The sequence below is a fragment of the Thalassolituus sp. UBA6592 genome (assembly GCF_002433655.1).
Classification (GTDB): Bacteria; Pseudomonadota; Gammaproteobacteria; order Pseudomonadales; family Oceanobacteraceae; genus Venatoribacter.
In genome coordinates this window covers 1-44581 of record NZ_DJIO01000022.1, presented here as the reverse complement: position 1 = coordinate 44581, position 44581 = coordinate 1, and the positions used below count along the sequence as shown (strand labels likewise).

Annotated in this window: 34 protein-coding genes; 21 read left to right on the top strand and 13 right to left on the bottom strand. The window is 52.6% G+C overall.

Annotated features, from left to right (window positions below; all coding sequences use genetic code 11):
• Window positions 1-234 precede the first annotated feature (234 nt).
• From B2Z72_RS01890 to B2Z72_RS01870, 5 genes are all read right to left on the bottom strand, one after another.
• A complete protein-coding gene (locus tag B2Z72_RS01890; RefSeq protein WP_296980782.1) occupies window positions 235-6078 on the bottom strand; it encodes an OmpA family protein in 5844 nt (1947 codons plus the stop codon).
• Window positions 6079-6080: 2 nt separating this feature from the next.
• A complete protein-coding gene (locus tag B2Z72_RS01885; RefSeq protein ID WP_296980784.1) occupies window positions 6081-7280 on the bottom strand; it encodes a hypothetical protein in 1200 nt (399 codons plus the stop codon).
• A gap of 14 nt (window positions 7281-7294) precedes the next feature.
• Window positions 7295-7756 (bottom strand): hypothetical protein, encoded by a 462-nt coding sequence (locus tag B2Z72_RS01880; RefSeq protein ID WP_296980785.1) that lies wholly within the window; start codon window positions 7754-7756, stop codon window positions 7295-7297.
• A 9-nt stretch (window positions 7757-7765) separates the two neighbouring features.
• Complete coding sequence (locus B2Z72_RS01875; RefSeq protein WP_296980786.1) at window positions 7766-8800, bottom strand: hypothetical protein; 1035 nt, start codon at window positions 8798-8800, stop codon at window positions 7766-7768.
• A gap of 819 nt (window positions 8801-9619) precedes the next feature.
• Window positions 9620-10735, bottom strand: coding sequence for a DcaP family trimeric outer membrane transporter (locus B2Z72_RS01870; RefSeq protein WP_296980788.1), 1116 nt, complete (start codon window positions 10733-10735; stop codon window positions 9620-9622).
• A gap of 532 nt (window positions 10736-11267) precedes the next feature.
• On the opposite strand from B2Z72_RS01870, the gene acs reads away from it, so the two are divergent.
• Together acs and B2Z72_RS01860 are read left to right on the top strand one after the other, a co-directional pair.
• A complete protein-coding gene (acs, locus tag B2Z72_RS01865; RefSeq protein ID WP_297004068.1) occupies window positions 11268-13217 on the top strand; it encodes an acetate--CoA ligase in 1950 nt (649 codons plus the stop codon).
• 128 nt (window positions 13218-13345) lie between these two features.
• Complete coding sequence (locus B2Z72_RS01860; protein ID WP_296985883.1) at window positions 13346-14026, top strand: response regulator; 681 nt, start codon at window positions 13346-13348, stop codon at window positions 14024-14026.
• A gap of 68 nt (window positions 14027-14094) precedes the next feature.
• Here B2Z72_RS01860 and B2Z72_RS01855 read toward each other — a convergent pair whose 3' ends face one another.
• Entirely contained in the window at window positions 14095-17532 is a 3438-nt protein-coding gene (locus tag B2Z72_RS01855; protein WP_297004066.1) for a PAS domain-containing hybrid sensor histidine kinase/response regulator, read from the bottom strand.
• A gap of 344 nt (window positions 17533-17876) precedes the next feature.
• Here B2Z72_RS01855 and B2Z72_RS01850 point away from each other — a divergent pair, with 344 nt between their 5' ends.
• The 4 genes from B2Z72_RS01850 to B2Z72_RS01835 are packed head-to-tail and all read left to right on the top strand — an operon-like array spanning window position 17877 to window position 22347.
• Window positions 17877-18206: a DUF485 domain-containing protein gene (locus B2Z72_RS01850; protein WP_296980607.1), complete on the top strand. Its 330-nt coding sequence runs from the start codon at window positions 17877-17879 to the stop codon at window positions 18204-18206.
• A complete protein-coding gene (locus B2Z72_RS01845; RefSeq protein WP_349676672.1) occupies window positions 18176-19897 on the top strand; it encodes a cation acetate symporter in 1722 nt (573 codons plus the stop codon). Before B2Z72_RS01850 ends, B2Z72_RS01845 begins: the two co-directional genes overlap by 31 nt.
• Window positions 19898-19951: 54 nt before the next feature.
• Window positions 19952-21748 (top strand): DUF294 nucleotidyltransferase-like domain-containing protein, encoded by a 1797-nt coding sequence (locus tag B2Z72_RS01840; RefSeq protein ID WP_296980605.1) that lies wholly within the window; start codon window positions 19952-19954, stop codon window positions 21746-21748.
• Entirely contained in the window at window positions 21748-22347 is a 600-nt protein-coding gene (locus B2Z72_RS01835) for a 3'-5' exonuclease (RefSeq protein ID WP_296980603.1), read from the top strand. Before B2Z72_RS01840 ends, B2Z72_RS01835 begins: the two co-directional genes overlap by 1 nt.
• Before the next feature lie 321 nt (window positions 22348-22668).
• Here the strand turns inward: B2Z72_RS01835 and B2Z72_RS01830 are convergent, their stop codons facing one another.
• Together B2Z72_RS01830 and B2Z72_RS01825 are read right to left on the bottom strand one after the other, a co-directional pair.
• Window positions 22669-24444, bottom strand: coding sequence for a sodium:solute symporter family protein (locus tag B2Z72_RS01830; protein ID WP_296980601.1), 1776 nt, complete (start codon window positions 24442-24444; stop codon window positions 22669-22671).
• Between the two features lie 25 nt (window positions 24445-24469).
• Window positions 24470-24736: a DUF4212 domain-containing protein gene (locus B2Z72_RS01825; protein ID WP_296980599.1), complete on the bottom strand. Its 267-nt coding sequence runs from the start codon at window positions 24734-24736 to the stop codon at window positions 24470-24472.
• Window positions 24737-25191: 455 nt separating this feature from the next.
• Between B2Z72_RS01825 and B2Z72_RS01820 the strand changes: the two genes are divergently transcribed.
• Window positions 25192-25713: a DUF2147 domain-containing protein gene (locus B2Z72_RS01820; protein WP_296980598.1), complete on the top strand. Its 522-nt coding sequence runs from the start codon at window positions 25192-25194 to the stop codon at window positions 25711-25713.
• Window positions 25714-25973: 260 nt separating this feature from the next.
• Window positions 25974-27314: a deoxyguanosinetriphosphate triphosphohydrolase gene (locus B2Z72_RS01815; RefSeq protein WP_296980595.1), complete on the top strand. Its 1341-nt coding sequence runs from the start codon at window positions 25974-25976 to the stop codon at window positions 27312-27314.
• A gap of 33 nt (window positions 27315-27347) precedes the next feature.
• Here the strand turns inward: B2Z72_RS01815 and B2Z72_RS01810 are convergent, their stop codons facing one another.
• Complete coding sequence (locus B2Z72_RS01810; protein WP_296980592.1) at window positions 27348-28406, bottom strand: alpha/beta fold hydrolase; 1059 nt, start codon at window positions 28404-28406, stop codon at window positions 27348-27350.
• Between the two features lie 143 nt (window positions 28407-28549).
• Here B2Z72_RS01810 and lepB point away from each other — a divergent pair, with 143 nt between their 5' ends.
• The 7 genes from lepB (at window position 28550) to B2Z72_RS01775 (ending at window position 34752) form a co-directional block, all read left to right on the top strand.
• A complete protein-coding gene (gene lepB, locus B2Z72_RS01805) occupies window positions 28550-29380 on the top strand; it encodes a signal peptidase I (RefSeq protein WP_297004064.1) in 831 nt (276 codons plus the stop codon).
• Window positions 29381-29446: 66 nt separating this feature from the next.
• Window positions 29447-29614, top strand: coding sequence for a hypothetical protein (locus B2Z72_RS01800; protein ID WP_296980370.1), 168 nt, complete (start codon window positions 29447-29449; stop codon window positions 29612-29614).
• Window positions 29615-29764: 150 nt separating this feature from the next.
• Window positions 29765-30118: a glutaredoxin family protein gene (locus B2Z72_RS01795; RefSeq protein WP_296980368.1), complete on the top strand. Its 354-nt coding sequence runs from the start codon at window positions 29765-29767 to the stop codon at window positions 30116-30118.
• A gap of 63 nt (window positions 30119-30181) precedes the next feature.
• On the top strand, window positions 30182-31192 hold the full coding sequence (locus tag B2Z72_RS01790; RefSeq protein ID WP_296980365.1) for a YheT family hydrolase: 1011 nt from the start codon (window positions 30182-30184) through the stop codon (window positions 31190-31192).
• Between the two features lie 276 nt (window positions 31193-31468).
• Window positions 31469-33514: a M6 family metalloprotease domain-containing protein gene (locus B2Z72_RS01785; RefSeq protein ID WP_296980362.1), complete on the top strand. Its 2046-nt coding sequence runs from the start codon at window positions 31469-31471 to the stop codon at window positions 33512-33514.
• Between the two features lie 103 nt (window positions 33515-33617).
• The gene (gene rrtA, locus B2Z72_RS01780; protein ID WP_296980360.1) at window positions 33618-34214 is read left to right on the top strand and encodes a rhombosortase; all 597 of its coding nucleotides are present in this window, start codon (window positions 33618-33620) and stop codon (window positions 34212-34214) included.
• Complete coding sequence (locus B2Z72_RS01775; RefSeq protein WP_296980358.1) at window positions 34207-34752, top strand: NUDIX domain-containing protein; 546 nt, start codon at window positions 34207-34209, stop codon at window positions 34750-34752. The genes rrtA and B2Z72_RS01775 overlap by 8 nt, the downstream gene beginning before the upstream one ends.
• A 30-nt stretch (window positions 34753-34782) precedes the next feature.
• Here the strand turns inward: B2Z72_RS01775 and B2Z72_RS01770 are convergent, their stop codons facing one another.
• Window positions 34783-35829: an AraC family transcriptional regulator gene (locus B2Z72_RS01770; protein ID WP_296980355.1), complete on the bottom strand. Its 1047-nt coding sequence runs from the start codon at window positions 35827-35829 to the stop codon at window positions 34783-34785.
• A 921-nt stretch (window positions 35830-36750) separates the two neighbouring features.
• Here B2Z72_RS01770 and B2Z72_RS01765 point away from each other — a divergent pair.
• Window positions 36751-37161 (top strand): STAS/SEC14 domain-containing protein, encoded by a 411-nt coding sequence (locus B2Z72_RS01765; RefSeq protein ID WP_296980352.1) that lies wholly within the window; start codon window positions 36751-36753, stop codon window positions 37159-37161.
• A 38-nt stretch (window positions 37162-37199) separates the two neighbouring features.
• On the opposite strand, the gene B2Z72_RS01760 is transcribed toward B2Z72_RS01765, so the two are convergent.
• Window positions 37200-38165, bottom strand: coding sequence for a MaoC family dehydratase (locus tag B2Z72_RS01760; RefSeq protein ID WP_296980348.1), 966 nt, complete (start codon window positions 38163-38165; stop codon window positions 37200-37202).
• Window positions 38166-38345: 180 nt separating this feature from the next.
• On the opposite strand from B2Z72_RS01760, the gene B2Z72_RS01755 reads away from it, so the two are divergent.
• From B2Z72_RS01755 to B2Z72_RS01735, 5 genes are all read left to right on the top strand, one after another.
• Complete coding sequence (locus B2Z72_RS01755; RefSeq protein WP_296980346.1) at window positions 38346-39383, top strand: AraC family transcriptional regulator; 1038 nt, start codon at window positions 38346-38348, stop codon at window positions 39381-39383.
• A 153-nt stretch (window positions 39384-39536) separates the two neighbouring features.
• Entirely contained in the window at window positions 39537-39824 is a 288-nt protein-coding gene (locus B2Z72_RS01750; protein WP_296980343.1) for a hypothetical protein, read from the top strand.
• Between the two features lie 314 nt (window positions 39825-40138).
• Window positions 40139-41203, top strand: a complete 1065-nt coding sequence (locus tag B2Z72_RS01745; RefSeq protein WP_296980342.1) for a DUF5610 domain-containing protein — start codon at window positions 40139-40141, stop codon at window positions 41201-41203.
• 119 nt (window positions 41204-41322) lie between these two features.
• A complete protein-coding gene (locus tag B2Z72_RS01740; protein WP_296980340.1) occupies window positions 41323-41580 on the top strand; it encodes a glutaredoxin family protein in 258 nt (85 codons plus the stop codon).
• Window positions 41581-41620: 40 nt separating this feature from the next.
• Complete coding sequence (locus tag B2Z72_RS01735) at window positions 41621-42334, top strand: hypothetical protein (protein WP_296980338.1); 714 nt, start codon at window positions 41621-41623, stop codon at window positions 42332-42334.
• Between the two features lie 99 nt (window positions 42335-42433).
• Here the strand turns inward: B2Z72_RS01735 and B2Z72_RS01730 are convergent, their stop codons facing one another.
• Both B2Z72_RS01730 and B2Z72_RS01725 read right to left on the bottom strand, forming a co-directional pair.
• Window positions 42434-42700: a ComEA family DNA-binding protein gene (locus B2Z72_RS01730; RefSeq protein WP_296980335.1), complete on the bottom strand. Its 267-nt coding sequence runs from the start codon at window positions 42698-42700 to the stop codon at window positions 42434-42436.
• 297 nt (window positions 42701-42997) lie between these two features.
• Window positions 42998-44581: DNA topoisomerase (locus B2Z72_RS01725; protein ID WP_297004062.1), on the bottom strand; the 1584-nt coding region annotated here is incomplete at its 5' end.

The following is a 44581-nucleotide window of genomic DNA, read 5'->3' as shown; positions in this document are numbered from 1 at the left end:
TCCGGATTTATTAAACCACTACAGAGTGCATGGGATACGCCGAGTGCTGTCCCTTAGACCTGCTAAGCAAAGGGACGGGAAGCGAAGGGAAGAAAAGCGCAGAAACTGCAGGGCCGGAGTTTTCAGGCAGAGAGGCGATTGGGATTTTCAGCCCGGCTGGTCAGCGGGCTGAACGTTTCTTTCTGACAGGAAGGCAGAGTACTTACTGAAGGCAGAGCGCTTACTGAAGAGTGCTTACTGGAAGGCAGAGCGCAAGGTGGCCAGTGTTTCCTGGTCAGCTTTGAAGCGCATTTTCAGGTATACGCCTTTGGCGGTGAAGTTGGCGGCAGAGAAGTCTGTGTCAACGAAACCGGTGAAGTTGTAACCCAGACCCAGCCACACGTTAGTCTTCGGAATCCAGCCAACAGAAACACCGGCACCGTGCAGACTCTGACCGGATTCGTAGCTGTGCAGACGGCGGCCATGAGCACCTACGTCCCAGCGCGCATTCAGATGGTGGCGCCATTCTGCGGCCATAAAGTCGGTAGTGGAGGCGTAGTCTTCACTGTCGTACTGATCCAGAACACGCTTGATACCATATTGGCCCGCCAGCTGATCAGATGGGGCGATCAGCCAGTTAGCATGTACGTTGTTGATCAGCTTACGGCTGCGTTCTGCGGCTGAGTCAGCACTGGACTGATTGGCCTGTTCCCAGCGGGTCTGCCACAGCATGGCTACCGGCAGTTTACGTGGACGCAGGGCCAGATCGAAAGTCAGATCCAGCTGGTTGCTGTCGCTGTCGTCGGATTCTTCAGTGAAGTATTCCGCGCTGCCACCGGTTGCCAGTGCATCACTTAACGGGTGATACAGGCTGGTGCGGGCAACCCATTTGTCGGTGGTGTCACCGTCACGGCGCTCTAAGCGGGAATTCCACTGCCAGGCTTCGGTACGGTAGGCAGCACCAGCGTACATGGCGTAATAATCTTCTGTGGTATCAGAGCTTTCACCCGGCACGTTGGCTTCCAGGTTCTGCGCCTGATCAAAACCAACGCTCATGCTCCACTGGTCGTTCAGCGGGATTTCCTGATTCAGACCGGATACCGCAAACAGACGGTATGCATCGTCTTCTTCAACCTGTTCGAAGCTCTGGTCAACGCTGGCACCGGACCATGGCGTGGCACGAACACCCAGTGTGGTACGTTGGGTAGCGTCAGAGCTCAGCCCCATTTCCTGGTTACCGTACAGGCTGATCTTATCGGTCAGGCGGTAATCAGCACCCAGGGTCAGGGCATCGTCGTCATCGCTGCGTTCAGAGACGTTGGCCATCACGCCAGCGCTCAGTGCCAGACGGCTGTTGAACACGCGGGTGGTGTAACCGGCGGTCATCTGATCGCTGTACAGTGTTTCCGTTTCAGTTTCGTCCTGAGAGGTCAGCATGCCCACAGAGAACTGGTTATCGCGGTCGAGGTTACGGGTCCATTCCGCTTCCATCTGATAGGTGTCGTAACCTGTGCTCAGCTGGTAGTGGTGGAAACCTTCGAGGTCGATACGGTCTTTATCGGTGACATAAACCGAACCTTCGACACCTTCTTTGCGGTAGTCATTCTCACCCTGCGGGCTTTGAGTGAAACCAAAGTCTTCGTCCTGGCTGCGTACGTAAGCGGTGGCTTCTACTTTCTCAGTACGGTGCGTCACTTCCAGCAGGTGGGCGTTAGCGCCGTTGCTGTTGCCGCTGACCACTTCTTCGCTCTGGGCAACTTCGGCTTTGATTTCAGTGTCGCCAAGTTTCACCTGTACATCAGCACCACGCAGGCTGATGTCTTCGCCGCGCTGGTTCTGAGTGATGGCAGTAACGCCGGCTTTCACTTTATCGTCCATCAGTTTCACGCCGGCACGACCACCGCTGACGTAACCGGTTTCACCGCTTTCCACATCGTATTCTGCAACGATGTAGCGCGGGTTGAAGTTTTCGTCGTTGGCGCGGATCGGCTGTTTGAAGTAGATGGTGCCGTCGTTGTAATCCAGTACGTAGTCGATATCGCGGGTCAGGGTCTGACTGTCGACGATGACTTCGCTGCGGTAACGGTCACGCACTTCCAGCGTAATGGTTTCGCTGTTGAGGACGATGTTTTTGCTGCTCAGACGATACAGACCTGAGGTGCCATCGCCCTGAATTTCATCACGCATAGTGCCGTTATCAGACTGGCTGATAAAACCGGACAGCTCGAATACGTCATCCTGATACTCAGCCTGAGCACCGGTCATAGCGCGGGTGTAGCTGCTCAGGGTGGTGCTGTTCAGGTTGGTATTGATGTCACCGAACATGGCGTAGAAACGCTCACGTTCAACCCGGACGTACAGTTTACGTGCGGAGCTGGCATCCAGTTGCTGCTGGCTGGCATCACCGTACAGGGTGTAGTAACGGTCAGGCTCAATCATGCTGGCGAAGGCTTCGGCTTCCGGTTTGCCGGAATCGTAGGCGGCAGTGATCAACCACTCACCGGACACCTGACCCTGAGTAAAGAACGCCAGACGGCCATCGTGATAGATGTTCTGATCAACGTCGGCAGACGACATACTGCTGCGGTCGCCGGAAGCTGAGTTATAACCGACGGACATGTCACCCATACCCACCAGAATCCAGTCACGCTGCTGCGGTTTCAGCCAGACTTTAACGTCATCTTCCTGACCGTTGCTGTGTTCAAAGCTGAGGTGAACTTCACCGGCTTTGGTGGTTGGTTCCAGACGAATCAGCGCAATACCATCATTACCCACGTGGTACTGAACTTTCTGAGTGTCGCCCAGTGGGTTGGCTTCGATCTGCTTGTTAATGTCGTACAGGCGGTACGGTTCCTGAACATTCAGGTCGCCGGCCACACCGTAACGGATCGGGAAGCCTTCTTTGTCGGTCATGCGTACAGCGATTACCGGCGGGTTAATACCGTCTGCAATGGCCTGAGTTTTTTCCGGTACCAGAACAGCTTTGGCAGGAACCTGAGCGAACTGTACGGTGCGTTTGAACTCATCAACGATGTCGCCGTCTTTGTTGATCACATAGACGGTGAAGTGGTTCGGACCCGGTTCCAGGTCGACACCACGCCAGGTCGAAACCGCGAGATCACGTTTGTTGCTTTTCTCCGTGCCGTCGAAGTTCAGAACGCTGACTGGCTTGTCGTCCAGCAAGAGTTTGATGCGCTCGTCTTTGGCGTGAGAAATGGCAATCTTGGTGCTGGCGATGGCCGGGCTGCGGTCAACCGGTGGCCACAGCCACTGAGCGTAATCCGATGCGGTGTTAAACCACTTCTCGTTAAATTCCGGCATTTCCGGCGCGTTGTATTCTTCCAGACCGCCATCGGCTGCAGTGGCGTCCATGTTCTTGACCAGGAAGTTTTCCAGCGATGCTTCGATGTGCGTGGATTTTACGTCACTGCCAATAGATGCCAGCTGAATATCCGGATCACCGTTCAGTACGTTGACATCCACACGGCGGTTTTTCGCACGTCCAAGGGCAGTACCATTGCTGGCAACCGGATCAGCAGAGCCTTTACCGTCAGAAATAATCTGTGACGGATCAATCTGCAGCTGCTCGGCAATGTATTTGGCAACCGATGCTGCACGGGCTTCAGACAGCGCCTGGTTATCCGCATAGATATGACGGTTACGTGCTGCGATTGGTGTGCTGTCGGTGTGACCAACCACTTCCACTTTCAGATTACGCAGACCGCGCAGACGATCAACCACATGCTTGAGGTTGAATTTATCTTCTTCGGTCAGCTCATCAGAGAAGTTGGAGAACTTCGGTGGTGAAATCTGTTTAACCGTACCGTCTTCCGGCGGCAGTTGCAGAATCGCTGTGGTATCGACCGGTTTGATCTGATAGCTCTTATTGCCGGCATTGTCTTTGAAGCGGGTAACGGCGCGGGCTTTTAGCTCGCCACTTTTCGCTTTATCGGACACGACAGCGGTGAAGGTCAGTTCGTGCTGCCATTTGGCTGGACGGTCACCCAGCTGATAAATCAGGGTGCCATAAGAAACACGCGGATCGTTCCAGGCTTCACCGTCGAGCAGGGTACTGCCTGGCTCATAAACCACGCCTTCCGGCAGAGAAATCATTTCCATCAGGTTGGTGATTTCGACGCCCTGACCCTGCATAAAGACTTTATAGCGCAGTTTTTCCGGTACCGGAGAATTGTATGGCAGTGAGCCATCGGCCTGCGCCTGCAGTGGAATCAGTTCATGCGTCATGCGCTGGCTGACGTCACCGGTTTCCGGTTTTTTCATTTTCAGGGCGAAGTCGACGCGCCAGAAGCTGCCGCCCTGAACATCAACAAACTGGCTGAAAGAACGACCGGCGTGGAAACCGCGCTGATCACAGGTCATGACTTCCGTATAAGGTGGAACGGAAGCGGTATCCAGTTGCACAACATGGGTACCAGGGCGCACGTTCTCGATATGCCATTCACCGTTTTCGTCGGTGACCACATACGTACCGTCTTCCATATACAGACGGATATTCGGTACTGCTTCTGCGTCCAGATTGCCGTCACAGTCGTCGAGGTAAACACGACCGAACAGACGAGCGGTATCTTTAAAGAATTCATCGGTTACAACAACGCTGGCAGACGCACGGTTACTGCTGGCGATATCGTCTTCCAGCCAGGCATAGTTAACCAGATCGTCTTTGGCCAGTGCCGTTACCTGAGTGACGTAGGTCAGTTTAAAGGTGCTGTCTTCGGCCAGGTCGGGCAGGGCGAAGCGCAGAGTACGGCCGTTACCGGAAATCGCAGGATCGGCTACTTTTTCACCTTCGTAACGGGCAGAACCGCTGCGGTAACGCAGACCCGGAGGTAACTGGTCAACCAGGGTACCGTCGGTAACTTCCAGATCTTCATTGCTGACGGTAATGGTGTACTGAATAAAATCACCGATACCGACTTCGGTTTTGTTGGCGGTTTTACTCACCAGCAGGCCGGTATCCAGATTATCCGCCGGAATATCGGTCAGCAGCACGTGATCTTTCAGGTTGAACGCTTCACCACGGGAAATGTTATTGATGGCGAAGCTGCCCAGTGCTTCCAGATCTTCATCCGATGCACTGGAAGGCACGCGGTAATTATCCGGTGCATTAAATTCCAGACGGTATTCACCCGCCGGGATATATGGGAAGCGGAAGCTGCCATCAGGGAAGCTGCCATCGTCATCCGCCTGGGTATCAATGCCATTACTGCTGGACGGGCCAGTGGTTACCGTAGAAGGATATTCAGTAACGCCGTCATCATCATAAACCGTGGCTGGTTCACCGGTGGCGACATCAATCAGAGTCACTTCAATGCCGTTGATTGGCTGGCCGGTTTCCGCATCAAAAATACGGCTGTATGGGTCGAAATCCGCGTCGGCAAATGTTGTATCCGTTGGATCGTAACTGTCGGTGTAGCTTGCGGTTACGGTTTCGGAGCGGGTTAAGTTCAGCGCACAGTTATTCAGATTGTCGCTGCCGGTATAAGGGGCGGTATTAATCACGCCGGCAAATACACCGGTATTTACGCCGGTTTCGGTCAGGCGTAATTGTTCAGTGTCGGAACCGTTGCTGGTTGTCAGCGTGACAACAATGGTTTCGGCAATGGTGTTGTAGAGGTTTTTATCGCCGTCCGCCAGGGTAATAAGCAGCGGTTCGCCGATTTTAAATCCGTATTCTGCTGCCGTGGTGGCAAACGTGCCTGGCAGAGAGTAACTGGTGCCGCCAATATCGCTCACAGAGGAAATAACGGAATAATTTCCGCTGCCGTCGGAGCATTCGGTTGGCGGGGTTGCAATGCCCGCGGCGTCATTGCCGGTCAGACGTTGCAGGGTAATTTCAGCTGCGGTTGGCGCCACAGAAGCAGGGTTAATTTCCTGCGTGGTAAAGGCCGCAGAATTGCGCACCACCTGCTCAGTACCGTCTTCGCTGTAAGTCACGACAACCGTATTAACAATGGTGGTGTTGGCAGGCGTAATCGCCTGCGCAACAGAAGACACCAGCGCCAGCAACAGGTACGCCACAGCCCGGGCGTTAAGCCCGTGCCGTGTAACCTGAATCAGCTGGCGGATGGTGTGCTTCATGGTCAGTCAATCAGCACGTAGAAAACGATATTAGCAACGCCATCCTGCGCAAAACTGGTGTAAACAGCTTTTACAGTGCCGTCGGTACCATCGTATACCAAGGTGCCGGCGTCAGCAGTCACAGTATCTCCGGATATACCCGCTGGGGCATCAGTACATAACGCATAATCCGAGCTGGTACAGTAGGTAGTAGCTGTCGGTAACGGATCACTGATTGTGACATCTTCTGCCGCCATACTACCGATGTTTTCCAGACGCAGGGTATAACGAACTACCGCACCAGGGATGGCTTTTGGACTATTGCCATCGGCCCGAGCTCCGGAGATTGGGTCGTAAACCACAACCGCTTCTTTGATGAAGCCCTGACGTGTTGGGTCATTAGGATCTGTACCAAAGGATGGGAAGCCAAGTTGTAATGCATCTTCTGCATCTTCGATGTTATCGCCATCTGCATCAGCGTAAACAAACTGAATACCAGTGTTGGTATTTGACGCTGTTGCTTCTACAGGAATCGTAACGTCTGCTGCATATGATTCAGGCGTGGTGTCAGTAGGGGCTGTCCAGGCACCTTTGGTGACAACACTGGCAGCTGATGCCTGCAGGTTTACACCAAGTACATCAGCATTTTCACCAATAACCGCATCCTGTCGAGCAACGACGTAAATAACCGTACCAACCGGATTGGTTTCGCCTTCTGCATTAACCAAAATAGTATCGGTTGTGATTTCGATATCGTCAGCAGACAGACCTGCAGTGGTACCGGATTCACGGAACAGACGGTAGGTGCCGCTATTAGACAGATCAATACTGTCAATAGCCGTTGCCGTAATACCTTCAACCTGAACGCCATTCAAATCGGTCAACGTCAGATCGAAAGTTGTATTAGTGTTACCGGTGTTAGCCAGGTTGAACTCACCCACTTTGTAGTATTGGGCAGTAGCTACGCCATCCAGGTTATACAAATTGGTTGTGTCATTAACCAGTGCATCGGTGGCATCCAGGGTAAACATCACTTTAACGTCGACAATAACATCTGCGTTGTCTGTTACCGGAGTCTGTGTTGTACCGTTTACGTCGTAGGATAATGATGCGCTATTGCGCAGCATAGTACCTGCCTGTGTCCCTGCAGCCTGAGCCTCAACGGAGGCTAAGCCAGCCAGAGCAACAACAGCAGGCAAAATCGCTTTTTGTATGAGTTTCATACGATCTCTCCTGATTATTTAATACGAACTTTAAATTCGACTTGTCCACTGGCCCCGGCCGCAACCGGTTGGGTCAGCTGCCAGCGGATATTGGTGTAATCGCTGGCTTTCGCCTCACGGGTTGCACCGTTTTCCTCTACTGTGAGCTGGCTGGCCGCAGCAAAGGAGTTTCCGCCATCGACGGAATATGTGACATCGCTGCCAGCGCCAATGGCGCTGTTAGCGATGAATTCGGACTGAGCGGGTACCGGGTTATTAATCACAACCGCTTCGGCAGCATCGCTGCCGGTGTTGTTGTAACTGATGCGGTAACCCACTTTGTCGCCCGGGACCACCTGGTCGGCTGAGCGCCACTCTTCCATGACGCTGCCATCGGTTTGTGGAACCGCGACAATTTTGAAGGCTTCGGTCTTCAGGCTGACTTCCGCCATTACCAGACCGGGAACCATGAGTAGTGCCAGTAAAAGAGTGCGCATATCAGCTCCTTACTTAATGGTGGTTTCGAATTGCAGGGTGTAAACGCCGGCAGCTGCCTGATCGCCCAGGTTCAGGGAGATACGGCCGTTGGCATCAATGCTGGTGCTGTAAACGGCTGAGTCAGCAGGGTGGGTTGCGCCACCAACGGTGGAAACGTCAGTACCTTCCTGATCAGAAGCGATCCAGTAGGTAGTACCCGCTGTGTAGCTCACTTCATCCGGAATGGTATCGGAGATCACCAGACCATCAACCGGAGTAGTGACAGTAACCACGATCTGGTAAGTCACGGTCGCACCTGGGATTGCACTGTCGTCGTTACCAAAAGAGTCAACGATGGACAGAACGGATTTCTCAACAGTCACTGCGTCAACCGCATCAGGATCCACAACGACGGTATAGGTGTGGGTCAGAGTGTCGGTACCGGAAGCCACCGCAACAACAGCGTCAGTACCGCCATCACCTTCACCTGGCAGAACATCACCAATGGAGGCAGTCGATACACCTGGAGTTGAAGAAGCAACGGTTACGATGCCGGAACCCTGTTCGCCAACGTTGGCAACCGGGATATCGGTGACAACGAAGATAGTTTTGGTTTCATCTTCATTCAGGTTGATTTCGCCATTGGCATTCAGCGCACCCTGAGCGATATCGCTTGGGTCAAGAACACCGTTGCCATCGCGGTCTTCATACAGCTGGAAAGTCGCTGGTGTGAAGTCAGGGCCTGCGCCAGTTACGCTGAATACAAAGCCTTCGGAACCGTTACCTGTGTTGGACACGGTATAAGCCACGACGACGTCCTGTTGTTCAGACGTAACGTTCACGTTTGAAGAGGTTGTGTTGATGGTGAAATCGATAATTTCCTGAACCACAACGGATTCAGTGTTGGACTCAGCCGACAGCTGGCTGGTGGTGTCACCAGCAGCGTAGTAGGTAGCAGTCGCGGTGTTATCGATTGATGTACCAACGGAAGTACCGGCAGCGTAGCTCATTGTTGAGGCCAGCAGACCGGCTGCTGCAAATGCAGCGTGCTTAATCAATTTCATGGATTTCTCCTTGATGGACCATGGAATAACAAAGTGAAAACGTCTGCAGACCCGACAGCTGCAGGGAAGTACTCATTGCAGGTAAGTGCTTCCCTGCAGCTGCAGAGGACTGAACAGACGTGAGGGTTCGAAGCAAACCGGCACACTCAGCCGGAAGGATTCGTTGCACAGCAACTGCACGGGCAGTTTCAGTACGGATTGCGTTTGTGGCAGGCACGGCGAAATGCCCTGCGGAAATGCGGGGGCCACAGTGCTTTGCAGCACGCACCGGTTCAGACGACCGGAAGGGGGCGGGAAGTGTCAGCACCTTCATACAAAAGTGCTTATTTGTTTTGCGCATGGCGCGGATAGTATGAGGGGGGCGGTATCCAGTCAATTTGCCGTCATGGGGCGGTGGTGACAAAAGTTGTCGGGCTAACTTTCTGTTTTTATTGATTTATTTGTGAGGGTTGAGAATTCATTGCGATAAGCGGGGTTTTACAGACGACCAATGACTGTTTTTGGGTCTAATGGTACCTTCGTACTTCTTTTTGTTGGTAGATTGTGACAAAAAATGTCACTTCAACACTTTTAAAACTTTTTTGTGTATTTTTGTAAAAATAAGGATATCAACAATAGCATATCTGTCCAGACATGTTATCTGACGTAATTCTGACCCTTTTTCAGGGTAATTTTACACCAGAAATCTGACACTTAAGCGTAAATTCTGAGGTGATTTAACGGAAGTCGCTTAGCAGATTCTTCAGAACTGGCAAGCTGGCGAGGAACGCTGCCCATAAAAAAACCGGCCGAAGCCGGTTTTCTGACGCTTTTAATGGATCAGAAAGCGTATTTTGCAGTGAAGTGAACACGGTTCAGATCACCCTCTGCACCACCAACCAGCTCACGGGTAGCTGCGGTGTATTCCACACCGTAGGTAACAGGTTTAACCGGGGAGTACATCAGGTTGACACGAAGGCTGGACGAGGACTTGGTATAAGCCGCCGCTGCCGCTTCATCATCGTAGTCTGCATCAAGCATTGAGTATGTAATGGAGCTGCGCATTTTCGGGCTCCAGTGGTGACGGAAGCTTACGAAACCAGCACTGGTGACAGGGGCATCGAGATCGCCATCGGAGTCGATAACCGCATCTTCAACCATTGCCAGACCGACGTAGCGTCCTACCGAGCCGTAGGTGTAGCTGAACTTCAGATCGTCAGCGCCTACCATGACTTTACCGGAGAAGTTCACACCGTAGCCAGTAGTGCTGTCATCAGTGCCAGCGCCATCGTCATAGCTGATTTCACGGAACAGACCAGCAACGGTCATATCAGCAGAACCGGCTTTCATATTGTAGCGAACCACAACATCCGGGAAGCTGGCGTCATCAGTCAGGCTGTTAGTACCTGCCATGTCGATACGTGATGATGGGTTTTCCAGCGCGAACTGAAAATCACCCATGGTGTAACGGATCTGTGCCTGACGTGAGAACACAGTACTTTCAGAGACACCCAGGAAGTCTACGGACTCCGGCAGAGCACCGGTGTTCATAAATGTGGTCCAGGTCTGACCAACTAACAGGTTGTTATAGCTGAAGAAAGCATGACGGAGGCGAGGGTTGTATGAGTTGGAAACCAGCTCATTACCGCCGCCACCGTTAAAGTCCATCTCGAAGAAGGCTTTGATCTTTTCACCGTTATCCAGAGTGGTTACTGAAGTCAGGTTAAAACGCGAAGTCTGCGCGTTCATATCAAAGTCGGTTGTTTCCTCACCAGTAGCGGATTCCACCGGGATAGTGGATGGGACGTAAAATAACGCACCATCAACATCACCTTCGGAATAAGTGCTGACCATGGCATCCAGCTTTACGAAACCGCCGAATTTAAAATCGACGTCTGCAGCCTGAGCTGCAAATGGCATAGCGGCTGCCATAAGGATTAGAGGGGTCTTACGCATGTCACTCTCCTTTTGTTTTTATCGTAGTGCACCCCGCCACTATGGTGAGTCTGTCATTAGTGAGAAATTAGCCAAAGGTCGAACGAATCAGGGGGTAGGTGTAAATACGTAATATTAGTCGTCGGTATTACTACCGGATTATCATTTGGTGCTGACTGCTGGCTTTTGACTTTTAAATAACAGAAACCCTCTATAAGGTGGCGCGCTAAAACAGGATATAGATGTAACCGAGGCTCTTTGGTGGCTGAAAAAGAATAAATATTCCTTTTGATTCAATGGCTTGAATTCGTGTTTAAAATACCGCCAGTAAAACGTCATAAGTCCGTGGAATATCAGTGGCAGCGCGGCTTACGGATGAATCTCCGACGTTTTCTTACCGGACGGTAAAAGCGATAAAAATATATTTATTTTTAAGCCCGATAGACCATTGTCTAATTTTGGCGAAAGCCGCCAGTGACCAATATGAATATCAGTACATATATATCGTGCGCAGAATCTTCGCGATCTAAAAATAATCATTCGGGAGAACGCTATGAGCGAACAGAAGGTGTATCCGGTTAAGCAGGAATTTGCTGATTCAGCCTGGATTAACAATGAAAAATATCTGCAGATGTATCAGCAGTCCGTCATTAACCCTGAGGGTTTCTGGCGTGAACAGGCCGAACAACGTATTGATTGGATCAAACCTTTCACCAAAGTACGCAACGTTTCATTTGATGATCACAACGTAGCGATCAACTGGTTTGAAGACGGCACACTGAACGCATCCGCAAACTGTCTGGACCGTCACCTGGAAACCCGTGGTGATCAGGCGGCTATTATCTGGGAAGGCGATGAGCCGGATCAGGACCGCACCATTACCTATAAAGAACTGCACGAAGAAGTGTCCCGCTTCGCCAACGCGCTGCGTGGTCAGGGCGTGCGTAAAGGTGACGTGGTGTGCATTTACATGCCAATGATCCCGGAAGCAGCCGTTGCTATGCTGGCCTGTACCCGTATTGGCGCGATCCACTCTGTGGTATTCGGTGGTTTCTCTCCGGATGCACTGGCTGGCCGTATTGAAGACAGTAACGCCAAGATCGTTATCACCTCAGATGAAGGTGTTCGTGGTGGCAAGCGTGTACCACTGAAAGCGAACGTGGATGAGGCTCTGACTCACCCAAGCATCCGTTCACTGGAAAAAGTGATCGTGGTGAAACGTACCGGTTCTGATGTCGCCTGGCACGGTGCCCGTGATGTCTGGTACCACGACCTGATTTCTATCTCCTCGCCCCATTGCCCGGCGGAAGAAATGAACGCTGAAGATCCGCTGTTCATTCTTTACACCTCCGGTTCTACCGGTAAGCCAAAAGGCGTGGTGCATACCACCGGTGGCTATATGGTGTGGGCGTCCATTACGCATCAATACGTGTTCGACTACCACGATGGTGATGTCTACTGGTGTACCGCGGATGTGGGCTGGATTACCGGTCACACTTACCTGCTTTACGGCCCGCTGGCCAATGGCGGTATTACTCTGATGAACGAAGGTGTGCCGAATTACCCGGACGTCAACCGTTTCTCGCAGATTGTTGATAAGCACAAGGTCAATATTCTGTACACCGCACCAACGGCAATCCGTTCACTGATGGCGGAAGGCAAAAAGGCTGTTGAAGACACGCATCGTGAGTCCCTGCGTCTGCTGGGTTCTGTGGGCGAGCCAATCAACCCTGAAGCATGGCAGTGGTACTACGATGTGATCGGTGAGCAGAACTGCCCGATCGTGGATACCTGGTGGCAGACTGAAACCGGCGGCATCATGATTACGCCGCTGCCGGGCGCAACCGATATGAAACCGGGTTCAGCGAGCCGTCCGTTCTTTGGTGTGCAGCCAGCTCTGGTGGACAACTCTGGCATGGTGCTGGAAGGTGCAACAGAGGGTAACCTGGTGCTCATCGACAGCTGGCCGGGTCAGTCGCGTTCTGTTTACGGTGACCATGAGCGTTTTGTACAGACTTACTTCTCTACATTCCGCGGCATGTATTTCACCGGTGACGGCGCCCGTCGTGACGAAGATGGTTACTACTGGATCACTGGCCGTGTGGATGACGTTATCAACGTTTCCGGCCACCGTATGGGTACTGCCGAAGTTGAAAGCTCGCTGGTAGCGCATCCGAAGGTTGCTGAAGCCGCTGTGGTGGGTTACCCGCACGATATCAAAGGCCAGGGCATCTATGTGTATGTGACGCTGAACGCCGGCGAAGAAGCCAGTGATGAACTGGTGAAAGAGCTGCGCAACTGGGTTCGTACCGACATCGGCCCTGTGGCAACGCCGGATCTGATTCAGATCACACCGGGGCTGCCAAAAACCCGTTCCGGTAAGATCATGCGCCGTATTCTGCGTAAGATCGCAGCCAACGAACATGATGCTCTGGGTGATATCTCAACACTGGCGGATCCGTCTGTTGTTGACTCTCTGGTAGACGAGCGCCTCAACCGCTGATTGTTGTTGTGATTGGAAAACTGCCCCGGGATGCGTTCCCTGGGCAGTTTTTTGCTTTAAAATGAGCGCAGCCCTGATAAAAAGTAAGTAAGCTACCGACAGAAGTAGCCAGCTCCGCGGAGGAGACTATGCAGTTAGCACAAAAAATCATCATTGCTGATGATCACCCCTTATTCCGGACAGCGATGCAGCAGGCGGTAAAGCAGCTGGTGCCGGATGTCAGTATTGAGCAGGCTGAGTCTCTGCCGGAGCTGCAGCAGGTTGTTGAACAGCATAAAGATGCAGATCTGGTATTGCTGGATCTGCAGATGCCGGGGGCTCATGGTTATTCCGGTCTGGTATTTCTGCGTTCCCATTATCCGGAAATTCCGGTGATTGTGGTCTCGGCCTGTGAAGATCCGGCGATCATGTGTCAGGCGGTGGATCACGAAGCCTCTGGCTACATCGCCAAATCGGCGCCGCTGGAAGACATCGCCAAAGCGATCGGTCAGGTTCTGGAAGGCGATATTTATCTGCCGGAAGCTGCCCGCCGTCATCAGCATCAGCCGAATCAGAACGCACTGGATCTGGCCGAGCGTCTGGCCAGTCTGACACCTCAGCAGTTCCGTGTGCTGACCATGATGTCAGAAGGCATGCTGAACAAGCAGATTGCTTATGATCTGGATGTCAGTGAAGCGACCATCAAAGCGCACGTAACCGCTATTTTCCGCAAGCTGGGCGTACGTACCCGTACCCAGGCGGTGATTGCCGTTCAGAGTCTCGATATTGAGAAACCGGACAGCATCATGGCGGGGCAGGCAGGCGTCTGATTCAGACTCTGCGGGAACACAGAAAAGCCGGTCATTGACCGGCTTTTTTTGTTGATAGTGACCCGTGCTCAGCGGATCAGGCGGCGGATCAGAGCGCGCAGGGCGGCAGGTTTTACCGGTTTGCGCAGGAACCAGAAGCCCAGACTGCGGGCCTGTTCTTCCACTTCGGCACGGGGATCAGCGGTAATCAGAACCCCGGGTATATCCTCGCCGAAATGCTTACGCAGGTTGATCATGGCCTGCAGGCCTGTTTCGTCGTTATCCAGCTGATAGTCAGCCAGCATAATGGACGGTTTAAACGGGATTTCAGACGCTTCTTCAAGATTGCTGCAGCTGTAAACATTACATTTCCAGCTGCTCAGCAGGGCGTTCATCCCGGCCAGAACTTCAGGATCGTTGTCGATGCAGAAGGTCGGCAGACCTTCGAAGCTGCCGGTAATACGGCTGCCTGCTTCAGGGGCTGTCGAGGCCGGCGTACTGACGGCTTCTGTCAGCGGCAGGGTGACGCGGAAACGGGTGCCATTGCCAACCCAGGAATCGACACTGACTTCATGATTCATACGTTTGGCCATGCGATCAACAATAGCCAGACCCAGACCGAGGCCTTTGGAATCCTGATTCTCCTGATTAAGGCGTTTAAATTCGCCAAAAATCTCACGCAGCTTGGATTTAGGAATCCCCGGGCCGGTATCCCACACCTCCACCACAAGATGGTCGCCGCGTTTACGGCACCCCAGCAGAATGCCGCCCTGGCGGGTATAGCGCACGGCATTGGACAGCAGATTCTGAATAATGCGCCGCAGCCAGTGGGCATCGCTGATGACCCAGGCATCGCTGCCGCGGAATCGGAGTTGCAGGCCTTTATCTGCTGCCAGTGCGGTGAATTCGTCACGCAGCGGTTTCAGCACCGCGGCCAGACTGATCGGGCGCAGGCTGGGCTCCATGGCGCCGGCATCCAGCTTGGAGATTTCAACCAGTACCGACAGAACATCTTCTGCCGACTGCAATGAGCCTTCCAGATGATTCAGCAGCTCATGCTGTTCCTTGCTCAGATTCTGCTGCGATAGTGTCGAGGCAAAGAGTTTTGCCGCGTTCAGCGGCTGCATCAGGTCATGGCCGGCGGCTGCCAGAAAGCGGGTTTTACTGGTGTTGGCTTCAATCAGCTTGGAGGTCAGGTCATCGACGTCCCGGGTACTTTTTTCCACCCGTTGTTCCAGATTGATGTTGGCTTCTTTCAGAGCCTGTTCGGCTTTTCTGTGCACGGTAATGTCGGTGAAACTGGTTACGAAACCACCGTCGGGCATCGGATGGCCCTGCATGTAAATAACCACGCCATTGGGCAGCAGGCGTTCAAACTGATGCGCTGAACCGGCACTGAGGAAGTTCATGCGCCGGCCAACCTGTTCTTCAATGGAACCGGTGCCGCAGAAACCACGACGGGCATTGAACTCAATGATTTCTGAAATCGGCTTACCCACCTGAATCAGCGACGGTGGGTAATTAAATATTTCCAGGTACCTGTGGTTCCAGGCGACGAGATTGAGGTTGCGGTCGACCACGCTCACCCCTTGCTGCAGATTTTCCAGCGCCGCCTGCAACTGCTCGCGGCTCATGGCAAAGGCCTGGCTCGCCTCACTGGCGAGGAATGCGAGGTCACGGATCTGAATCTGCTCACCACCAAGCAAAGTGGAGAAAATCACCCGGGCAGAGGAGGAGCCCACAACTGAGGCCAGTAATTTTTCTGCTTCGTGCAGTAGGTCGTTGGTGGCGATGGCGTGGTCGTACTGAATGCCATGACGGGCCTGGTAATCAGAGAAAAACATTTCGGTTTTTTTGAAACCAAGAATGCGTTCCAGCACCACGCGCACATCATCGACTTTGCAGGAGAAACTGGGCGGTACATGCTTGCCACTGACCGGCGCTTTGGTACTGGTGAAATCCGACGCCAGCATACGTTCGCGCACGGATGCGTTGGTCACCACAGAAAAGAAAATATAAAAGGAAATATTCACGCTCAGCGACAGAATAACGCCGAAACTGAAATCATCCAGATTCATGCCCAGCATCTGGGTAGCGCTGCTGGCATCGTCAAGACCATGAGCCAGCACTGGCCACAGCAGGGTGTAGAACCAGATACCGGTACCGGATACCAGGCCGGTAATGGCGCCCTGCCGGTTGCCGCCCTGCCAGATCAGACCGCCGATCAGTGGCGGAGCAAACTGGGCGACTGCAGCAAACGACAGCAGGCCGATGGCGGCCAGAGATTCAAACTCTCCGACCAGTCGATAAAACAGATAGGAGCCCAGCAGCATGGCCAGAATGACCATACGGCGTACGGTCAGAACCAGTGTGCGTACCCGGGTTGATTGCTGAATATCGGCCTGCTGCTGCGTATTGCGGAAGAAGGCTGGCAGAATTAATTCGTTGGAAACCATGGTGCTGATCGCAATGGTGGCAACGATGATCATGCCGGTAGCCGCACTGCCACCGCCGATAAAGGCGATGATGGCCAGCATTTCATGGCCGAGGGTCACCGGCAGGCTGAGTACATAAGTGTCCGGGGTAAAGCCCAGTTCACGCATAAACATATGACCGGTGAGCGCGATGGGCACCACAAACATCAGCATCAGAATCAGGTAAATGGGGAAGGTCCAGCGGGCGGCATTAATATGGCGCGGCGATTCATTTTCGATTACGGCTACCTGAAACTGGCGCGGCAGACAGAGAATGGCAAAGCCTGCCAACAGCGTCTGCAGAATAAACGCCAGAGAAATAATATCGCTGTTAAACAGGGCGTGTTCCGGGAAGCTTTCGTACGACAGGCGGAAGACATCCAGTGGTGAATCAAACAGGCTGGTCATCACCCACACACCAATGGTAATCATTGCCAGCAGTTTGATCATGGATTCAAACGCCACCGCCAGAATCATCCCCGGATGCTGCTCACTGGCGTCGATATCCCGGGTACCGAACACGATAACAAACAGCGCCATCGCCCAGCTGATATGAAACGCGGTGTCCTGCCAGAAGGGCAGAGGCCCCTGATCCAGCGCACCGAGGGGCATGGTCACCAGTTCAAAGGTGGTGGCAATGGCTTTCAGCTGCAAAGCGATATAAGGCACAACGCCAAGCACGGCGACCAGCGTTACCAGAATCGCCAGGGTGTGATCGCGGCCATAACGGGTGGCAATAAAGTCGGCGATGGAGGTAAGACGTTTTTCTTTGGCGATGCGGATGATTTTTCCGAGCATGCGCCAGAAAAAAAACAGAAACAGAATGGGGCCGATATAAATGGTAAGGAACAGCCAGCCACTGGTGTCGGCCTGACCCACCGCACCATAGAAGGTCCAGGACGTGCAGTACACCGCCAGCGACAGGCTGTAAATCATGCCCGTGTTGTGTACTGGTTTACCGCTTTGCGCACGACGGTCACCGTACCAGGCAATCCAGAACAGAGTGCCGATGTATAACACGGAGATAGAAACAAGCTGCCAGCTGGGGATCATAGGGGTCCTTATCGTTATTGTGCGCTGAACGGTGGGCGAGAGCTTAACACGGAGCAGGCACATTCTCGGTCGCAGGTATCTGCAAACTAAGACTAAAGTCGAAAAGCGGCTCGCTCAATAGTCTTAATGCAAAAGACCTTTTCATTGAGATTTGTGACCTGAGTCTATGGGTTCACCGACTATGGTCTTGCTGAGGCACGCAACGCAAATTTGTACACTGGTCTGTCCCGGAAACTGACTTCCTTCCGGTGTGTATGTGGTCTGATCAGTAAAGCCGTTGCTCTGGCTCGGCTGCGTGTTTTGCGTGGCGAGTGTTGTGCGGCGCGTGTTGTGCGGAGAGTGTTATGCACGAAGATATTTACCGGCGAATTCAGTTTCACCCGGATTTTATTGAGCTGGTAGAAAAGCGACGCCTGTTTACCGTGCGCCTGTCGGCTATCGTGATTATTGTGTACTTCAGTTTTATTTCTCTGGTGGCATTCGCCCCTGAGGTGCTGGCGACGCCTGTGACCGATGACAGTGTGATCAGCTGGGGCATACCGATCAGCATTTTTATCATCATTGCGTCATTTCTGATGACAGGGATTTACGTTAAACGGGCTAACACCGAGTTTGACGAAGAAAACCAGCGCATCATCGAAGAATGTACCCATCAGTGGGTGATGAGTCGTTGAAAGCCCTGTTTTTTATCCTGCTTGTCATGCTATCCGGGCAGGCATCGGCGGCCGGGTCCGTTTCATTGAGTGGTACCATAAGTGGTGCCAGTAGTAGTGCCATAAGTAGTGCCAGAAGTGATACCAGTGGACCGGACTGGGCTGCGGTAACCATGTTTCTGATTTTTGTGGCGCTCACTCTGGGTATCACTGTCTGGTCCAGCCGGCGTACCCGTACAGCCGCTGACTTCTATTCCGCCAGTGGCAGTATTACCGGCTTTCAGAATGGCCTGGCCATCGCCGGTGATTACATGTCAGCGGCCTCGTTTCTGGGGATATCCGGTCTGGTTTATCTGTCCGGATTTGACGGTCTTATCTATTCCATCGGTTTTCTGGTCGGCTGGCCACTGATTCTGTTTGTGATTGCCGAGCGTCTGCGCAATCTCGGCCGTTACACGTTTGCCGATGTTGCCTCCTACCGCCTGGGGAAAACGCAGATCCGTACGTTATCTGCCGCGGGCTCACTGTGTGTTGTATCTCTTTATCTGATCGCTCAGATGGTGGGTTCCGGTAAGCTGATTCAGCTGTTGTTTGGCTTACCCTACAGTTACGCGGTGGTTACGGTCGGTGTGCTGATGGTGCTGTACGTCACGCTGGGCGGAATGCTGGCGACTACCTGGGTGCAGATCATCAAAGCCGTGTTGCTGTTATCCGGTGCCAGCTTTATGGCGTTAATGGTGATGGCCAGCACAGGGTTCGATTTTGGCAGTCTGTTTCAGCGGGCGACGGAAGTTCATAAAGACGGCATCAACATAATGGCACCGGGTGGTCTGGTGTCTGACCCTGTCTCTGCTATCAGCCTTGGTATTGCGCTAATGTTCGGTACCGCAGGCCTGCCACATATCCTGATGCGTTTCTTTACCGTTGCGGATGCGCGCGAGGCGCGTAAATCCGTGTTTTACGCCACGGGTTTTATCGGCTATTTCTACATTCTGACCTTTATTATCGGTTTTGGCGCCATTGTGCTGGTATCCACGAACCCTCAGTTTCTGACGGCGGATGGCTCTCTGATCGGTGGTAATAACATGGCCGCAATTCATCTTGCCGGAGCGGTGGGTGGTCACTGGTTTATGGGATTTATTTCAGCGGTGGCGTTTGCAACCATTCTGGCGGTTGTTGCCGGACTGGCGCTTGCCGGAGCGTCTGCAGTGTCACACGATCTGTATGCCACGTTGTTGCGCCCTGATGCCAGTGAGGCGCAGGAAGTGCGCGTATCAAAAATTACCGTTGTGCTGCTAGGCAGTCTGTCGATTGGGTTGGGATTGCTGTTTGAAGACCAGAATATTGCCTTTATGGTTGGTCTGGCGTTTGCGATTGCAGCCAGCGCCAATTTCCCGGTACTGCTGTTGTCTATGTGCTGGCGTCGCCTGACGACCCGCGGCGCGGTGTTGGGAGGCTGGCTGGGCCTGTTGACCGCCGTGTTGCTGGTGATTCTGGGGCCTGTGGTCTGGGTGGATATCCTGGCCCATGAAGAAGCTGTATTTCCGTATAAATATCCCGCATTGTTCTCAGTCAGCGTTGCCTTTGCCGGGATCTGGTATTTTTCAGTGACGGATAAGTCTGCCAGAGGTAATGCTGAGCGGGATTTATTCGATCAGCAGTTTGTCCGCTCTCAGACCGGCCCCGGAACTTCCGGAGGACTGAACTACTGAGTGCGCGTTGCAGGCTGCTGTATGTAACAGGGATGACGGGTCTGGAGAATAATAATGACCATACAGATAAACCTGAATCAGCCACCTTTCAGTTTTCTTTCAACTGAGCAGCTCGACTGGCTGACCAGTCGCCTTGATCTGGTTTTCTTTCCGTCCGGTGCCGTTATTCTCGACGAAGGTAATGTCGCGCCCGGTATTTATATTGTTTACAAAGGCGTGGTCGAAGAAACGGACAGTGATGGCACGGTTTTTTCGCAATACGGTAAAGAAGACGTTTTTGATGTTCGCGCGGTACTGGAGAGCGCCTGTAAACACCGCTACACAGCCATGGAAGAAACCCTGTGCTATCTGTTAAAGGCCCAGGATTTTATTCAGCTGCTGGAAGATTCCAGCGATTTCTCGATTTATTTTAAAACCGACCTTGGTACTCAGGAGCAGCTGGTTGAACAGCGCGAAACCGGGGTTTCGGAATTTATTTTATCCCGCATTGACGAAGACACCATCCGTACTCCGGTTTATGTAACAGGGCAGACCAGTCTGGCCCGTGTGGCTGTTATCATGAAAGAGCAGAAACACGATGCAATACTGGTGCGCACAGCCAAAAAAGTCGGCATCGTCACCGGCACGGATCTGCTTAATGCCACTCTGTTAGGCGACATGGAGAAGCAGGATAAAGTCGCAGATATTGCCAATTACGATCTGATCGACGTCAACTACGGCGACTTCCTCTTCAGTGCGCTGCTGAAAATGACACAGCACGGTATTGAGCGGGTTGTGGTGCGGCGTGATGGCGACATCATCGGCATGCTGGAGCTGATGGATATGCTCAGTCTGTTCTCGACACACTCGCATGTGATCGCCATGCGTATTGAGCAGGCGAAGAGTATGAAAGAACTGGTTACAGCCGCCAAACGACTGGAAACCCTGATTAACAGTCTGTCTTCTCAGGGCGTTAAAGTCGTCGCCATTATGGAGCTGATTACCACGCTCAACCGTCGCCTGATGCAGCGCGCCTTTGATCTTATCTTTCCGGAAAGATTGCGTAACAGTGTCTGTATTCTGGTATTAGGCAGTGAAGGGCGAGGTGAGCAGATACTGAAAACCGACCAGGACAACGCCATTATTCTGGAAAACGAACACGACCGCGAGGCAGTGCTGCCGCTGTTGCAACGTCTGCATCAGGCGTTTCTCGACTTTGGCTATCCGCCGTGTCCCGGCGGTGTGATGTTCATCAGCGACAGCTGGATTGAAACCCGTGAGGGTTGGCAGGGCAGAGTAAGTCGCTGGCTGAGTTCAGCTGAACCTGAGCCGATGATGAATATGGCCATTCTTATGGATGCAGAGCCAGTCTGTGGAAATGCTGAGCTGTTTGCGCCGGTGAAAGCCAGCTGGCAGAAAGAGTCCCTGCGCTCCAGCATTACCTCTTCCTGGTTTGCCCGTCCGGCCCTGCAGTTCGAAACGCCCCTGACATTTTTAGGGAAAATCCGCGAAGACCACGGCACGATTGATATCAAGAAAGGCGGTATATTTCCACTGGTACATGGTGTGCGTGCCCTTGCATTTGAATACGGTATTAATGAATCGAATACGCTGCACCGGCTGGATGTTCTGCAGGAGCGCCGTGTACTGGATGAAGAGACCGCGCAGGGGCTGAAAGACGCATTATTGCTGTTTTTACGTATCCGGCTGCGTCAGCAATTACTGAGCAATTCCATTAATCCGGGAATGAGTCAGCAGCTGAAACTGGATTCTCTGCGCAGCGTCGACCGCAGTATGCTGCGCCATGCTTTACACCGGGTGAAAAAGTTTAAACAGTTTCTTATTCATCATTATCATCTGGAGAATTTCTGATGCTCAGACTGTGGCAAAAGCTGTCCGGCAGAATACCGCCTCAGGGACGCTGGCAACATATGGCGGACCCTTATGATGGTGATGAAATTGTGGTACTCGATTGCGAGACCAGTGTATTTGATAAACGCAAAGGTGAGCTGCTCAGTGTGGCGGCGGTACGGGTTAAAGGCAAAGAGATTATGCTCTCCAGCGCCATCGATATCACCGTGAAATCCGATGCAGTCACCGACCCCAATGCGGTGCGGGTGCATTACCTGCGGCGTGAAGATCGTGAGCAGGGTGTCGCGGTGTCAGAAGCTATTGAAAAACTGCTCGATTTTATTGGTAACCGCCCGATCTGTGGCTTTTACATCGAGTACGACCGGGCGATACTTAACCGCTACATTAAGCGTCTTTATAATTTTCAGCTGCCGAATAAATTCATCGAAGTATCGGAAATTTATGTACGCAGAAAGCGCAGACTGGTGCCTGAGCTGCATCTTGATCTGACGTTTGAAGGTTTGGCGAAGGATCTCAATGTACCTGTGATCGAACGTCACAGTGCGATGGGAGATGTTATTTCTACTGCGCTTATGTACATCAAACTGACGGAATTCTGAGGCGCTTCTCTTTATTTCTGTCACGTCTGGGCTTCTCTCTATTTCTCTCGCGTCTGCGTTTTTCTTTATTTCTCTCGCACCTGTGCTTTTCTTTATTACTCTCTTATCTTTTTCCTGATTTATTTATCCATCACGCCTTGCAACGTTATAACGGTTTTTCAGAGAGATGATTCTGCTCGGGCGATGATTATCGGCCGTTGTTTTTCTGCTGCGTTTCGTTTCCAGGCTTGCTGCAGGGAAGTCGTATGGCGCCCGATGGGAATGTGACAGGCAATAAAAAACCCGGCCGGAGCCGGGTTCTTTCTTTAAGGGCTACTCAGATCAGTGATCCTGAGCTTCACCTGCACCTTTAGGGAAGCGGATGTCTTCCACCATGTGACGGATATCATCCGGCACAGGTGCGGTCATGTTGGATACTACGAAGGCTACTACGAAGTTCAGCAGAGCACCCATGGCGCCGAATGCTTCCGGTGCGATTCCGAGGAACCAGTTGTCCGGAGTATTTGGCAGCATGTTAGTACCGGTAACGAAGAACCAGCCTTTGTAGGTGAAGATGTACACCAGGGTGGACACCAGACCAACCAGCATACCGGCTACTGCACCTGTGTTGTTCACCTTGGTGCTGAAGATACCCATCATCAGTACCGGGAAGATGGACGATGCAGCCAGACCGAAGGCCAGTGCTACCACCTGAGCCGCAAAGCCTGGCGGATTCAGACCCAGATAACCCGCTACCAGAATGGCACCTGCCATTGCGATACGTGCAGCCATCAGTTCCTGTTTCTCGCCAATATCCGGCATGAAGGTACGCTTCAGCAGGTCATGGGAAATTGCGGTAGAGATCGCCAGCAACAGACCCGCTGCTGTAGACAGTGCCGCAGCCAGACCACCGGCAGCCACCAGGGCGATTACCCAGTTTGGCAGGTTAGCGATTTCAGGGTTAGCCAGTACCATGATGTCACGGTCAACTTTCACCATCTCATTGCCTTTCCAGCCGAAAGATTCAGCCTTCGCAGCAAATTCAGGGTTGGTGTCATCGTAATACTGGATACGGCCGTCGCCATTCTTATCTTCAAACTGCAGCAGACCTGTGGTTTCCCAGTTCTTGAACCAGTCCGGACGTTCTGCATAGACCAGGTTGCCTTCAGCAGAGCCAACAGGGCCAGACTGAATGGTATTGGTCAGGTTCAGACGAGCCATGGAACCTACAGCTGGTGCTGTTGTGTACAGGATCGCGATGAACAGCAGTGCCCAGCCAGCAGAAGTACGGGCATCAGATACTTTCGGTACAGTGAAGAAACGGATGATTACGTGTGGCAGACCGGCTGTACCCATCATCAGAGACAGTGTGTACATCAGCATGTTGAACGAACCACCTTTCTGCGCGGTGTACTCAGCAAAACCCAGATCAACCAGGGTCTGGTCGAGTTTCACCAGCAGTGGCGTACCGTCAGCAGTATCAGACAGGAAGCCCAGTTGTGGAATCGGGTTACCGGTCAGGTTCAGAGAAATAAATACCGCAGGTACGGTGTAGGCAAAGATCAGTACACAGTATTGAGCGATCTGAGTGTAAGTTACACCCTTCATACCACCCAGTACGGCGTAGAAGAATACGATACCCATACCTGTATACAGGCCGGTAGAGTAGTCCACATCCATAAAGCGGGAGAAGGCAACACCGATACCTTTCATCTGACCGATTACGTAAGTCAGAGAGGCAACGATCAGACAGATTACTGCCACAATACGCGCAGTACTTGAGTAGTAACGGTCACCGATGAAGTCAGGCACAGTAAACTTACCGAACTTACGCAGGTAAGGTGCCAGACACAGAGCCAGCAGTACATAACCACCGGTCCAGCCCATCAGGAAGATGGAGGCGTCATAGCCTTTAAAGGCGATCAGACCTGCCATACCGATAAAAGATGCAGCAGACATCCAGTCAGCAGCGGTCGCCATACCGTTGGCAACCGGGTGTACGCCGCGGCCAGCCGCGTAGTACTCACCTGTCGTCCCGGCACGGGCCCAGATAGCAATACCGAAATAGAGGGCAAAGGTAAGGCCCACTACGATATAGGTTAAAGTCTGTAAATCCATCATGTGCTCCTGTTATTTATTATAATTAGTCGTCGTCTACGCCGAACTCACGGTCGAGCGCACGCATTTTCTTTGCGTAGAAAGCAACGATCGCGAGAAACACATAAATAGATCCCTGTTGTGCAAACCAGAAACCCAGACCAACACCGCCAACCGGAATCGCGTCCATTACCGGACGTAACAGAATGCCGAAGCCATAAGACACCAGCGCCCAGATTACGAGCAGAGAGAACATAAGATTCAGGTTTTTGCGCCAATAAGCTTTTTTATCTTCTTCAGATTGGAAAGCCATAACCCCTCCTTTTAATTTTTATTTGAGTGCAACTCAAAGCTAGCAGTAACGCCTTAATTACTCATAGCTAGACCTTGGTAGTAACATCCGGATATGGGTATTTGGCTGTTAAAAATCTTTATAAATAACAATGAATTAGGAATTCAAAATGGCGGATTTTTAAGGGGCATACCAAGGTAGTAAGCACATAAGAATCCTCCGCTGAGGGCTGCGGAAACACAGGCTTTGCGTTATTAAGAAAAGTCTTTATATGCAGGACTAAACGCGTCACACAAGGTATATAAAAATAACGCCTGGGTATTGAATTGATCACATGTGTGCAAAATGTATCAAAGCAGGCCAACCTTATTACGAATAACGTCGTATACGGCGGTTGCTTTCATCTGGCTATCGCTTAAAGTCCCGTATCCAACAATAACAATAAGCAGATACAAATTATTACGGAGTATCCAGTTATGAAAATTAAGCGTTCAGTCGGCGGTCTGGTATTGAGTCTGTTAATAGCAGCACCGGTTATGGCTGATCCAGCGGTAGGTCAGTGGGTTACCGTCGATGATGAAGACGGCACTCAGAAAAGCGTGGTTGATATTCGCGTAAACGATAAAGGTGAACTGCAGGGCACGGTCGTTAAAGTGCTTAAAGAAGATGATCAGGGTAAGGTCTGCTCTGAGTGTCCTGATGATTTTAAAGATCAGCCGATTGAGGGGCTGACCTTTATGTGGGGTCTGGAAAAAGACGGCGAAGGCGAGTGGAAGAGTGGCCATATTCTTGATCCTCAATCCGGCAAAATTTATAAGTCAAAACTGAACGTCGCTGATGACGGTGAGTCGCTGGAAGTACGTGGCTATATTGGAGTTTCCTGGATTGGCCGCAGCCAGACCTGGCTGAAATATGAGGCACCGGCTGATCAGACTGCAGTAACTGCTGAAGCGCCTGTCAAAGAAAGTACCGACACCAGCACCGCAAACGTTGAATAAATTATCGGCGTAAGCAAAGAGTCTGAGAAAGCACGAACCTCACCCAGAAAGAGTGTGAAGAAAAAGCCCGCAATCGCCTGCTGCATTGCGGGCTTTTTTTGTGCCAGGATCTTCTGTGTAACCAACCATATGTTGCATACGGCCTGTTCTCAGGCGGACAGATTGTGCTGATTGTACTGTCAGTACCTTTGCTGGAGCCTGTTTGCCGCTGCCGTTATACTCGCGGGTATCCATCTTTATTAATAATGCGGATCTGAGTTATGACACGCGCAATGAACTGGCAGCAATTACTGTCATCCGATCGCTTTGGGGAGCCACAGGGCAGCCTCGATCTGGAAACGGCGCGTACGCCATTTCACAAAGATTATGACCGCATTATTTTTTCTCCGGCTTTCCGTCGTCTGGACCGCAAGACCCAGGTGCATCCACTGACCGAAAACGATCATATTCATACCCGTCTGACGCACAGTCTGGAAGTGGGCAGCGTCGGCCGCTCATTGGGAGCACAGGTCGGCCAGGCATTGAAACTGCCGGCCAATATGAACGCCAGTGATGTTGGCGCTCTGGTGCAGGCTGCCTGTCTTGCTCACGACATCGGTAACCCGCCCTATGGCCATACCGGTGAGGATGCGATTCGCCATTGGTTCCGCGATGCAGAAAATGCGCATTTTCTCGAAGGCCTGACTGATCTGCAGAAAGCCGATCTGCAGACCTTTGAAGGTAACGCTCAGGGGTTCCGTCTGGTGACTCAGGTTGAGTCCCACCGCTTTCAGGGTGGCATGCGCCTGACCTTTGGTACGTTAGGGGCGTTTCTGAAATACCCGTGGACGGTGAATTACGTTCACTCTGGTGAGGCAAAAAAATTCGGCTGCTATCAGGCGGAACTTGAGATTCTGCGCACCGTGGCAAAACGTCTGGGGCTGATTGAGCTTAAGCCCGATTTCTGGGCGCGTCATCCTCTGGTGTATCTGCTCGAGGCGGCAGACGATATCTGTTATGGATTGATTGATCTGGAAGACGGTATCGAAATGGAGCTGCTCAGCTATCAGGAAGTGGAAGCTTTGCTGCAGCCCTTATTGGCAGAGCAGTGGGATGCTATCAGTGGGCAGCTGGAGTTTGCGGATAATCAGCGCCGCCGTTTGCAGATGCTGCGTGGTCTGGCCATGGAGGTTATGGTCAACAGCGTCAGTCAGGCGTTTATTAAGAACGAAGCAGTGTTGCTGCGCGGTGAACTGCAGGGCGATCTGATTGATTATTGTCCGCCGGTGATTAAGCAGGTGGTCAATGCCGCAAAAAATATGGCGCGGGAACGTATCTTCCGTGACAGTCGCAAGCTGGCGGTGGAAATTGGTTCTTACTCTACGCTGGGTGTTCTGCTGGAAGCATTTTTAAGCGCGGTGCGTGAGCGGGTTCTGAACGGTGAGGCGACCTTCCGTAATCAGCGTGTGCTCGAACTGATGGGACGTTCCGCACCAGCCAAAGACTGGACTCTGTACGAAGCCTATATGCGTGCTATCGATTTTATTTCCGGTATGACGGATAACTATGCGGCACAGTTGGCCAGGCAATTTGCCGGCTATCATCCGGCCCGCAGCTTCTGATTACGGCGCGGTTTTTTATCCGGCGCGCAGCTGTCAGGCGTGCTGACGGGGCAGCTTGATAACTTCAGCGCTGGTGCGGTCAATCTCTTGCGGTATGTGCTGCAGCGGGTCACTTTCTACAGTTTCTGAAGTTTCTGAAGTTTCTGCAGTGTCTTTCCGGCTCTGTTTCAGCAGGGCTTTCTGCTGTTTTTTATCCCAGCGTTTTTCACTTTTCTTCAGATGCTTGCTTAATAATTTAACCAGTTCAGGCACCAGCAGTGGTGGCAGGTCGTGACCCATACCACTGATGATTTTCAGCTTCGCTTTGCGGATGGCGGCGGCGGTATCTTCGCCCATACGCGCCGGAATCAGCGGATCATCGCTGCCGTGAATCACCAGCGTCGGGACTTTGATTTTTTTCAGCAGGTTGCTGCGGTCGCCGGCGGCGGTGATAGCAACCAGCTGGCGTTTGAAACCGGTGGGGCTGGCAGAACGTTCAACACTGGTTTCCGCCAGCGCACGTAATTCCATTTCATCCATTGGATAAGCCGGGCTGCCGATCAGACGGTTCATACGCATGGTGTAACGGATGGCGGCTTCACGGTTGAACGGCGTCGGACGTTTGGCCAGTTTCAGCAGTACTTTGAGTTTGGCGTCCGGCAAACCAGGGCTGGTATTGGAAGACATTATCGACGTCAGGCTGCGCACCCGCTTTTTGTGTTTGGCAGCCAGAATCTGCGCAATCATGCCACCCATCGATGCACCGACCAGATGCGCGCTGTCGATGTCCAGTTCATCCATCAGCGCCAGAACATCGCGCGCCATATCTTTCAGTGTATAAGGCACCCGCGGTTTGCGCTTCAGTTTGGTCGACAGCCAGGTGGCGAGCAGACTTGGGTTACCATGCTGATCCATCTGACTGGACAGGCCGACATCCCGGTTATCGAAGCGCACCACCTGATAGCCTTTGCTCACCAGGGCATGGCACAGGGCATCCGGCCAGATACGCATCTGAGCCCCCAGACCCATAATCAGAATGACCGCCGGATCATTTCTGTTGCCCATGCGTTCATAGGCGAGACGGATGCCTTCCGGCGTAGTGATATGGTTCACGTAACCATTTCTCCATTCTGTTGTCTGTATTGTGGCGTCAGGCTTTGGCGGCCGCCCATTGGGTGGTTGTCGCGGCTCGCGTTATCTGTGTCCGGCGGTTAGAATGCCTGACTTTCATTTTAATCGAAGCTAAGTGTAGAGCGATGGATATCGATTTTCCCCTGATTTTACTGATTCTCACAGTCGGCACAGGTATTGTGGCTGCTGTCGATAAGTTCTGGCTGGCAAAGAAGCGTCGCGCTGTTGCCGATGTGCTGATTGAAAAGCACGCTCACCCTGACGATATCCATAAGGCGGAGACCGAGCCTTTTATTATCGAGCAGTCAAAGTCTTTCTTTCCGGTTCTGCTGGTGGTGTTCGTTCTGCGTTCGTTTATCGCAGAACCTTTCCAGATTCCGTCTGGCTCCATGGAGCCGGGTCTGATTAAAGGAGACTTTATCCTCGTCAGCAAGTTCCATTACGGTTTGCGTATGCCTGTTTTCGGCAACACACTGATCCCCACCGGCGAACCGGCACGTGGCGATGTCATGGTGTTCTTCCCGCCGAATGATTCACGCTACTTTATCAAGCGTGTGATCGGGCTGCCGGGAGATCATGTGGTTTACCGTAATCATCAGCTGATTATTAACGGCCAGCTGATTGAAACAACCCAAACAGCCCAGGAACCTGAAGACCGCCCGCTGAAGTTCCTGGCCGAGGAAAAGCTTGATTCCGCCACCGCCACCGTACAATGGATGCAGGCCCGTGATTCTCTGACTAACCAGCTCATTATCTGGGCCGGTCCGGAAGGGGAGTGGGATGTGCCACAGGGACATTACCTGATGATGGGTGATAACCGTGGTAACAGCAGTGATGGCCGTGTCTGGGGCTTTGTTCCTGAGGAAAATATTGTGGGTAAAGCGGTCGCTGTGTGGATGCACTGGGAATCCTGGAGCGATGTACCTTCCTTCAGCCGTAACAAATGGATTGAATAATCCCGCCTTAGGAGCGGCTGCTACACTTAAGGGCATCAGTTAACCCGATGCCCGGAGTATTCAGTCATGGCAGCCGCTTCATCTTCCAGCTCTGTTTCTAACGCTTCTGCTGCGACCGCCCGTCGCCGTAAACCCTGCCGTTTCTGCCAGCAGTCGCGCTGGGTAATGACCGTGGTTATTCTGCTGTTACTGGCAACCATCACGTTTCTCAATGTCAGTGGCACAGTGAACTGAGCAGTAAACCAGACGTTCACTGCGTAGTTCTGCTTATTAGCGAATTGCCGGCATAAATCTCAGTGGATTTTTTCCCTTTTAAGGGTAGATATTCCCTTTATCTTCCTTAAAATGCGCCACCATCGTATACGCAGTACGGCAGGCAGATTTATGCTGACGAGACAATTGAAAGCCAGAGCACTGAATGTAGTAGACCGTTTGGTACCGGTAAAACCGGTTAACCGCTCACGGGAAGAGCAGTACCAGCTGGATCGGGAGTCGCGACGTATGCACCTGTACTTCTGCCGCACTTGCCCATCTTCAATTAATGTCCGTCGCCAGTGTGAAAAACTCGGTCTGCGCGTGGTCGAAAAAGACGTTACCCGCGTTAATGCTTACCGCAATGAACTCATCAATGGCGGCGGTGCGCCAAAAGTGCCTTGTCTGCGCGTTGATGGCGCTGCCGGCGAACAATGGCTGTACAGCTCAGCCGCTATCCTCGATTATCTTAAAAAGCGGTTCTGACAAGCGCCTGTCCGGGCAGTAAACTCTCCGGTCTGACTGAATTCAGTAAAACCGGAAACCGCGATGCCCCTGATTTCTTCTGCTTACCGCTCGCCCTGGCTGCTGTCTAACGGCTATGTGCAGAGCATTCTGCCGACGCTGACCCGCAAACTGGCGGATGAGCATCTGCAGCGTGAACGTATTCCCACCGATGATGGTGACTTTCTCGATCTCGACTGGAGCCGTTGCGGCTCAGATACCCTGATCATCGTTTCCCATGGCCTGGAAGGGCATTCGCGCCGTCCTTATGTGCTGGGTACCCTGCGTGAAGCCAATCGTCGTGGCTGGGATGGGCTGGCGTGGAATTTCCGTTCCTGTGGTGGCGATATGAACCTGCAACCCCGTATGTATCACAGTGGCGCCACCGATGACCTGCACCGGGTGGTCAGCTATGCGGTCACTCAGGGCTACTGCCGTATCCATCTGGTGGGCTATTCCATGGGGGGAAATCTGTCGCTGGTGTACTGTGGACGCGAAGCGCAGCTGTTGCCTGCTGAGGTTAAAAGCGTTGCTGCATTCTCGGTTCCCTGTGATCTGGAGGCCAGTGCCTGGCAGCTGGCGAAGCCGCAGAACCGTATTTTTATGTGGAAGTTTCTGGGTGATCTGCGGGAAAAGATCGAACACAAAGCGCGTATGTTTCCCCATCTGATCAGCGTCGACGGGTTTTCCTCTATCCGTAACTTCAAGCAGTTTGATGATCGTTACACGGCACCGATGCATGGCTTTGCTGACGCGGAAGATTATTGGCATCAGTCCGCCAGCGGCCGTTATCTGCAACAGATCCGCCTGCCAGCATTACTGGTTAACGCAGAAAACGATCCCTTTCTGTCACCCTCCTGTTACCCACGAAGCTTTGCTGCAGGCAGCGATACTTTCACCCTGGAAATCCCTGCCAGCGGTGGCCATGTTGGCTTTATTCTGCGCTCAGCTGACCAGACTTACTGGATGGAACAGCGCGCCATGGACTTCGTTGCAGTACACAATGCCGAGGCCGATGTGGCTGAAGCACAGCGGCGGGCGGTTAACTGTGAGTAAGGCCGGGTGTCTTTTTGTATCCAATGTATGTGGCGCGCTACATACTTATGATTGAGGCAATTATTTGACGAAAATCCGCAAAATCGCCCGTCAATAAAATGTTGATTTGTTTGTGATTTGTACAAACGGACATTCACTAAACGGGGGTTAACTAAAGTTAAGGCATCACCAGAGTGAGCCTTAATCATGAAACATTTTGCGGTACCTTTTCTTCTTCCAGTCCTGTTTGCAGCAAGCCTTTCTGCGCATGCCACCCTGCTTCCACCAGAGCAGTGGGTGAGCATTGAGCTGAGCAACGGTGAGCTGCTGGACGTTGTTCCAGTCACTGTAAGCGATGCCCACGGCGAGCTGGTATCGCTGGCCCGCACCCGCGACAATCAGCTGATCATGGAAACCGGCGGCTACTGGTATGAAGCACTGCAGGATGGTGCTCAGCACTGGTATGCAGGCCAGCCGCTGGTGGCTGGTGTACCGGACGCTGAAGAGGTTGAAGCTGAAGTACTGGTTAAGCAGACTGCTGACGTGCAGTCTCTGTACCGCACCCAGAGCCAGTCTTACGTGCCGCAACGTACGCCATTCCGCTTCAGCCCTGAGGTCTTCCCCGCAGGTTTTGAGCAGCCGCTGCTGATCATCCGTGTGGCTTTCTCTGACAGTAATTTTGTTTACTCCGACAGCGACATTGCTCAGCGTTTCTATGCACAGGACCGCAGCGTTGCCTCTTACTTTGATGAAAACTCTTATGGCCGCTTTAACGTGGTGCCAGCGGCTGATTCTTATGGCCAGAACGATGGTGTGGTACGCGTTACTCTGAATACCCCACATCCGGATTTCGGCAATCAGTTTGGCGGTGCCGGCGCGGCTCTGGCCCGTGCTGCAGCCGAAGCGGCAGCGCCTTACGTTAATGTTGCGGCATATGATCGTAACGGCGACGGCTGGCTGGATCCTAACGAACTGGCTGTTGTGGTGATGGTGGCCGGTTACGAGCAGGCTTTTGCCGGTGCAGCGACCTCCCGTCCGCGCATTTGGGCACACAAAGCGAATGTGTCAGATGCACAGATCGGCAACTACCACTTTGCTGAATATGCCATGTTTGGTGAACGTCACCAGGATCATCTGGCAACCATCGGTGTTATCTGTCACGAACTGGGTCACCTGTTGCTGGATCTGCCGGATCTGTATTCCGGCAGCCCAACCGGTGCTTCCATCGGCCGCTGGGGACTGATGGGTCAGGGTGGCTGGAACTCAGACTCCGGTCAGGCCGGTGACCGTCCAGGACACCTGCTGGCATGGAGTAAAGAAGTAGCTGGTTTTATGGAGCCAAAAATTCTGGCTGCCGGCGACAATGAAGTCTCTCTGCGCGCCGTCAGTGATGCTGCGGATGCGGTTCAGATTCAGCTGGACGATTATGGTCATGGCCAGCGCCTGATTCTGGAAAACCGTAATCGCAGCGGTTACGACGCCGGTCTGCCTGGCAGTGGTCTGCTGATTACCCGTGTAAATGATCAGGTCGGTTTTGGCGCGGTCAGTCAGGCCTCTGCACAGAATCCTCTGCTGGTGATTGAAGAGGCTGATGGTCGCAGCGATCTGGCCAATAACACTAACCCGGGTGAACCATCCGATGTATTCAGCACTCTGTCCGCCGGCCTGCAGTTGTCTCCACAGCCTGGTTTTGGCGACAGCTCTGTGCAGCTGATGAGCGTTGATGCGGGCTTGGTGGCTTACACTGAACTGACACTGACTGCGGAAGTTAAAGGCAGCAATATTGGCCTCGATGATCTGCCACCTAACGCATATGTTGGTGCTTACGGCAGCGAAGCCGCCGTGCGTATGACTCTGGATCTGGGTGATGCGGAAAGCGCTGACGGTGTCGATGTGTTCCTGCCAGGCAAAGCTGATGTCACTGTGCGTTTACTGACTTCTGCGGGCACTCTGCTGGCACAACAGGACTTCACCGGCTCTTATGGCTGGAACCGTATGCTGCTGTCAGCACCTGTGGCGGTTTCAAGCCTGAATGACGTCGTGGTTGAAGTGATCAGCTCACCGCTGGACTACTCTGCACCTCTGGCCATTGACACTCAGGGCATGGCCAGTGGTCTGACTGAAGTGGATACCGGCAACGGATACCATAGCGCTGCCTTTGATGCCAGTGTACGTCTGCTGGTCGGTGTCAGCCCGGTTGCAGCGTCTGCTGTGTCTCAGCCAGTAGCCGCCGATAGCGGAGACAGCGCCTCTTCTTCCGGTGGTGGCGGCGGTGCCGCACTGTGGATACTGGCCTTACTGCCATTGTTGATTCTGGGTCGTCGTCGCGCAGTTGCTGTCTGAGAGTTAAAGTCTGAACAGAGAACAATCCATGCCCGGCATAACGCTGGGCGCCTGCCTCCGGCTTCGGTAACATAGGTGCTCCTGTGTTACCGCGACGTTTTTTATGCCGTCTTTTCTGCAAATCTACCGCAGTCCTCTGATTTTAGCTTTTATTGTTCTGCTGCTGGCCGCTTTTGAACCCGTGACGGGGCAGTGGCTGCGTTTTGATCGGGCCGCCATGGCCGACGGCGAATGGTGGCGTTTCTTCACCGCTCACCTTGTTCACCTGTCCTGGGGCCATGCACTGGGTAATCTCGGTGGGCTGGCTTTGTTTGCCTATATTACCGGCAGATACTGCAGTCAGCTGCCCATGCTGCTGTTCTTTCTTTTCAGTTGTCTGTTCGTGTCTCTGAGCCTCTTTCTGTTTGCCCCCGATCTGTATTTTTACGTGGGACTGTCCGGTGTACTGCACGGACTACTGCTGCTGGGAGGCATACGTTCGCCGTTCTATGCTAACGGCCTGAAAGTGCTGTTCGTGGTCATTATTGTCGCTAAGGTGATTTGGGAGCAGAGCCCTTTTTACGATGATCTGGCGATGGTTGGTTATATTGGCGGCAGGGTAGAAACCCGGGCGCATCTGTTCGGCAGTATCAGTGCCTTTCTTTGGCTGGCTGCCGGCTATCTGAAACATTATTTTGCAGAAGTGAAGGCACATGGCTGATGATAATCCCTGGACCATTCTGGAAACGGATGTGGTCTACGACAATCCCTGGATCCGGGTAGAGCACAACAACGTGTTGAACCCGGCCGGAAACCCGGGCATATACGGTACCGTCAGTTTTAAAAATCGCGCGGTGGCGGTGGTGCCTCTGGCCGATAATGGTGATACCTGGCTGGTGGGCCAATATCGCTTTCCGTTACACGAGTATCATTGGGAAGTGCCGATGGGTGGGGCTCCTGCGGGCGAATCTGCGCTGGATTGCGCGATTCGTGAGCTGAAAGAAGAAACCGGTCTTGAGGCGGCAGCGGTAGAGGAGCTGTGCCGCTTACATACCAGTAATTGCATTACCGATGAAGCCGCCGTGGCGTTTATCGCCAAAGGGCTGACCGAGGGCGAGGCCGAACCGGAAGAAACCGAGCAACTGACGCTGAAGCGTTTGCCGTTCAATGAAGCACTGGCGATGGCCATGGACGGGCGCATAACCGATGCCATCAGTGTCGCTGCGCTGATGAAGGTGCGTCTGTTGGGGCTTGCCTGACTCCACAGAGGAAGTCAGGCGAAGAGGAGGTCAGCTGTTAGCAGCTAACAGAACGGTGCGGTTGGATTGGCGGTACTGAGCCGGACTCTGGTTGGTTTCTTTGATGAAAATACGGTCGAGTGTACGGCGACCGGAAAGGCCTATGGCCAGTGCAATCTGTTCGATGCTGTCGTCTGTTGTACTCAGCATCTTCTTCGCTGTTTCCAGACGGACAGAGGTAACCAGCTGCTTCAGGGAGGTTTCTTCACGATGCAGGTGACGGTTCAGGGTACGGGCACTGATATGGAAATAATCGGCCACTTCCTGTTGATTCGCCCCCAGACGTATTTTGTTCTGCAGCAGTGCTTTACGGATACGCTCAGCCAGTGAACCTGAGCGTGCCAGCTTACGGTACTGCTCTTCCACTTCACGCTTCATCATATTGAGGATGTGTGGGTTGGTATTGTGCAGACCTTCATCCAGCCAGCGTGAGTGGAACTGAATGGAGCACTCGTCAGCATTAAAGGCGATGTCTGCCTTCCAGCGTTGTTGGTACTCGTTGGCATACTGAGTCGCCGGATAGGGCAGAGCAATATTGGTCAGAACCAGCTGGGAGCCGCACAGCTGACGCAGCCAGCTCAGCAGGGTGCTGATGGTCATTTCAGTGCGGCGGCGCTGAGTGGAGACAATAAAGTTATCTTCAACCGGCAGTTTGATCTTGATCACGCTGTCGCGGGTGCGGGTAACCTGCACTTCCAGCTGATCACTCAACAGAGAAGAGAACTTCTCCAGATAATAGAGTGCCTCGCGCAGCGTATTGCAGCAGAGAAACAGATGCTGCAACTGACAGCTGCCATTCACACTGAATTTATTGGCAGATTGCACACACACCGACTCATCGCCAGATTGTCTGACAAGCAGATTGATCAGCTCATCGGCATCCTGGCTGTTAATACGGCTGTCCGGATCCCTGAGACTTTTCAGAACCCGCTGAGTTGCTTCATCGCTGTCCTGCAGCTGATCAAAAAATGCTGGTCCGGCTGCTTCCAGCAAAGGTCTGATCAAAGCTGTTGATATATAACCTTGTTCCATGTTCATACGTATCTGATCTGCGGAGTATGTGATTGGGCTGATCCGTTGCTTCCACTGCGGGCTGCGAATATTCAGCAGCACTGGCAACAGTGCTATCAGCAGTACTGATAGCAAAGCACAGGCCACGGCCAGCATCCGTAAAAAATGCAGGTGTAATAGTAAAGCAAGGTGACCAAATTTGTCATGTGTTACCAAAGGTAACGTTTTGACTGTGACGGGTTACCGATTGCTTTTTTTGTCCTGTTAAAAAAGGCGAATCATTGCGATGTTGAAAACTTCATTCATTCGAAATCACCAGAAAATCAGGCCTCTGAGGGTGAATCCTTGTTGATCACCGGGTTTTTCTCTGAAAATCGATAAAGACTCACTCTTCCTGAACTTTAGTCCAGTTGTGAGAGCAAAACGACGAACCCTTACAAAAAAATTGGCATTTTTACTCATGTGTTAATAAATGTCGTAATTTGTCTTATTTTTGTCCGGTATATCTGCTCAGGGAATACCACTCATAATGCCGGTGGGTAAAAAATGGCCTGATTTTACTTATCTCACCTCAGTGCTCAGCTTTAAATGAGTGTCATTACTGTTACTGCCTGTCGTCTTTTGCCATCTCTGCTCTGGGTTCAGCGTAAATGTCCAGTACCTAAGTCAGTCTGTTCGCCTTAAGCCGAGGGCATGATGGACGTCCGGCTGCCGCTCCTGAAGTTGAGGTTCTTGCAGAGAAACTGCCGGCAAAAGCACAGCCTGTTGGGCTGTGACATTGGCCGGGTGGTGAGAGCGCCGTGTGTCTGTGTTCCGCCAGATAGCCGGTCCTATTGCCCTCGCAGCAGGATATTTGTCGCCCTCAGTAATAATTTAGGAAGACTGACTTTCATTTCATGACTTTTTTGCTATCTTTTATGAGGTTCATTTCTATCAATTAGTTTTTTTATGACAGTTCGAGAGGTCGATTGTCCGGGTAAGCCCGGGACCTGGCAGGGCTCAAACGGCATCATCTATCACGATCTCAGGGGCTTCAGCCACCTGACGCTGGACATTGTCCGTTACCTTAACAATGCCCATCACCGTATTTGCAGCCATAAAAAGACCCCTGTGCTGATGCTCGCCAGTGATGTGCTCACCATGGATTTCGAAGTTCAGGTGTTTGCTTCCCATCCACGGGTATTGGATGCCATCAGTGCTATTGCCGTGGTGGGAGACTCTTTTATGCTGCGTCATCTGACTTCCATGTTTTTAAGTTACCACCAGCCGGTGTACCCGGTGCAGCTGTTCAGTAGTCAGGAAGAGGCCGAACAATGGCTTCTGTCTGCCGACGCTGTTGGCCAGGACACTCAGTACTGACGCTGCGTTCTTCTGCTATGTTCTTCTGTTGTGTTCTTTTACAGAAACAACAGCTCCCCGCTTACGTGGGTCCTGGTTGCCTCAGTATTATTCAATTCAAAGCGGAAACCCTGTTGTGGCGAGGCTGAATCCTGTGCCGCAGGTGCCTCGTGGCGACGATAATTCAGTACTGTCGTTGCCGGCAGGAAAACCGGGCTGAAAAACTGAGCAGAAACCGTCAGTGGACGGTCCGGCTGATCCGCACAGAGATGCGCTGTGATACGGGCTTTGCTCCACATTCCATGGACGATATGGCGGCGGAAGCCAAACAGACGCGCACTGAGGGCCGACAGATGTATCGGGTTGGCATCACCGGATACCCAGGCGTAACGGCAACCCAGTGATGATGGCAGCTGCCACACTTCGCGGTAGTCATAGAGGTCGCTGACGGGATCCCGGATAACTGCGGTGCTTTCTGTGGATTTTGCTTCGGGTTTTACTTCGGATTTTGCTTCCGGTTTTGCTGTCGGGGGCTGTGTCTTGTTCTGGCGACAGAAATTTGTGCTCAGCGACTGCCAGACAGGTTCTCCGCCACTGGTAATGTCCGTATGGACATCGAACTCAATGCCTTTCGCAGTTTTGCGCTGTTCGCCCAGAAAGCAGCGGATATCGAGCGTTTCTTTGGCGGAAATTGGCCGCACAGCGGTAATACGGTTGCGGATGTGTACCAGCCCCAGCAATGGCAGCGGAAAGTCTTTGTGCAGCAGCAGTTCCATATGCAGTGGGAACGCCAGAATATGAGGGTAGGTAACGGGCAGGAATGGGCTGTTGTCGGCAAATCCGCACAGCGCAGCATATTGCTTAACTTTTGCAGATCTGCAGCCATTGATTCGTAACTGAGCTTCCAGCGCAGGAAAGGGCTGCGTACCAGGTCTGCTGCGCGCCAGCAAAGCGCGCAGGTACTGGCTGGTGATGGCAGGCTGGTCTGAAAATCGCAGAATCTGCAGATCGCTGGAATGGCTCATTATTGTGAATCCCTGTCGTTAACTTCTGCTGGCGGGTTTATGGCTGTCATCTTTGCCTGTTACGGATGCGCTGCCTTTGGCTGCTGGCTGTTGCAATTGTGGCGCTGCGGTCAATTGCATTTGCACTGCGGGCGCTATCTGGCAGAATTTGCGATCTCACCTCAGGAATAACAATAATTTATGTCTGGTGGAATGTCAGAACTCCGGGATTCCGGAGTCATGCTGCAGATGGCCTATCAGGCCATGGTCCGGATGGGCCTCGACGCTGATGCTGTGCTGAAACGTCTGGGGGTCTCGCCGCAGATACTGGCCGATCGTCACATGCGTACCCCTCACGGCGCCCAGGCTCTGTTCTGGCAGGTGCTGGAGGAGGTCAGTGGGGATGCGGACATCGGCCTGCATCTGGGCGAACATATGCCTGTGTATACCGGGCAGGTACTGCAGTATCTTTATCTTTCCAGTGCTACGTTTGGCGATGGGCTGAACCGGGTGCTTAACTATCAGCGGCTGCTGTCGGATGCCACGCAGGCAACCATTGAGCAGGACGACGACTGCGCCTGCATCATTGTTGATTCCAGTGACGGGCTGACTGGCCAGTTGCGGCATCTGAACGAATGCCTGATGCTGGCGCTGATCACTTTCTTCCGTTACGTCACAGACGATGCTTTCCGCCCGGCTGCCATCTGGTTCAAACATCCTGCACCTGAACCGGCACAGACGGGAAGTACTGAGCACGAGCGTGTGTTTGCTTGTCCGGTGCAGTTTTCGCAGCCGGAAAACCGTCTGTTTTTTTCCCGCGATCTGCTCGATCTGCCGTCATCTCATGCCGAACCTGAATTGCTGCGACTGCATGAAAAGCTGGCCAGTGAACACGTTGCCAAACTCGAACGGCAGGATGTTGTCAGCCGGGTCTACCGGGTGTTTGGTGAAATACTGGAGAGTGGCGAAGTCAGCCTGGAGTGTGTTGCAGACCGTCTGGACATTAAAGCCAGAACGCTGCGCTCTCGACTGGCAGAAGCGGGCACCAGTTTTAACAGTCTGCTGGCCGACTACCGCTGTACTCTGGCCAAACGTCTGCTGGCGGCAACGGACGAAACCATCGATGAAATTGTCTACCTCACCGGTTTCTCTGAACCCAGTACTTTTTACCGGGCATTCAAACGCTGGACGGGACAAACACCGGTGGAATACCGCAATCAGCGCCGTACCAGCGATTGATTGGTGTTGGGAGCGGGATGACAGGGCAGAATTTGTCCGAATTGATTCTTATCGATCACTAAAGTGTTTATTTTTTGATCTTTTCAGCGTATTCCGTATGGGTCATGGTAGTTGGGTGAACCATATTCAGGACGATGAACCGGGAGAAATCGCATGGGACAGAATCAAAAGCTTGCTTTGATACAACCGCTGGTGACTCATTGGCTGCAACAACAGGATTATGGTAACTGGCGCCGGGATCTGGCCGATGCCGGCATCATGGATCTGGAAGAAGCCATGGCCCTGTCGCAGGAAGCCCTGACGGTTGCCTGGCGTACCATGAAGACGCTGGAATTGCTCAATGCCGATGCTGACCACATCATGCGCTCCATTGATGAGCACAAGCTGTGCTGGCAGGTGGACCTGGACTACGATTATCGTCACGGCGTGATCTGTTACTGACGCTTTCTGCCTGTCAGTAGGTGATGGCAGCGGGTTCAGGTAGCCTGTGTTGCTGGTCTGTGTGCCATTAGCGTGACACAGTCTGTGCGCCCGCTGAGAGTAAGGCTCGCGGGCCTGAAGATACTGCGTCGTTCTCCGTTCTTTGCTGAATGGCACTGGCTGAGAGGAACTGGCTGAGAGGAACTGGCTGAGTGGTTTTGAGAGAGTGGTACTGAGAGAGTGGTACTGAGAGAGATAGCGCAGTGATTTTTTCCTTCAGTTTTCGTTTCAGCCGCCGATAACAGTCATCAGCCCCGCAACGACGGAGACCCGCTATGTCTGTCAATCTTCATCCTTCACAGTTTTTCCCATCCGCAAACCGTCAAAGCCCGTCTGTGCGACCGGAAGTGAACAACCCTGGCACGCAGCAGGGGCGTGAGGCGAATGGCAACGATAAAACCAAATCTGTAGCCAGCTCTGGCCCGGTGACCCTTGGGCCGCGACAGTCCGCAGAAGAGACCGCCGCTAATATTCTTAATCACGTACAGCGCGGTCTGCAGCAGCTGAAAGCCGGGGGCGCCGACGCAGAACGTTTGCAGCAGCGTCTGGATGCTGCCCGTGAGGGGATTGAAAAAGGCTACAAAGATGCCACCGCCATGCTGAAAGATATGGGCATGCTGGATGACGATATGAAAGCCGGTATTGCCGACAGTCGCAGTCTGGTTGACGAGGGGCTCAGTAAGCTGGAGAACAGTCTGACAGCGTCGCCGGCGCAGGCGGTTGCCGGGCGCGAATCCGCGTCACTCAGCAATACTCTGACGCTGCAGGTGATTACCCGCGACGGCGACCGGGTAAACGTCAGTTTCTCTCAATCTGCTGCCGCAGCATCTTCCTGGAATGACAGAGTCTCAGCTACCGCGTTTGCTGCAGATTCTGAGTGGCAGATGGATGTGCAGGGCTCTCTGGATGAGGGGGAACAGAAAGCGCTGGCCGGACTGATGAAAGATGTTCAGTCGCTGAGCGAGCAGTTTTTTAATGGCGATATCGGTCAGGCACTGAAAAGCGCGGGCGAGCTGGGCTTTGCCGGTGATGAACTGGCAGCCATGAGTCTGCAGCTGACGCAGACCAGCGTCACTGCTTCGAGCCGCTATTATCAGCCGCAGAAACCAACGTTACCAACCCCGGAACTGGAAAGTCTCAAGGCGCCACTGGCGTCTTATGTCGATCAATATACGTCGGCGCTGGAAAAGCTTGGTATTTTTCAGCAGCCGCAATCCATGGTCAGCGAGCTGGTCCATCAGCTGGCCGGCGAAGATGAGCGTATGGCAGCCTGGGATGAGTTTCATCAGGGGCTGAATACATTGCTGGATAAATCCATGGCGTCTGTCTCCGGTCAGTAGTGTCATCGCTGGCACAGCAAAAATATCATCGTGGCGTTGCGGGGATTATTGCCGCAGCGCTTGTCGGTAACTGACATCACGTTATACTTTGCCCACACGCATAAAGCTCAGGACGTATTATGGCTCTTGTTCTGCTGGGTACCGAAGGCTGCCACCTGTGTGAACAGGCACAGGCGCTTCTTCTGAATCTCAACGGAAAAATTCCCTGTAACCTTTATCTCGAAGATATCGCGGAATCAGAAGACATGGTTGCGCGTTATGGTGAGCGTATACCTGTCTTAAAATACGAAGCAGAAGAAGGTGACATGGCTGGGCCGGAAATTGACTGGCCATTTTCTGAGCAGGATGTTCTTCGTTTTATCCAAAAAATCGCGTAAATACACGTCAGGATACTGATCAGACCTTAAGGAAATTCTCATGAAAAAAGCGACTCCTCTGCTGCTGGCAGCGATGCTGGGTCTTCACGGTTGCGCCAGCAGCCCGCTGTCTCCGACCGGTGAAGCGGTTTATTACGCGCTGCAGACCGATACCACACTGAGAGCCTGGGCAGATGCCTGTTCTGACGTCAGTGCCCGTGCTGGTCAGGCGGCTTTTACCGCAGAGAAGAACTGGTGGAAACGTAACGGAGCTATGGTGGAGGGGGCGGATTTCGGTCTTGCTTACGACATTATCAACGTCACCGATACCCGTGTGGAAACCGGAGCACGTGTTGCCATGGCATTGACCTGGCAGGTGGTGGAAACCGCAGAAGCCGAAGTGAATGATATGTTGGCCAGCGCCAGCAACAAAGAAGATCTGTGTCTGCGCGTGCTGGATCAATACAACGAAGGTCAGCGTGATCTGCGCGGCGATGATAAGGTCTATCAGTCTCTGGTGGATTTGCAGCGTCGCAGTCAGCAGCAGGGCGAAGATCTGGAAATCAAACGGGCAGCGGTTTCAGTCGAAGCCGGTAAAGAATACGGGCGCTCGTTTTACGTGGTTGAGAAAATGGCTAAGCGCAACGGTTGTTCAGGTGCCGAAGTGCATCTGCTGAAAAATGCCTGGCCTCACGAAGTGTATGATGCCAGCTGTCCGGATGGCAGTTATCTGCTGATGCGCTGTGAGTGGGGTAATTGCCTTATCGCGGATTGATATTCGCGGAGCTGTAACAAAAAGAGCCGCTATAGCGGCTCTTTTTATTTGAGAGCATGCTCTCTGTTTTCTGCATTTTCTTTCTCTGTCCCTTTTGATTTATTCCAGTGCCAGCAGATCGCGGTTTTTATCCAGAATTGCAGTACCAATTCCTTTTACCGATTTCAGATCGTCGAGGGATTTAAAATTACCGTTTTCGTTACGGTACTGAATGATGGCTTCTGCTTTTGCTTTACCTATGCCGTTTAAGGCCGCCAGCTGTTCTGCCGTCGCCGTGTTGAGGTTAATCTGACCTGGCTCTGCAGCAAATGTCAGAGTGCTCAGGGCAAGACCGGCAGCAAGAATAATCGCTTTAATTCCTTTCATTTTTTATGTTCTCCATTCCGTTAAAGGAGTAAACAAAATAACAATGAAACGATCGAACTATAATCCGTAACAAGTACGAATTATAAAAAAACAGACTCATTCCAGAGTATTAAAAATATAAGGATTTCAATGGGTTATGGTCTATCAGGCCAAATAAATGGCCCCAGCGAAAAAGGCCTCATCGAAAAAAGACTGAATGAAAAATACCCAAATAAAAAGACCCCAATGAAAAAGACCTGATTCTTTGACGGAATCAGGCCTTTCGGTTCAGACGATATGCCGGAGCAGGCGTGGAAATTAATCCGCTTTTTTAGCTTTCGCCTTAGGCTTGGCTTTCGCCTTCGGTGCTGCTTTGGCTTTAGGCTCCGCTTTTTTCTTTTCCTGAACGTCCCACTTGCCGTCATTGAAATACGCTGACCAGCCGCTGGCTTTGCCTTCGGCATTTTCGGTCATCACATATTGCTCTTTGGTTTTCCGGCTGTAGCGGATAATAGCCGGATTACCGTCGCTGTCTTCCCTTGGGGCATCCAGCAGGAAATGATATTTCTCTGGCAGTACGGCCTGATACGGAATCAGTTCCTGTACCAGTGGGGCACGGGTTTCGCGTTTTTTCGGAAACTGGCTGGCAGCCAGGAACAGGCCGGTAGCACCATCACGCAGAACATAGGTGTCATCCACTTTCTGACACTTAAGTTCCGGCATCGGGATAGGGTCCATTTTCGGCGGCGCAGCTTCGCCGTTTTTCAGCAGTTTGCGGGTGTTCTTACATTCACTGTTGGTACAGCCAAAGTATTTACCAAAACGGCCGGACTTCAGCTGCATTTCACTGCCGCATTTATCACATTCCAGCGTCGGGCCGTCGTAGCCTTTGATTTTGAAATGTCCGGTTTCTACTTCGTAGCCGTTACAGTCCGGGTTGTTACCGCAGATATGCACTTTGCGGGTTTCATCCAGCAGATAGCTTTCCATGGCGCTGTCACAGATCGGGCAACGGCGTTTGTCCATCAGGCGACGGCTTTCGGCTTCTTCATCTTCATCTGCGGAGATGGCTTCATCACCGGCGACCAGATTCAGAGTTTGAGTGCAGCGTTCTTTCGGCGGCAGGCTGTAGCCTGAACACCCCAGGAACACGCCGGTTGAACCGGTGCGGATCTGCATATGACGGCCACAGGTCGGACACGGAATGTCGGTATCCACCGGATCATTCGGACGCATGCCATTTTCGCTGCCTGCTACTTCCAGTTTGTGGTGGAAGTCACCATAAAATTGATCCAGCAGGGCAGTCCAGTTGATTTCGCCGCCGGCAACGTCATCCAGCTTTTCTTCCATATTGGCGGTAAAGCTGTAGTCCATCAGGTCGTCAAAACTTTCCATCAGGCGGCTGGTAACGATATCGCCCATTTTCTCGGCGTAAAAACGACGACCTTTCAGGCTTACGTAACCACGTTCCTGAATGGTGGAAATAATCGAGGCGTAAGTCGATGGGCGGCCAATGCCACGTTTTTCAAGCTCTTTAACCAGCGCAGCTTCGGAGAAGCGCGGTGCCGGTTTGGTGAAATGCTGTTTCGGATCCAGTTCATTCAGTGCCAGTTTTTCGCCTTCTTTGACGTCTGGCAGCAGCACGTCATCATCACCTTTGCTCATGGATGGCAGAGCTTTCAGGTGACCGTCGAAACGCATCACACGACCACGGGTACGCAGTTCAAAGTCACCGGCAGAAATAACGATACTGGTGCTGGTGAATTTTGCGTCGTTGGTCTGACAGGCAACAAAACGGCGCCAGATCAGATCGTAAAGGCGCTGGGCATCCGGCTCCATGGCGCTGAGGTCTGAGGCTTTCAGTTTTACATCAGAAGGACGGATCGCTTCGTGCGCTTCCTG

Excerpts from the sequence above, each read along its gene's own strand:
- B2Z72_RS01890 (WP_296980782.1), bottom strand. The coding sequence starts at position 6,078 with ATGAAGCACACCATCCGCCAGCTGATTCAGGTTACACGGCACGGGCTT.
- B2Z72_RS01885 (WP_296980784.1), bottom strand. The coding sequence starts at position 7,280 with ATGAAACTCATACAAAAAGCGATTTTGCCTGCTGTTGTTGCTCTGGCT.
- B2Z72_RS01880 (WP_296980785.1), bottom strand. The coding sequence starts at position 7,756 with ATGCGCACTCTTTTACTGGCACTACTCATGGTTCCCGGTCTGGTAATG.
- B2Z72_RS01875 (WP_296980786.1), bottom strand. The coding sequence starts at position 8,800 with ATGAAATTGATTAAGCACGCTGCATTTGCAGCAGCCGGTCTGCTGGCC.
- B2Z72_RS01870 (WP_296980788.1), bottom strand. The coding sequence starts at position 10,735 with ATGCGTAAGACCCCTCTAATCCTTATGGCAGCCGCTATGCCATTTGCA.
- acs (WP_297004068.1), top strand. The coding sequence starts at position 11,268 with ATGAGCGAACAGAAGGTGTATCCGGTTAAGCAGGAATTTGCTGATTCA.
- B2Z72_RS01860 (WP_296985883.1), top strand. The coding sequence starts at position 13,346 with ATGCAGTTAGCACAAAAAATCATCATTGCTGATGATCACCCCTTATTC.
- B2Z72_RS01855 (WP_297004066.1), bottom strand. The coding sequence starts at position 17,532 with ATGATCCCCAGCTGGCAGCTTGTTTCTATCTCCGTGTTATACATCGGC.
- B2Z72_RS01850 (WP_296980607.1), top strand. The coding sequence starts at position 17,877 with ATGCACGAAGATATTTACCGGCGAATTCAGTTTCACCCGGATTTTATT.
- B2Z72_RS01845 (WP_349676672.1), top strand. The coding sequence starts at position 18,176 with ATGTACCCATCAGTGGGTGATGAGTCGTTGAAAGCCCTGTTTTTTATC.
- B2Z72_RS01840 (WP_296980605.1), top strand. The coding sequence starts at position 19,952 with ATGACCATACAGATAAACCTGAATCAGCCACCTTTCAGTTTTCTTTCA.
- B2Z72_RS01835 (WP_296980603.1), top strand. The coding sequence starts at position 21,748 with ATGCTCAGACTGTGGCAAAAGCTGTCCGGCAGAATACCGCCTCAGGGA.
- B2Z72_RS01830 (WP_296980601.1), bottom strand. The coding sequence starts at position 24,444 with ATGGATTTACAGACTTTAACCTATATCGTAGTGGGCCTTACCTTTGCC.
- B2Z72_RS01825 (WP_296980599.1), bottom strand. The coding sequence starts at position 24,736 with ATGGCTTTCCAATCTGAAGAAGATAAAAAAGCTTATTGGCGCAAAAAC.
- B2Z72_RS01820 (WP_296980598.1), top strand. The coding sequence starts at position 25,192 with ATGAAAATTAAGCGTTCAGTCGGCGGTCTGGTATTGAGTCTGTTAATA.
- B2Z72_RS01815 (WP_296980595.1), top strand. The coding sequence starts at position 25,974 with ATGACACGCGCAATGAACTGGCAGCAATTACTGTCATCCGATCGCTTT.
- lepB (WP_297004064.1), top strand. The coding sequence starts at position 28,550 with ATGGATATCGATTTTCCCCTGATTTTACTGATTCTCACAGTCGGCACA.
- B2Z72_RS01800 (WP_296980370.1), top strand. The coding sequence starts at position 29,447 with ATGGCAGCCGCTTCATCTTCCAGCTCTGTTTCTAACGCTTCTGCTGCG.
- B2Z72_RS01795 (WP_296980368.1), top strand. The coding sequence starts at position 29,765 with ATGCTGACGAGACAATTGAAAGCCAGAGCACTGAATGTAGTAGACCGT.
- B2Z72_RS01790 (WP_296980365.1), top strand. The coding sequence starts at position 30,182 with ATGCCCCTGATTTCTTCTGCTTACCGCTCGCCCTGGCTGCTGTCTAAC.
- rrtA (WP_296980360.1), top strand. The coding sequence starts at position 33,618 with ATGCCGTCTTTTCTGCAAATCTACCGCAGTCCTCTGATTTTAGCTTTT.
- B2Z72_RS01775 (WP_296980358.1), top strand. The coding sequence starts at position 34,207 with ATGGCTGATGATAATCCCTGGACCATTCTGGAAACGGATGTGGTCTAC.
- B2Z72_RS01770 (WP_296980355.1), bottom strand. The coding sequence starts at position 35,829 with ATGAACATGGAACAAGGTTATATATCAACAGCTTTGATCAGACCTTTG.
- B2Z72_RS01765 (WP_296980352.1), top strand. The coding sequence starts at position 36,751 with ATGACAGTTCGAGAGGTCGATTGTCCGGGTAAGCCCGGGACCTGGCAG.
- B2Z72_RS01760 (WP_296980348.1), bottom strand. The coding sequence starts at position 38,165 with ATGAGCCATTCCAGCGATCTGCAGATTCTGCGATTTTCAGACCAGCCT.
- B2Z72_RS01755 (WP_296980346.1), top strand. The coding sequence starts at position 38,346 with ATGTCTGGTGGAATGTCAGAACTCCGGGATTCCGGAGTCATGCTGCAG.
- B2Z72_RS01750 (WP_296980343.1), top strand. The coding sequence starts at position 39,537 with ATGGGACAGAATCAAAAGCTTGCTTTGATACAACCGCTGGTGACTCAT.
- B2Z72_RS01745 (WP_296980342.1), top strand. The coding sequence starts at position 40,139 with ATGTCTGTCAATCTTCATCCTTCACAGTTTTTCCCATCCGCAAACCGT.
- B2Z72_RS01740 (WP_296980340.1), top strand. The coding sequence starts at position 41,323 with ATGGCTCTTGTTCTGCTGGGTACCGAAGGCTGCCACCTGTGTGAACAG.
- B2Z72_RS01735 (WP_296980338.1), top strand. The coding sequence starts at position 41,621 with ATGAAAAAAGCGACTCCTCTGCTGCTGGCAGCGATGCTGGGTCTTCAC.
- B2Z72_RS01730 (WP_296980335.1), bottom strand. The coding sequence starts at position 42,700 with ATGAAAGGAATTAAAGCGATTATTCTTGCTGCCGGTCTTGCCCTGAGC.